The organism is Marivita sp. (assembly GCF_020055635.1).
In the GTDB taxonomy this organism is placed as follows: Bacteria; Pseudomonadota; Alphaproteobacteria; order Rhodobacterales; family Rhodobacteraceae; genus Marivita.
In genome coordinates this window covers 1-43,803 of record NZ_JAIPUT010000037.1, presented here as the reverse complement: position 1 = coordinate 43,803, position 43,803 = coordinate 1, and the positions used below count along the sequence as shown (strand labels likewise).

General features: G+C 62.4%; 53 protein-coding genes and 1 pseudogene. 31 read left to right on the top strand and 23 right to left on the bottom strand.

Translation table 11 applies throughout. The annotated features are described in order from the left end of the window. From LCF60_RS16265 to LCF60_RS16255, 3 genes are all read left to right on the top strand, one after another. Positions 1–303, top strand: a 303-nt coding sequence (locus LCF60_RS16265; protein ID WP_292293177.1) for an endonuclease/exonuclease/phosphatase family protein, incomplete at its 5' end; no start/stop codon positions are given. A gap of 7 nt (positions 304–310) precedes the next feature. Beyond that, positions 311–1,567 carry an MFS transporter gene (locus LCF60_RS16260; RefSeq protein ID WP_292293176.1) on the top strand — a complete coding sequence of 419 codons (1,257 nt, stop codon included), beginning with the start codon at positions 311–313 and terminating at the stop codon, positions 1,565–1,567. Next, the gene (locus LCF60_RS16255) at positions 1,554–2,267 is read left to right on the top strand and encodes a DUF1868 domain-containing protein (protein WP_292293174.1); all 714 of its coding nucleotides are present in this window, start codon (positions 1,554–1,556) and stop codon (positions 2,265–2,267) included. The genes LCF60_RS16260 and LCF60_RS16255 overlap by 14 nt, the downstream gene beginning before the upstream one ends. A gap of 54 nt (positions 2,268–2,321) precedes the next feature. On the opposite strand, the gene LCF60_RS16250 is transcribed toward LCF60_RS16255, so the two are convergent. Then, a complete protein-coding gene (locus LCF60_RS16250) occupies positions 2,322–3,197 on the bottom strand; it encodes a bile acid:sodium symporter (RefSeq protein WP_292293172.1) in 876 nt (291 codons plus the stop codon). Positions 3,198–3,408: 211 nt separating this feature from the next. Between LCF60_RS16250 and LCF60_RS16245 the strand changes: the two genes are divergently transcribed. The 10 genes from LCF60_RS16245 to LCF60_RS16200 all read left to right on the top strand — a co-directional run bounded on the left by LCF60_RS16245 (position 3,409) and on the right by LCF60_RS16200 (position 10,615). Then, positions 3,409–3,879, top strand: coding sequence for a carboxymuconolactone decarboxylase family protein (locus tag LCF60_RS16245; RefSeq protein WP_292293171.1), 471 nt, complete (start codon positions 3,409–3,411; stop codon positions 3,877–3,879). An 86-nt stretch (positions 3,880–3,965) separates the two neighbouring features. Next, on the top strand, positions 3,966–4,430 hold the full coding sequence (locus LCF60_RS16240) for a nuclear transport factor 2 family protein (RefSeq protein WP_292293170.1): 465 nt from the start codon (positions 3,966–3,968) through the stop codon (positions 4,428–4,430). Positions 4,431–4,440: 10 nt separating this feature from the next. Beyond that, entirely contained in the window at positions 4,441–5,061 is a 621-nt protein-coding gene (locus LCF60_RS16235) for a pyridoxamine 5'-phosphate oxidase family protein (protein WP_292293169.1), read from the top strand. A gap of 69 nt (positions 5,062–5,130) precedes the next feature. Further along, complete coding sequence (locus LCF60_RS16230) at positions 5,131–6,141, top strand: AraC family transcriptional regulator (RefSeq protein WP_292293168.1); 1,011 nt, start codon at positions 5,131–5,133, stop codon at positions 6,139–6,141. Between the two features lie 99 nt (positions 6,142–6,240). Next, on the top strand, positions 6,241–7,092 hold the full coding sequence (locus tag LCF60_RS16225; RefSeq protein WP_292293167.1) for a PhzF family phenazine biosynthesis protein: 852 nt from the start codon (positions 6,241–6,243) through the stop codon (positions 7,090–7,092). A 431-nt stretch (positions 7,093–7,523) separates the two neighbouring features. Continuing rightward, positions 7,524–7,688: a hypothetical protein gene (locus LCF60_RS16220; RefSeq protein ID WP_292293165.1), complete on the top strand. Its 165-nt coding sequence runs from the start codon at positions 7,524–7,526 to the stop codon at positions 7,686–7,688. A 201-nt stretch (positions 7,689–7,889) separates the two neighbouring features. After that, entirely contained in the window at positions 7,890–8,753 is an 864-nt protein-coding gene (locus tag LCF60_RS16215; protein WP_292293164.1) for a cysteine hydrolase, read from the top strand. Positions 8,754–8,799: 46 nt separating this feature from the next. Continuing rightward, positions 8,800–9,285 (top strand): YHS domain-containing (seleno)protein, encoded by a 486-nt coding sequence (locus tag LCF60_RS16210; RefSeq protein WP_292293163.1) that lies wholly within the window; start codon positions 8,800–8,802, stop codon positions 9,283–9,285. 216 nt (positions 9,286–9,501) lie between these two features. After that, a complete protein-coding gene (locus LCF60_RS16205) occupies positions 9,502–10,317 on the top strand; it encodes a sugar phosphate isomerase/epimerase family protein (protein WP_292293162.1) in 816 nt (271 codons plus the stop codon). An 85-nt stretch (positions 10,318–10,402) separates the two neighbouring features. Further along, complete coding sequence (locus tag LCF60_RS16200; protein ID WP_292293161.1) at positions 10,403–10,615, top strand: hypothetical protein; 213 nt, start codon at positions 10,403–10,405, stop codon at positions 10,613–10,615. A 17-nt stretch (positions 10,616–10,632) separates the two neighbouring features. Here LCF60_RS16200 and LCF60_RS16195 read toward each other — a convergent pair whose 3' ends face one another. From LCF60_RS16195 to LCF60_RS16185, 3 genes are read right to left on the bottom strand one after another with little or no spacing between them, the layout of a single operon-like run. Continuing rightward, positions 10,633–11,139 carry a GNAT family N-acetyltransferase gene (locus LCF60_RS16195; RefSeq protein ID WP_292293159.1) on the bottom strand — a complete coding sequence of 169 codons (507 nt, stop codon included), beginning with the start codon at positions 11,137–11,139 and terminating at the stop codon, positions 10,633–10,635. 28 nt (positions 11,140–11,167) lie between these two features. Continuing rightward, on the bottom strand, positions 11,168–11,446 hold the full coding sequence (locus LCF60_RS16190; RefSeq protein ID WP_292293158.1) for a hypothetical protein: 279 nt from the start codon (positions 11,444–11,446) through the stop codon (positions 11,168–11,170). 7 nt (positions 11,447–11,453) lie between these two features. After that, positions 11,454–12,083: a DapH/DapD/GlmU-related protein gene (locus LCF60_RS16185; protein ID WP_292293157.1), complete on the bottom strand. Its 630-nt coding sequence runs from the start codon at positions 12,081–12,083 to the stop codon at positions 11,454–11,456. Between the two features lie 50 nt (positions 12,084–12,133). Between LCF60_RS16185 and LCF60_RS16180 the strand changes: the two genes are divergently transcribed. Further along, positions 12,134–13,030: an aminoglycoside phosphotransferase family protein gene (locus tag LCF60_RS16180; RefSeq protein ID WP_292293156.1), complete on the top strand. Its 897-nt coding sequence runs from the start codon at positions 12,134–12,136 to the stop codon at positions 13,028–13,030. Between the two features lie 188 nt (positions 13,031–13,218). On the opposite strand, the gene LCF60_RS16175 is transcribed toward LCF60_RS16180, so the two are convergent. The 14 genes from LCF60_RS16175 to LCF60_RS16110 form a co-directional block, all read right to left on the bottom strand. Further along, the gene (locus tag LCF60_RS16175) at positions 13,219–14,004 is read right to left on the bottom strand and encodes a transglutaminase-like domain-containing protein (RefSeq protein WP_292293155.1); all 786 of its coding nucleotides are present in this window, start codon (positions 14,002–14,004) and stop codon (positions 13,219–13,221) included. A 65-nt stretch (positions 14,005–14,069) separates the two neighbouring features. Next, positions 14,070–14,927 carry a phosphonate ABC transporter, permease protein PhnE gene (gene phnE, locus LCF60_RS16170; protein ID WP_292293153.1) on the bottom strand — a complete coding sequence of 286 codons (858 nt, stop codon included), beginning with the start codon at positions 14,925–14,927 and terminating at the stop codon, positions 14,070–14,072. Next, positions 14,924–15,871 (bottom strand): phosphonate ABC transporter, permease protein PhnE, encoded by a 948-nt coding sequence (gene phnE, locus LCF60_RS16165; protein ID WP_292293151.1) that lies wholly within the window; start codon positions 15,869–15,871, stop codon positions 14,924–14,926. The genes phnE (LCF60_RS16170) and phnE (LCF60_RS16165) overlap by 4 nt, the downstream gene beginning before the upstream one ends. A gap of 120 nt (positions 15,872–15,991) precedes the next feature. Then, entirely contained in the window at positions 15,992–16,912 is a 921-nt protein-coding gene (gene phnD / locus LCF60_RS16160; protein WP_292293150.1) for a phosphonate ABC transporter substrate-binding protein, read from the bottom strand. Positions 16,913–16,954: 42 nt separating this feature from the next. After that, entirely contained in the window at positions 16,955–17,755 is an 801-nt protein-coding gene (gene phnC, locus LCF60_RS16155; RefSeq protein ID WP_292293149.1) for a phosphonate ABC transporter ATP-binding protein, read from the bottom strand. 101 nt (positions 17,756–17,856) lie between these two features. Next, entirely contained in the window at positions 17,857–19,032 is a 1,176-nt protein-coding gene (locus LCF60_RS16150; RefSeq protein ID WP_292293147.1) for an alpha-D-ribose 1-methylphosphonate 5-triphosphate diphosphatase, read from the bottom strand. Next, the gene (locus LCF60_RS16145) at positions 19,019–19,738 is read right to left on the bottom strand and encodes an ATP-binding cassette domain-containing protein (RefSeq protein ID WP_292293145.1); all 720 of its coding nucleotides are present in this window, start codon (positions 19,736–19,738) and stop codon (positions 19,019–19,021) included. The genes LCF60_RS16150 and LCF60_RS16145 overlap by 14 nt, the downstream gene beginning before the upstream one ends. Further along, entirely contained in the window at positions 19,735–20,532 is a 798-nt protein-coding gene (locus LCF60_RS16140; protein ID WP_292293144.1) for an ATP-binding cassette domain-containing protein, read from the bottom strand. Before LCF60_RS16140 ends, LCF60_RS16145 begins: the two co-directional genes overlap by 4 nt. Beyond that, entirely contained in the window at positions 20,529–21,443 is a 915-nt protein-coding gene (locus LCF60_RS16135) for an alpha-D-ribose 1-methylphosphonate 5-phosphate C-P-lyase PhnJ (protein WP_292293143.1), read from the bottom strand. The genes LCF60_RS16140 and LCF60_RS16135 overlap by 4 nt, the downstream gene beginning before the upstream one ends. Beyond that, positions 21,440–22,504: a carbon-phosphorus lyase complex subunit PhnI gene (locus LCF60_RS16130; RefSeq protein WP_292293141.1), complete on the bottom strand. Its 1,065-nt coding sequence runs from the start codon at positions 22,502–22,504 to the stop codon at positions 21,440–21,442. Before LCF60_RS16130 ends, LCF60_RS16135 begins: the two co-directional genes overlap by 4 nt. Then, entirely contained in the window at positions 22,504–23,037 is a 534-nt protein-coding gene (gene phnH / locus LCF60_RS16125; protein ID WP_292293140.1) for a phosphonate C-P lyase system protein PhnH, read from the bottom strand. Before phnH (LCF60_RS16125) ends, LCF60_RS16130 begins: the two co-directional genes overlap by 1 nt. Further along, positions 23,037–23,480, bottom strand: a complete 444-nt coding sequence (locus LCF60_RS16120) for a phosphonate C-P lyase system protein PhnG (RefSeq protein ID WP_292293138.1) — start codon at positions 23,478–23,480, stop codon at positions 23,037–23,039. The genes phnH (LCF60_RS16125) and LCF60_RS16120 overlap by 1 nt, the downstream gene beginning before the upstream one ends. Then, a complete protein-coding gene (gene phnF, locus LCF60_RS16115) occupies positions 23,477–24,202 on the bottom strand; it encodes a phosphonate metabolism transcriptional regulator PhnF (RefSeq protein WP_292293136.1) in 726 nt (241 codons plus the stop codon). Before phnF (LCF60_RS16115) ends, LCF60_RS16120 begins: the two co-directional genes overlap by 4 nt. A 201-nt stretch (positions 24,203–24,403) precedes the next feature. Continuing rightward, positions 24,404–24,745: a hypothetical protein gene (locus tag LCF60_RS16110; RefSeq protein WP_292293135.1), complete on the bottom strand. Its 342-nt coding sequence runs from the start codon at positions 24,743–24,745 to the stop codon at positions 24,404–24,406. Positions 24,746–24,909: 164 nt separating this feature from the next. Between LCF60_RS16110 and phnC (LCF60_RS16105) the strand changes: the two genes are divergently transcribed. From phnC (LCF60_RS16105) to LCF60_RS16085, 5 genes are read left to right on the top strand one after another with little or no spacing between them, the layout of a single operon-like run. Continuing rightward, a complete protein-coding gene (gene phnC, locus LCF60_RS16105) occupies positions 24,910–25,719 on the top strand; it encodes a phosphonate ABC transporter ATP-binding protein (RefSeq protein WP_292293133.1) in 810 nt (269 codons plus the stop codon). 59 nt (positions 25,720–25,778) lie between these two features. Beyond that, entirely contained in the window at positions 25,779–26,687 is a 909-nt protein-coding gene (gene phnD, locus LCF60_RS16100) for a phosphonate ABC transporter substrate-binding protein (RefSeq protein ID WP_292293131.1), read from the top strand. 60 nt (positions 26,688–26,747) lie between these two features. Further along, positions 26,748–27,620 (top strand): phosphonate ABC transporter, permease protein PhnE, encoded by an 873-nt coding sequence (phnE, locus tag LCF60_RS16095; protein WP_292293130.1) that lies wholly within the window; start codon positions 26,748–26,750, stop codon positions 27,618–27,620. Between the two features lie 2 nt (positions 27,621–27,622). Further along, positions 27,623–28,948: a phosphonate ABC transporter, permease protein PhnE gene (gene phnE / locus LCF60_RS16090; protein ID WP_292293129.1), complete on the top strand. Its 1,326-nt coding sequence runs from the start codon at positions 27,623–27,625 to the stop codon at positions 28,946–28,948. A 1-nt stretch (position 28,949) separates the two neighbouring features. After that, positions 28,950–29,567, top strand: coding sequence for a chloramphenicol acetyltransferase (locus tag LCF60_RS16085; protein WP_292293128.1), 618 nt, complete (start codon positions 28,950–28,952; stop codon positions 29,565–29,567). Between the two features lie 20 nt (positions 29,568–29,587). Here LCF60_RS16085 and LCF60_RS16080 read toward each other — a convergent pair whose 3' ends face one another. Further along, positions 29,588–30,157 (bottom strand): hypothetical protein, encoded by a 570-nt coding sequence (locus LCF60_RS16080; protein WP_292293127.1) that lies wholly within the window; start codon positions 30,155–30,157, stop codon positions 29,588–29,590. Between the two features lie 78 nt (positions 30,158–30,235). On the opposite strand from LCF60_RS16080, the gene LCF60_RS16075 reads away from it, so the two are divergent. Continuing rightward, positions 30,236–30,811 carry a Crp/Fnr family transcriptional regulator gene (locus LCF60_RS16075; RefSeq protein WP_292293125.1) on the top strand — a complete coding sequence of 192 codons (576 nt, stop codon included), beginning with the start codon at positions 30,236–30,238 and terminating at the stop codon, positions 30,809–30,811. Positions 30,812–30,875: 64 nt separating this feature from the next. Here the strand turns inward: LCF60_RS16075 and phnF (LCF60_RS16070) are convergent, their stop codons facing one another. Next, complete coding sequence (phnF, locus tag LCF60_RS16070; RefSeq protein ID WP_292293124.1) at positions 30,876–31,598, bottom strand: phosphonate metabolism transcriptional regulator PhnF; 723 nt, start codon at positions 31,596–31,598, stop codon at positions 30,876–30,878. Positions 31,599–31,688: 90 nt separating this feature from the next. Between phnF (LCF60_RS16070) and phnG the strand changes: the two genes are divergently transcribed. Genes phnG through LCF60_RS16055 form a run of 3 tightly spaced genes read left to right on the top strand, consistent with a single transcriptional unit; the run spans position 31,689 to position 33,803 of the window. After that, positions 31,689–32,144 (top strand): phosphonate C-P lyase system protein PhnG, encoded by a 456-nt coding sequence (gene phnG / locus LCF60_RS16065; RefSeq protein ID WP_292293123.1) that lies wholly within the window; start codon positions 31,689–31,691, stop codon positions 32,142–32,144. Beyond that, complete coding sequence (phnH, locus tag LCF60_RS16060; RefSeq protein WP_292293122.1) at positions 32,144–32,707, top strand: phosphonate C-P lyase system protein PhnH; 564 nt, start codon at positions 32,144–32,146, stop codon at positions 32,705–32,707. Before phnG ends, phnH (LCF60_RS16060) begins: the two co-directional genes overlap by 1 nt. Before the next feature lies 1 nt (position 32,708). Further along, entirely contained in the window at positions 32,709–33,803 is a 1,095-nt protein-coding gene (locus tag LCF60_RS16055) for a carbon-phosphorus lyase complex subunit PhnI (protein WP_292293121.1), read from the top strand. 2 nt (positions 33,804–33,805) lie between these two features. Here LCF60_RS16055 and LCF60_RS16050 read toward each other — a convergent pair whose 3' ends face one another. Beyond that, a complete protein-coding gene (locus LCF60_RS16050; RefSeq protein ID WP_292293120.1) occupies positions 33,806–33,979 on the bottom strand; it encodes a hypothetical protein in 174 nt (57 codons plus the stop codon). A 98-nt stretch (positions 33,980–34,077) separates the two neighbouring features. Here LCF60_RS16050 and LCF60_RS16045 point away from each other — a divergent pair, with 98 nt between their 5' ends. Next, positions 34,078–34,680 carry an HAD family phosphatase gene (locus LCF60_RS16045; RefSeq protein WP_292293119.1) on the top strand — a complete coding sequence of 201 codons (603 nt, stop codon included), beginning with the start codon at positions 34,078–34,080 and terminating at the stop codon, positions 34,678–34,680. Positions 34,681–34,697: 17 nt separating this feature from the next. Here the strand turns inward: LCF60_RS16045 and LCF60_RS16040 are convergent, their stop codons facing one another. Next, positions 34,698–34,889 (bottom strand): hypothetical protein, encoded by a 192-nt coding sequence (locus LCF60_RS16040; protein ID WP_292293118.1) that lies wholly within the window; start codon positions 34,887–34,889, stop codon positions 34,698–34,700. A 131-nt stretch (positions 34,890–35,020) separates the two neighbouring features. Between LCF60_RS16040 and LCF60_RS16035 the strand changes: the two genes are divergently transcribed. From LCF60_RS16035 to LCF60_RS16010, 6 genes are all read left to right on the top strand, one after another. Next, entirely contained in the window at positions 35,021–35,827 is an 807-nt protein-coding gene (locus LCF60_RS16035) for an alpha-D-ribose 1-methylphosphonate 5-phosphate C-P-lyase PhnJ (protein WP_292293179.1), read from the top strand. Beyond that, positions 35,824–36,594, top strand: coding sequence for a phosphonate C-P lyase system protein PhnK (phnK, locus tag LCF60_RS16030; protein WP_292293117.1), 771 nt, complete (start codon positions 35,824–35,826; stop codon positions 36,592–36,594). The genes LCF60_RS16035 and phnK overlap by 4 nt, the downstream gene beginning before the upstream one ends. Positions 36,595–36,598: 4 nt before the next feature. Next, positions 36,599–37,282, top strand: coding sequence for a phosphonate C-P lyase system protein PhnL (phnL, locus tag LCF60_RS16025; RefSeq protein ID WP_292293116.1), 684 nt, complete (start codon positions 36,599–36,601; stop codon positions 37,280–37,282). Continuing rightward, positions 37,279–37,824, top strand: a complete 546-nt coding sequence (gene phnN, locus LCF60_RS16020; RefSeq protein ID WP_292293115.1) for a phosphonate metabolism protein/1,5-bisphosphokinase (PRPP-forming) PhnN — start codon at positions 37,279–37,281, stop codon at positions 37,822–37,824. Before phnL ends, phnN begins: the two co-directional genes overlap by 4 nt. Positions 37,825–38,044: 220 nt before the next feature. Continuing rightward, a complete protein-coding gene (locus LCF60_RS16015; protein WP_292293113.1) occupies positions 38,045–39,238 on the top strand; it encodes an alpha-D-ribose 1-methylphosphonate 5-triphosphate diphosphatase in 1,194 nt (397 codons plus the stop codon). 537 nt (positions 39,239–39,775) lie between these two features. Next, positions 39,776–42,016: an Ig-like domain-containing protein gene (locus tag LCF60_RS16010; RefSeq protein ID WP_292293112.1), complete on the top strand. Its 2,241-nt coding sequence runs from the start codon at positions 39,776–39,778 to the stop codon at positions 42,014–42,016. A 307-nt stretch (positions 42,017–42,323) separates the two neighbouring features. Here LCF60_RS16010 and LCF60_RS16005 read toward each other — a convergent pair. Further along, positions 42,324–43,496: pseudogene (locus tag LCF60_RS16005) on the bottom strand (IS3 family transposase). 69 nt (positions 43,497–43,565) lie between these two features. Between LCF60_RS16005 and LCF60_RS16000 the strand changes: the two are divergent. Then, positions 43,566–43,803: chemotaxis protein CheB (locus LCF60_RS16000; protein WP_292293111.1), on the top strand; the 238-nt coding region annotated here is incomplete at its 3' end.

Sequence of the window (43,803 nt, the reverse complement as noted above, 5' to 3'; positions counted from 1 at the left end):
ACCGCGATTGTCATGGGCGACATGAATTTCGAACCCGGCAGCCCGGAATACACCCGCGTCGTCGGCGACCTGTCGCAGATGCACGGCCGCACGATCCGCGCGCATGGACTTGCCGACGCCTGGACACTGGCCGGTCACGCCGAAGCCGAAGGTGACACGATCCCGCGCGACGGGCGCGGCCCGCGCCGCATAGACCATTGTTTCGTCACGACGGATTTGGCACACAGGGTTCAGTCGATGGAGATCGGCGACACCGCGCAGGGGTCGGATCACCAGCCGATATTCGTGACATTCGCCCAATGAGGATCTGATGCGCGCCCATCCGCTCGAAGCCGTCCGTGCGCGCATCGCCGATTTCAACGCCGTTTTCGCGATCCCCGCCTTCGCCACCTACCAGGCGGGCAACCTGATCATGACCACCGGCTTCTGGATGCAGCGCATCGCGGTGGGCTGGGTCACGTGGGAACTGACCGGGTCGGAGGCGTGGCTGGGCACGGTGGCCTTTGCCGAGCTGTTCCCGTCGCTCTTGACCGCATTGTGGGGCGGTTCGCTGGCCGACCGGCATGCAGCACCCAAGATCATGTATTGGGGCCAGATCGCGAGCGCCGCGGTGTCTGTCGCCTTGGCGCTGCTGTACTTCACAGGCAGCCTGACGCCTTGGACGATGGCGGGCATGATGGCGGTGCTGGGCGCAGTTTCGGGCGTGCTCCTGCCCGCACGCCTGTCGATGGCCCGGCATCTGGCACCGCCGAAACTGCTGGCCTCGGCGCTGGCCGTGAATTCGACCGGGTTCAACCTGTCGCGCTTTCTTGGCCCGGCCTTGGCGGCGGGGCTGCTGGTCCTGGGATCGGCCGGGCTGGTCTTCACCGTGTCGGCGGTGGGGTTCCTGGCGTTGTCGATCGCCCTCTACCGCATCCGCAACGTACCGGCTCAGACCGATCGGATTGTCTCGACCCAGCCGGTAAACATGGCGGGCGTCATCCGCGATCTCCTGCATACGCCGCTGATCCTCGGCGTACTGATGCTGCAACTGGCGCAGGGATTGCTGATCCGCCCGGCCAGCGAATTGTTCCCCGCCTATGCCGAGGTTGCCTTCGGACGTGGCGAGGTTGGCCTTGGTCTTCTGAACGCCGCCCTTGGGATCGGCGCGATCCTCGGGGCGCTTCTGATGTCCAAAGCACAGGACGGGCGTGGCGCCTTGGTGCAGATCCTGACCACATCGGGTGTCTTCGCGCTGTCGCTGCTGGTCTTTGCTGTCACGCAGAACTTCTGGCTGGCCCTGACGGTGCTGCTCCTTCACGGCGCGACCATGTCCTCGTCCAACATCGCGGCATTGGCCTATGTGCAGCTCGAAGCACCGCAGGACAGGCTGGGCCGAATCCTGAGCCTGTACACCATCATCTTCCGGGTCGGTCCGGCCCTTGGCGCGTTCCTTTTCGGGATCACTGCCGAGACAAACGGCCTGATGGCCACCGGGGTCAGCTTTGCCCTTGCAGGATTGTTCGCGACCGGAGGGCTTGCACTATTCATTCTGAAACCGAGGACCCAGTTCCATGACCAACCCTGAGCGCGCATTTGACTACCTGACCGGCACGATGACAGGCGGCGTCGCGCCCAGCGCGGTGGGTCTCAAGTTCACACCGGACGGGCGGCCGCTGACCTGCCGTGGCAACACGACGATCTGTCATGTCGATCCACGATCCAAACCCTTTGCCGCGCTGAAGGACGCACAGGATCAGCTCAAGGCCGGGCCGTTGGCAGACGGGTTCACCTACTTGCCCCCCGAGAGCTTCCACATGACGATCTTCGAGGGCGTCATAGACTATGCCCGCACCATTGATCGCTGGCCCGGACATCTGCCAAATGCGGCCTCAGTTGAAACAGTGACCGAGGACTTCGCCCAACGGCTCCGAGACATCGGCCTGACACGAACCGTGATGGCCCGGCCGACGGGCATTTTTGGCGGGTTCAGCGTCCGGATGTCGGGTACCGACAAAGGTGAGGAGGCCCTGCTCCGATTGACACGCGACCAATTGCAGGCCGCCACCAACCTCGTGCGTCCCGATCACGATGCTTACGAATTCCACATCACGCTGGCCTACAACCTGCGCTGGTTCTCGCCGGACGAAGCCCGGTCCATCATCGCGCTTTCGGACAAGGTAGGTGCGGAATTGGTCGCGCGGGTGCCGAGGATCGTGCTTGGCCCCGTGGAATTCTGTACCTTCGAGACGATGCATCATTTCCAACGACGCCACTGGATCGACTAGCCCAGGATCAAGACAGCGGTTTGCTGCCGTCTCGACCAGGCCGATGCTTCCCCCTCAGACGCGCTGCCATCCTCGCGAAAGCAGGATGACCACCGGAAAGGTCACTGCATAAGTCAGCGCGCCGTAGACGACCGACGGCGTCGCAAAGAGCGGAAAACCCGCCGCATCGCCCCACAGCATCGCCCCCACGGCAAGCCCCAGCCCGCTGTTCTGCACACCCGTCTCGACAGCAACGGTTGTTCGTTGCGGCGCGGACAGGCCGCAGACCTGCCCCACGTAAAGACCGAGTGCGAGAAGGAGAGACGTCAGAAGCACAAGTCGCCAGCCAATCAGGACAAGGCCGGATCGCAACGTGTCGGCGACTTCCATGAAGGACCAGCCGATGATCGCGATGAAAACGGCGAAACAGACGCGGAAAATTGCAGGCTCCTGCCGCTCGACGACGCGCGGAGCAAGGCGGCGGACCGCCATGCCCAGAAGGACGGGAACCGTAGCGACCGCCACGACGCGCAGCGTGAGATCGCCGAATTCGATCCGCAGCGCCTCGGCGCCAAGGAAATGACCCGCCGCCAGCAGGGAAAGCGCCGGCAGGGTCGCCGCCGAAAGAAGGTTGCTCACCGCGGTCAGCGACACCGACAGGGCCACGTCGCCACCGGCAATTCGGGTGAGCAGGTTGCTCATCGCGGCCCCGGGGCAGAGCGCGAGGAGAACGATGCCGAGGGAAAGGCCCGGATCCTGCTGCTGAGCCGAGACGAACAGGAAGCCCACGACCGGCACCAGAACGATCTGGCTCGCGACCCCGACAAACAGAGCCTTCGGACGTTTCAAGGCTGACCGGAAGTCGGCGACCGTCAGACCAAGGCCAAGCGCGAACATCATCACGAAGACCGCGACGGGAACAGCTACATGGATGATCGTGTCGGTGGTCACGGTTTCAGCCCTCGGAACCTCCATATCACGACCGACATGGCAGATCGAGCCAAACGCTTGGCAGGCGGTGCCAATACGACAGCGCGGTCCGTCCCTACATTCGGGAAATCAAACCAAATGGAGAGACCCCATCATGTCCCGCATCCCGCTTCCTGCCTCAATCGACGCAGCCCCCGCCGCCTCCCGGCCCCTGCTTGAGGGTGTCAACAAAATGCTTGGCAGCGTTCCGAACCTGTTCCGCATCACAGCAAACAGTCCCGCAGCACTCGAGGGCTATCTCGGGCTGAACGGTGCGCTTGCCAAGGGCAGCCTGACGCCCCAGACCCGCGAGAGGATCGCGCTGGCGGTGGCGCAGATCAACGGCTGCGACTACTGCCTGTCCGCCCATGCCTATCTCGGCAAGACCCTCGCCAAGCTCGACGAGGCCGAGATCGCCGCGAACCGCAACGGCGGGTCCACCGATCCCAAGGCCGATGCGGCAGTACGCTTTGCCGTAAAGCTCGTCCTGGATCGCGGGCAGGTTTCGGATGCCGACGTTTCGGCGGTGAAACTGGCAGGCTACAGCGAGGCGGAGATCGTCGAGATCGTGGCGCATGTCGCGCTCAATACGCTCACGAACTATCTCAACGAGGCGTTCGACACGCCCATCGACTTCCCGGTCGTCAGCACCAAGGTTGCCTGACCTCCCGGATGCCCCGGTCGCAGCTCCCGCCCCCCTGCCCCGATGCGACCGGGGCACAAACCCCCGTACTTGAAAAGGGTCATGCCATGACACGCCCTCCGGTCCCGCCTTTCGACGATGAAACCGCACGCACCAAGGTGCGGCTGGCGGAAGATGGCTGGAACAGCCGCGACCCAGACCGCGTGTCGCTTGCCTACACGCCCGACAGCCAGTGGCGGAACCGCGCCGAGGTCTTTTCGGGGCGTGACCGGATCGTCGATTTCCTGACCCACAAATGGGCGCGCGAACTGGAATACCGGCTCGTCAAGGAGCTTTGGGCGTTTCAGGACGCCCGTATCGCCGTGCGCTTTGCCTACGAGTATCGCAATGACAGCGGAGCATGGTTCCGCGCCTACGGCAACGAAAACTGGGAATTCGACACCGACGGCCTGATGCGTCGGCGCATCGCGTCGATCAACGATCTGCCGATTTCAAGGCAGCAACGCCTGTTCCACTGGCCGGTCGGCCGTCGGCCCGACGATCATCCCGGCCTGTCCGAGCTTGGCCTTTAGGAGCCGTATCATGCCCCATGCCTATGCTGACATCGCCTTCACACCCCGCGTTCGCGACGAGCAGCAACGCTTCGGATCGGCGGATGCCTATGCACGTGTCCTGTCGCCAGAGCGTGACGACGGTGCCGAACTCGGGCCCCGGGAGGCCGCGTTCCTGACCGCGCGCGACGGCATCTACCAGGCGACGGTCTCGGAAACGGGCTGGCCTTACGTGCAGTTCCGGGGTGGTGCGCCGGGCTTTCTCAGGGTGATCGACAGGCGGACAATCGGCTATGCCGATTACCGCGGCAACCGGCAGTATATCAGCGTGGGAAACCTGCGCCACGACGACCGGGTGTCGATCATCGCCATCGACTACGCGCGGCAGGAACGTCTGAAACTCTGGGGCCATGCCCGGATCATCGAAGACCCGGATATCGTCGCGTTTCTCAACGCGGCGGAGGAACCGAGAGCCGAGCGCGGCATTGTCATCGACGTCGCGGCGTTCGACTGGAACTGTCCGAAACACATCCCGATCCGTCTCACCGATACCGAGCGTGACGAAGGCATTGCCGGTCTGCGCACCCGCCTCGAAAGCCTGGAACGGGATTTCGACCAACGCATGGCAATCCTGTCCGGAAAGACCCTCTGAGTGCGGTCGTACGGACTTGATAAGCGCGCTGGGTCTGGCCACAAGGGTGCGTTCGGCGTAGCATTCGACATGCCGAGCGTGACGGACGCATTCGCGCGCGCCATGGCCAGGGCGGCCGGGATGACGCTGAGGGACGACGGAGCGCTTGTCTCCGACGGAAAGGTCGTGCGCCGTCTGCCACAGCCGGTCAACGGGCGGCTTGCGGATACCGATTATTTCGATCTTCTGGATTGGATACGTCGCCGACATGACGACGAAGTCGCGCTGGTTGCCGCCTATGCCGAGTTGATCCGCGTCGACGATATCGGCGTGCTCGGTCTTGCGATGAAGACGGCTCCGACGCTCCGCGCCTCGCTTGAGCGTGTGGAGCGGTACTGGCGGGTGGTCACCGACACGGCGGTCTATCGCCTGGAGGACACGGGAAATCTGGCCGCGCTTGTCTTCGAGGCCCGCACCGGACGCCACCCGGTGCTCGAGTTTCGCACCGAAGGCGCGCTTGCCGGTTTGGCCCGCAACATGCGCCTCTTCGTGGAAGCCGAACTGGACCTGGACCACGTCTCGTTTCGACATGAATGTCGCAGCGATCCCGACCGCTATGCGCTGCATTTCGGCTGTCCGGTCCGTTTCGGCGCAGACCGCGATGCAATCGCACTGGCGTCCCCGATGCTCGATCAGCCGAACCGGCTGGGCGATGCTGCGGTGTCTGACTTCCTGACCACCCATCTCGAGACCGAAATCGGCTCGCTCGGGGATGACACCTCCCTTCGTGCCACGATCCTGCGCCGCCTGACCCCCGCGCTCTGCAATGGCGTTCCGCAAGCTGTCGATATTGCACGTGATCTGGGGATGAGCGAGCGCACGCTCTATCGCCGTCTGGCGCAAGAGGGGCTGACCTTTCGCGATGTCCTGTCCGAAGCGCAATCGTCGCTTGCCCAGGAGCTTTTGCGGGACAGCAGCAACTCGATCGCCGAAATCGCGTTCCTCACGGGATTCTCCGAACAAAGCACCTTCAGCCGGGCCTTCAAGCGTTGGGTCGGGCAGGCCCCTGCGCAATACCGGCAGCAATCGCCTGCCCGCTGATACGCAATGCTGCACGTAGCGGACGGCTGGCCCGGCTTCTCGTACCCGGTATGAAGCGGTGTCTTGCGTCGACACCTCACGACTGAAAGGATGATGAAGATGAAGGATCAGACAGATATCGATATTCTGCGCCTCGCGGCGTTTTCGGACGGCGAGGTCGGCGGCAACCCGGCGGGCGTTGTCGTCGCAGACGCACTCCCCGCCAGATCCGAGATGCAGCGCATCGCGGCCATGGTCGGTTATTCGGAAACGGTCTTTGCCGCGCCCGAAGGCGACGGGTGGAAAGTCCGCTATTTCTCTCCCGAGGACGAGGTCGCCTTCTGCGGTCATGCCACCATTGCGCTTGGCAGCGTTCTGGCCGAGCGCGCCGGGGACGGCATTTTCCTGCTCGACCTTGCGTCAAGCCGCATCACCGTCGAGGTCCGACGCGAGGCGGGAAAGACGCGCGCGACCCTGACATCGCCGCCGACACGCAGCGCTGCCGCTGACCCGGCGCTCGTCCGGTCCGCGCTCGACCTGTTCGGGCTTGCCCCCGATAGCCTTGACCCGGCCTTGCCGGCCGCCCTGGCGCATGCCGGAAACGATCACCTGATCCTTGCCCTGAAGGACAAGGCGACCCTGGCCGGAATGAGCTACGAACTGGCCGAAGGCGCCGTTCTGATGCGCCAGCACGGTCTGACCACGATCGACCTCCTCTGGATCGAGACGCCTCGGACGTTCCATAGCCGCAACGCCTTTGCCATTGGCGGTGTGCTGGAAGATCCCGCCACCGGGGCCGCCGCCGCAGCGCTTGGTGGCTATCTTCGCGATATCGGATGGCCGCATGAAGGCGCGATCGACATCGTGCAGGGCGTCGACATGGGCGCACCTTCGATGCTGCGGGCCGAAATCGACGAGACGCGCGGCGCGGGCATCCGCGTTTCCGGAACGACCCGCGTGATCTCGGCATGACAAGCAACTTCGCGTGAGGTCTGCCGCAGCGCGCGGCCCAGACCGGTATCCCGAATGGCCCGTGCTTGACACAAGCACGGGCCATTTTCATGCCTGACAGGGCGTCGTTCGGCTCTTGTCCAAGTTGCCAAACGGAACGTCTGGCGCCCACGGGTGCGCCGCTGTCGGGCGGTGGCAGATGCAGCCAAGACTGTGGCAGGTCGGGCCGATACCGGCGCGGTTTCCCAAGGGTAAGGTCTACTCATCGAATTACGGAGAGGGTCGCACGCGACACGCATGGCGCCCAACGGCCAAACAGGCGGTGCTCTCCTTCAACCAAAGGACAACTCGACATGACCCCGACCCGAAGCACGCCCCGAGCCAGAAACCCACGGCATAGAGATCGAAGGTTCTGGCCCTTCTCGACGCGGTGGACCTTGGAACTCAGCGACATGACCTACCTGGTCGTGATCGCTGTCACCGCCGCTTTCCTGACCGGCTTCCTGTCCTTGCACCTGATGATGCCAGGGGCCGCGTTTGCAAGCCCGGACGCGACATTCGGCACGAGACTTGCCGAAGTGCGCGCCCTCCACGACGCGGCATTCCCCGCCACCTGAGACATACCAGCAGAGGTTCCGCCGGCAGGTCCGAAAAGCGGGCGAGAGCCGCCAGGGACATTCCCCAGGCACGCGGACAGATGCCGTCCGAATGCAGCCAGTGCATGGCTGCAACCGGCGATCTCATGCCTGCGGCACCCAGACCACCCCGGCAGCACGCAATGGTGCGCGCTGTCACACCCCAAGCGAAGGAGACCAGAAATGGATCACGATCACATTCACGACACAGGCTGCAGCTGCGATGTCAACGCGGAACGCGTCGACATGGCACGTCGGCGCCTGATGGCAGGAGCCGCCGGCGCCGCGGCCGCCGGCACCGCCGCCATGGTGGCGGGCGCGGCAAGTGCCGCCACCGACGAGGCGCGTGCCCTCTACGCCGATCCCGCCGAACCCGGACTGCCTCAGGTCGATATGGAAATCGTGCCGGGCCGCACCGCGCTTGTCGTCACCGACCCGCAGATCGACTTCCTCTCGGAAGACGGCGTCACCTGGGGGGTCGTCGGCGAAAGCGTCACCGAACAGGGCACGGTGGACAACATCGAGCGTCTTTTCATCGCCGCCAAGGCGGCAGGCATGCCGGTGTTCATTTCGCCGCACTATTACTACCCGCATGACCACAAATGGCAGTTCGAGGGCACGCTGGAAAAGACCATGCACGGAATCGGCATGTTCGACCGGCCCGGACCGCTGTCGCTTGACGGTTTCGAGGGCTCCGGCGCCGATTGGATGCCGCAGTACAAGCCGTATATCGAGGATGGCGAGACCGTCATCTGTTCGCCGCACAAGGTCTACGGCCCGGCGCAGAACGATCTGAACCTGCAATTGCGCAAGCGGGGCATAGACAAGGTCATCCTTGCCGGGATGTCGGCCAATCTCTGTACCCAGGCGCATCTCTACGAATTGCTCGAACTGGGCTACGAGGCCGCCGTGGTGCGCGATGCGACGGCCGGCGCGAAGGTGCCCGAAGGCGATGGTTACCTCGCGGCCCTCATCAACTTCCGCATGGTCGCCAACGGCGTCTGGTGGACCGATGACGCCGTCGAGCGCATCGCCCGCTCGGCATGATCCACATCACTGCACCCAACCTCCCCAACCCCGAAAGGAAAGACCCATGAAATCCGTCCTCACTCTCTCTGCCGTTGTCCTCGCGGCCATGCTTGCCAGCGCTCCGGCAGCCTTTGCCGCAGACGAGGTCAACGTCTCGAATGGCCTCACGCTCACCGGCAACCCGCTGGGCCTGCACGGCGTCGACCCGGTGTCGATGTTCGACGGCGAAGTCCCCCGCATCGGCGATGCCACCTACACGTCGGAACATGACGGCGTGGACTACTATTTCTCCACCGAAACGGCGCAGCAGCTTTTCGACGCCGATCCCGGTGCCTTTCTGCCGCAGTTCGGCGGGTTCTGTGCCTTCGGCGTCTATGTCGGCAAGAAGCTGGACGGAGATGTCCGCTTTGCCGACATCGTGGATGGAAAGCTCTACCTCTTTGTGAACGAAGCAATCTTCGAGAAATATCTCGAAAACCGCGAAGAGGTTCTTGCGGTGGCATACGACACCTGGCCGGGCATCCTTTCCACACCTGTGGACGATCTCTGAACCCGCGTCCGCGACATGCCCCGAGCCTCGCCTGACGCGGCTCGGGGTCGGTTTCCCCGTCTGAAGGATGTACAGCCATCACTGGGCACGTTCGGTGACGCCGAACGATCGCAAAGGCTGTGCGGGGGCGATTTCGATGTTTCCTGTCATGGCGCTGTGCCTTTGCCGTGCCAGAACATCCTTGAATAAAGTGCCCTGCCCCAAGGAGATATCCGCATGACTGCTCTCAAGATCGGAGCCTGCCTGAAAGCCTCGGAAATCGCGGATCATCGCGATTGGCTGTTCTACTCCGACCGCGATATCGAAATTCAGGATTTCATGTCACATGCAGCCCTGACCACCGAGTTCGAGGACCGCATCGCGGCGGTAAAGTCTGCTCTGGACGGGCATAGTGGTCGGATCGGCATTCACGGCCCCTTCGAGGGGTTGGACATCGACAACAAGGATCCCGAGTTGCAGCCGTTGATTACAGCCCGTCTGATCAGGGCTCTTGAAGCGGCCGACCGGATTGGTGCACGCCAGATGGTTCTGCATTCGCCCTACACGCTCTGGTACCAGAACAACGTCTTCAGCTGGACGGGCTATGCCGAAACAAAGCTGGCCCGCATTCACGACATACTCGACCCGGTCGTGAAAGCCGCCGAGGAAGCCGGACAAACTCTGGTCATCGAAAACATCCAGGACGTGCGACCCGAAACCCGGCGCGCCATGGTCGACAGCTTTGCATCTGACGCGATTGCGCTGTCGATAGACACCGGGCATGCGCAACTTGCGCGCCGCATGTCCGGTGCACCGCCGGTCGAGGATTTCGTACGCGACGCCGGCGACCAACTGGCCCATGTTCACCTTCAGGATGTGGATGGTCACGCTGACCGCCATTGGGCCCCAGGTGAGGGCGAGATCGAGTGGACCGCCGTCTTCCGGGCGCTGGCAGACTGCCATAGCACACCGCATCTTGTCCTCGAACTGCGCAACAAGGCCGACATTCCCAAAGGCTATCACGCGTTGCGCGATCTGGGTTTGGTCGTGTAGCGCACAGGGGCAAACGCCAATCTTGCAGAATCGAAGCCTGCTGACATACGTTACCGAGGCGTTACACAACATGCACGGCTGTCCCATGACCCAATATATCGCAGAACTTGACGAAACGCAGCAGGTGGTTGCGGTCTGGATCAAAGAGGACACAGCCCGTGCGCCTCGGGTGTTCGACCCCAAGAAGCATATTTTCGACACGACCAATGCGGCAGAGTTCTGCGGTGCGCCGAAGGAAAAGATCGAAACCTGGATTTCCTGCTTGCAGGCAGACGACAGCGACCGTTTGTCGAGATAGGCCTCGACGGCCCTGACCTACAAATGGATGCGAAACGTCACTGCCTCTGGCATCCAGCGGGGCGACGTGGCGGCGCTGTCCGGTTGGGCACCCAGACGCGCTGCCAATCGCCGAGATCGCAGGTTTTCCCGGTCGATGCGGACCAGCATTTCGCGGGCACCCGTCGCGGCAGCTGCCGTTTCGAGATAGGCGTGTGCGGCCTCAAACGCATAGCCCTGCCCCTCGACGTCATCGCTCCAAAGTGTCCACGTCATTTCAGGAGGCTCGGCTTCGTCGATTTGCAAAGCACCGACATGGCCGATTGCCCGACCGGTGGTCCGCAGCGTCATGACATGACGACCGAACCCCCGCAGGTTCCAGTGCCCGGCCATGGCGCACAGCTTTTCGAACGCCTTCGCAGCATCGAAGGGTCCACCGACAAATCGCGCCCGATGGCTGGAGCAATAGGCGACATACGCCGCGAGGTGATGCGCTTGCGGGTGAACAAGGATCAGGCGCTCAGTTTCGATGGGTGTCCGTGTCATGAAAGACGGCCTTACGTTTCAGGACTATTCAGCAAAAAGCATGGCCACCCAAGGCCGCCGGCGTCGTGACTGTTCTCACGAACTGGGCACCGGCCTTTTCGATCACGCCGATCGACGCGCAGATTGTCCGCGGACCATCCGGACCCGAGCGCCAGGCGCAGCGCCCGGTCGCGCAACCACGATCCGGGGCGATCTGGAGCGGGCGCACCCATCTTCTGAGCACCACGACCCAGACACAGGCGGCCAATGCAGACAGCGCCAAAATGAAGAAGCCAACTTCAAGAACAATGCGCGCCGGCTGTTCCATCCGGGGCTCAGGCGTTGTATTTTTCAATGAAGGCATCAATGTCCAACGCCCGAATATCCGGCAATGCCGCGCGGTACCTGTCGCGTGACCAGTCCCAGACAGCGATGTTCTGAAGCGCCTCTGCCTGCGCTTCGGTAAAGCGGCGCTTGATCTCCCGCGCGGGCACGCCCCCCACCACGGAATAGGGCGCGACATCCTTTGTCACAACCGCGCCTGCGCCGATCACCGCACCTGTTCCCACTGTCACTCCCGCGGTGATCGTCACACCATGGCCGATCCAGACGTCATGGCCGATGGTCACCCAATCCGCCTTGCGCCACTCGAAGAAGTCATGGTCGTCCTCGCCCAGCCCATATGCCTCGGCCCGGTAGACGCTGTGATGCTGTACCGCGCGCCAAGTCGGGTGGTTGCCGGGATTGATCCGGGTGGCATTGGCGATCGAACACATCTTGCCGATACTGGCCCAGACGACATGGCAGTGCTGAGTGACATAAGACCAATCCCCCATCGAAGAGGCCCGCATCGACGTGCCTTTGCCCACCTCGGTCCAAACCCCGAGCTCGCAGTCGACGACGCTGGCCTCGGGGTGGATATTGGGGGCCTCGGACAGCTGTTTTTTCGATCCCGCTCCGCTCATTTGGCGCTCCTTCTACAAATCTGTTGCACCCCGGTGGCATGGTACGCCCCATGCAGGATGCTGAAATCCGATCCAACGTCGCCCTGGCCCACGCGTTGCTCGATCGGCACGCGCCGGACTTGGCTGGCTTGCCGGTTTGCCCTGTGGTTTCGGATGGCACGGACAATGCGATGTACCGGGTCGGTGACAGCCTGGCGATGCGTCTGCCCCGGCGTCTTGCGGCTGCTCGGCTTTTGGAAAAGGAGGCCCGAATCCTGCCGCGCCTCGAGCGCGTGCCACTGACCTTGCCAAATCCAGTGCGACAGTTTCCTGCAAGCGCGGACTTTCCGTATCCGTGGTCTTTGGTGGCGTGGATCAAGGGCCGCACGGCCCAGATGGATGCACTGGAAAACCCGGCCGACGCGGGTCGCGCTCTGGCAGGTTTTCTTGCGGCCCTGCGTGCCACCGATGCAGATGGCGCACCTCTGGCCGGGGCGGCAAACCACAGGCGCGGCGTGCCACTGAGCGAACTTGCCGACCAGACCCTCAATTGCATCGCGGCCCTCGCGGACGAGATTGACGCCGTCGAGGCCCGGGCGCTCTGGCGCGAAGCATTGGCAGTGACCTTTGAGGGCCCACCGGTCTGGCTGCACGGCGATCTGAAAGCCGATAACCTGCTGGCGCGCGATGGCCGGTTGGTGGCGGTGATCGACTGGGGCCTGGCAGCTGCCGGTGATCCGGCGGTGGATCTTGCCCCGGCGTGGACATGGCTCGACCGGGCAGGAGCGGATGCGTTCAGGACGGCGACGGACATGCCCGAGCCCTATTGGCAGCGCGCGAGAGGCTGGGCGCTCTACTGCGCGGTGATCGCACTGGAATACTATCGTGAAACACCGAACCGGCCGTGCCGAAACCCCGCGCTGTGCGCAACGTCTTGGGCAACTCTGGGACGGCTGGGCTTGCGTTAAGAACGCAGTCGAGACAATGAACCACCGCTCGACCTGCCTCAGTTGATCGTCCTTGGACCGTTCGACCCAGCCCGGCAACCAGAACACCTCGCGGTCCATGTGAAAGACCGGAAGCTTCAGCGCCGTTGCGATCTTGCGCGCCAAGGTGTTTTTGACCGATCCAGCGCTGCCGATGATCATGATGCGTGTCACACGTCGGCAAGGTTCGCCTGCTGGACAGCCGGGTGGTCCAGGCGAATTTCGCGGGCATCGAACCCTTTGCTCCCGCAGGCTTCGACCAGGCGCGGCTCGATCAGGGCCTTGAGGTCGGTCACCCCCGCGCCGGGAAAGTCGAGACCCATGGAGTGAAACCCGGCCACGCGGATTCCCGGCTTGGGGTTCAGGCCCGGCCGGATGTCGCGCGTGCCCATCTTGAGATGGTGGGCGATGTCCCATTCCTCGACGACCCCACCCGCACGCGTCACGACCCAGCAATGACCATCTTCGCAATGGTCACCCTTCTCGGCCGGGAAATAGAAACCGGTGATGTAGCCCACCTCGATCCCGGCGGCGCGAAGAGAGGCTATGAAATACGTGTTGATGTCCACGCAGGACCCTTCGGTCAGCCCGCACCCCAGCGCCGGAACCTCGTCCAGACCGTCATTGAACCGTGCCTCGGGATGACCATAGGTGAAGCGTTCTGCCGTGGCGCATGCGATCGCGCGGACCCGCTCGGGCCCTGTCATGCCGGGGGCGATCGCGTCCACCTCATCGACCAGCGCATCTGCAAAGCGGGTAAAGCGCGACGCGCGCGGTTGGTACAGGATGTCGGGATACGGCACACCGACAGCGTTATCGTAGCGCCAATGCACTGCCAGGACGCCGTTTTCCGGCTCCACAAGATACGCCGTCTGACCGGTATGCGCCTCGGTCACCGCGCGCATGACGGCGTGTTCGACCTCTACTCCGATGCAACGGCCATGGGGCGTATCCATCCCACCGGGCACGAGACAAACGGACCCTTTCGGGACCGCTGTCCGGTAACTTACGCAACTCATGCTCATTTTGCCAACTCCGTCTTGCCGATCAGGCGTTGGCGCACGATGCCCGACAGCCAGTCGATCACGTAGACCATAGCGATGATCAGGAAGATGATCGACCACGCCTCGCCCCATTTGTACGCCGCGATCCGGTCGGAGAGAAGAAACCCGATCCCCCCTGCACCGACGATCCCGAGGATGGTGCCGGACCGGACATTGGATTCAAAATTGTAGAGCAAAATCGACATGATCACCGGATTGACCTGCGGCGCTATCCCAAAGCGGATTTGCTGAAGCCGCGATCCGCCCGAAGCCTTGACCCCCTCGACGGGCTTGTTCGACGTGTTCTCGATCGCTTCGGAAAACAGCTTGGCGAATGTGCCGATCTCGCTGACGGCGATGGCAAGGATACCGGCCAGCGGTCCAAGGCCGAAGGCCCGGATGAAGATCAGCGCAAGGATCAGTGTCTCGAAGGCCCGGATCACGTCATAACCGCGCCGTACACCCAGCCGGAAAAAATTCAGGCGGTTGATGTTCTTCGCGCCCAGGAAAGACAGCGGAAAGGCAATGACCGCCCCGAGCACCGTGCCGAGAAAGGCAATCGCCAGCGTTTCCCCAAGACCGTTGAGGATTTCCGAGAATTCGGCCCACGAGGTCCAGACATACGGCGGGAACATGAAGCTCGCGACGGTGCCGAAACGCGCCAACCCTTCCCAGATGCGGACGGGCGAGAAGTTGAAATCGTAGAGGCACCAGCAGAAAAGCGCGACGAAGAAGGTCCAGAGCGCATAGCGGCGGAGGCGAACCGGCAAAGGCGCCTGGAATGCCAGAGGAACACGGGCGCGCGCTTCGGCGATCTGGTCGGATGTCACGCTCATGGCCGGTTCTCCTCAAGGTGTATGATCCGGTGACGCAGCTTTTCGGACCCGTAATCGATGATCATCACCGTAACGAAGATGATGACGAACAGCGCCGACAGGTCGGTGTATTCCTGAAAACTCATGGCGGTTCGGAATTCCTGCCCCAAACCGCCCGCGCCCACATAGCCGATGATCGACGAGGCGCGCACATTGATCTCGAACCGCAGCAGCGTGTAGCTGATGATGTTGGGCAACACCTGCGGGACAGCACCGTACCGGATCTGGTCGAACCATGTACCGCCCGCGGCCTTGACGCCTTCGAGCGGACGCATGTCGATGTTCTCGTTTACCTCGGAATAGAGCTTGCCAAGGGCACCCGTGGCATGCAGCCCGATGGCCAGAACCCCGGCCAGTGGCCCGACCGAGAAGCAGAACACGAAGATCAGTGCCCAGACCAGTTCCGGAACCGTGCGGGCAATCTCAAGATAGCGGCGTGTGAGCCAGAGCACCCATTTGTTCGGCGCAAGGTTACGCGATGCCGGAAAGGACAAGAGAAATCCGCCGATCACCCCGAACACCGTCGCCATGAAGGCGATCAGGATGGTCTCGAACAACAGCTCCATCCAGATTTTCCAGCGCCAGAACCAATTGGCGAAGTCCGCGCCAAGCGTGTCCCATCGCAGGGTCGGGATGGTCTTTTCGAGGTATTCCCCAAGGCGCGGGATGCCGGCCGGGATGATCCAGCGCCATTCGCGCGATCCGTCGGGCATGGTCACCTGCGTGACCTTGAAGAAGTCTCCGATCCACGAGGTGAAGGCAAAGGCCAACACGAACAAAAACGTCCCGATGATCCAGCCAAACCTGGCCCGGCGGCGCTGCGCGGCGAAGTCCAGTTCGAATTGCGACAGCCTTGTCGCACGGGCGCGCGGGGGATCGTTGCTGAAGTGGGCTGTGATGGTCATCTTGATCCTCGAAAGCGCGGCTGGTCGAACCGTCCGACGCGCTGGACGGTGAAACCCGTGGCATCAATGAACAGGGACGGGCACAGGGCGGAGCGGACCCCGCCCTGTCGTGTCAAAGACTTACGAGCCCGAGCGGCGCTGTTCCTTGATCCAGGCGCGCATATCGACGATCCAGTCGTAGCGCTCGGCGTCGACCCTCACAAAGCCTGTATCGGGATTCGGGTCTTCGGCTGTCCAAGAGGAATACAGCTTGTAACCCTCGGGGTCGGCGGACGGGAATGCTTCGATGGCTGCGGTCACGTCTTCGATCAAGGCTTCGGGCAGGTTCTTGCGGAAGGTCCACGGACCAGAGGTGATCTCGGGGCTTTCCCAGATGGTGCAGACCTGGCCGGGTTCGATCATGCCCTTGTCTTCCATACGCTGAAAGATGCCATCCGCCGCGTTGTTCTGATAGGTGGCCGCCGTGTCGAACGTGCCGTTCACGACGCCGGTCACACCAGCTTCGTGGCTGCCCGAAAAGGTCACCGTGCCGAAATAGTCCTCGGGCTTGAAGCCTTCGCGCGTGACCATGTTGAAGTAGGGAACGGCATAGCCGGACGTGCTGTCGGGGTCGGCAAAGGCATGGACCTTGCCCTTGGCATCCTCGAGGGTCTTGATGCCACTGTCGCAGCGGGTCACGACGATCGAATAGTAACCTGTCGTGCCATCCAACTTCTGCGTTGTCAGCGTGGGCACAACGCCACCTTCGGTTGCGGTAAAGGCGGCGGCGTAGGCCGAAGACCCAAGACGCGCGATTTCGATCTGGTTCGCGGACAGCGCCTGGATCACGCCATCATAGTTGCCAGCGGTGAAGATCTCGACTTCGACGCCAAGCGAGTCCTCAAGGTAGGTGCGCAGCGGTTCGTTGCGCATCAGGCGGTCTTTTTCATTCTCGCTCGACAGGATGCCGAACTTCAGAACCTGGTAGTCGTCTTTCCAGCCTTCGGCTGTTGCGGCGGTGGCCATGATGGCGACCAGGGCGGTGGTTGTGAGCAGTTTCATGGGTCATCTCCCCTGTTTAGGATTGGCAGTTGGTCAAGTGGGTCAGGCAGGCACAGCGATGTTCTGTGTCGATGTCACCGCCTCGTTGAATTCGCGCAGGCCTTCGGTGCCATAGATGTCGCGGACGACGTCATCGGTCAGCTGCGCAGCGGTTCCGTCGAAAAACACGCGCCCCGCCCGCATGGCGATGATGCGGTCGCAATAGGCGCGCGCCGTATCCAGCGTGTGCAGGTTGACCAAGACGGTCAGGCCATCTTCGGTGTTGATCTGCTTGAGACCGTCCATGACCAGCGTGGCATTGGCCGGGTCCAGCGACGCGATGGGTTCATCGGCCAGCATGATCTTAGGCTGCTGAACCAGCGCCTTGGCAATGGCGACACGCTGCTGCTGCCCCCCTGACAAGGTGCCCGCGCGCTGCAGGGCCTGCGGAACAAGGTCGAGCCGGTCAAGCGCCTGAAGCGCCATTGTGCGTTCGGCATCGGTAAAGCGCATGGCCATGGAACTGAGAAACCCATGCTCGGCCAGACGGCCGATCAGCACGTTGGTCAACACATCCAGGCGGTCGACAAGGTTGAATTGCTGAAAGATCATCGCGCAGTCGCGGCGCCATGCCCGCAAGGCCTTGCCCCTGAGCGCGGTGATCTCCGCCCCGTCGAACGAGATCGATCCTTCGGTCGGATCGATCAGCCGATTGACCAGCCGCAGCATCGTCGACTTTCCCGCACCGGAGCGGCCAATCACTCCGACGAACTGACCGGGGTCGATATCCAGTGAAACCCGGTCAACGGCGCGTGTTTCGCCAAAGACCCGGGAAACATTCGAGAGGGACAAGGTGGCAGCCATGGCGATTCATCCGAATGAATTCAATTGCCATGACCCTAGGGGCCGAACGTAACAGTTACCGCACTGCCCAATGACATTTCATTGAACTTTCCCCTCGCAGCTCAGGCAAACGCCAGGGTTCGGGACGCGGTCAGTTCGACGGTCCCATTGCTGTGCACGACGTCGCCCGCGCAGAGTGTCAGCGCGACGCGACCCTGGGCGTCGGCGATGAACAGGTCCGCCCGTTTTCCGACAACCAGTTCCCCGCGGTCCGACATGCCCAAAGCGCGCGCCGGGTTGGCCGACGCCAGTCGCACCGCTCCGGCAAGCCCGTCAGGGTCGTTCGGTGCCAAGGCGCGCACGGCGGCGAGAATGGCCCCGGGGTGATAATCGGAGGCCAGAATGTGCAACAGACCGGCGGCATGCAGATCGCGTGCGGACAGATTGCCGGAATAGCTTTGGCCACGCATGGCATTCGGAGCCCCCATCGCGGTCATCAACCCCTTGCCGGCAGCGGCCTCGGCAGCTTCGATCGTCACGGGGAACTCTGCGATCCTGGCCCCCATATCGGCCATCAGGTGGGCTTTCGCCACGGTGTCGTCATCGTGGCTGGCAAGGCTGACACCGTGCTCTGCACACATTCGGGACACCGAGCGGATATTGCCCATCAGGATTTCTTGCGGCCGCGACCTTACAGCGATGGCATTGGCGACCATCTGGCGGGCTTCGGTTTCCGAAATGCCGTGATGCGCTGCCTTGTTTTTGACGTGTACCTCAAGATTTCGGTACTGCCCCTGCCCCGGCGTGTGATCCATGAGCGACACAAGATCGACCTGACCATCGTCGAGCAGTTGCTCAAGAACACCAACCGCGTTGTCAAACGTGATGTCGAACCGTGCATGGATGCGATGATCGACCCGGCAGGTGTTGCGCATGGCATGGATCTGGCGAATGACCTGACTTGTATGCCCGTAGGATCGACGTTCCCCGTCACGCGCACCGCGAGAAAAGGACACCGCCGCATAGGCTGTCGTCACCCCTGCGGCGGCCAAGCGTGCATCCAATGACGCCAGCGCCACATCCATCGGAAAATCGACCCGGGCCCGGGGTTCGAGTTCAAGCTCGATCATGTCGCCATGCATGTCGATGAACCCGGGATAGACCGTCAGATCCGTGCCGGTAATCCCGCCCGAAACCGGGCGTTCAGCGATCTCGGCGATCATGCCGTCCGCGATCCGCAACGAGGCATGCGCCATGACACGGTCTGGAAGGACCAGCGTTACGTCAGATATCCACATCCATCCGCTCCTCGGTTTGGGTGATTTCCGGTGTCAGGTCGACAACCCGGTCGATCAGTTTTTCCACATCGCCGGGATGATGGAACACCCCGATCAGCGCCGTCCCTGCGGCCTTCAATTCGGCCAGTCGCGAAACCAGCGCAGCGCGCGCGGTGGCATCGAGCGACGCCGTCGGTTCATCCAGAAGCAAGAGCTTCTGCGGCAGGATCAAGGCCCGCGCAAGGTTCACCTTTTGCTGCTCTCCCCCCGAAAACGTGGTCGGATAGGCCTTCCACAGGTCTTGCTTGACCCCAAACGTGGCAAGGGCGGCGCGCGCCCGGGTCAACGCCGCCTCGGCAGGCACGCCATGCAATCGAAGCGGTTCGGCCACGATGGCTTCGGCGCTGACACGCGGGCGGGCCTGAAGGAACTGCGTCACGAACCCGATTTCCGTCCGACGCAGATGCGTGATGTCGATGTCGGCGGCCCGCGCCAGGTCAATCGGTCCATGGTCCGAGTGAAAGCGGATGATGCCAGCCTGCGGCAGATAGGACCGGTACAGCGTGCGCAGCAAGGTGGATTTGCCCGCACCGTTCGACCCCTTGAGCAGCACAAACTCGCCTGCTGCGACCTTGAACGAGATGTCGTTGAAAGCGGCGATCCGATTGCCGAGGTGATGCAGGGTGAAGCCTTTGCTCAGGCCTTCGATGTCCAGAACGGGGGTCATAGTTTTGCGTGCACCAATTGTTGCGTGTAGGCGTGCTGCGGGTCTTGGAAAATCTGGTCGGTCAATCCGGCCTCGACCACGGCCCCGCCGCGCATGACCATGACACGATCCGCCAGCGTTCTGATCACGCCCAGATCGTGGCTGACGATCACCATCGTGATCCGCCGCTCCTGTTGCAGACGTTTCAGCGTGTCCAGAACAAGCGCCTGAACGCTGACATCAAGGCCCGTCGTCGGCTCGTCCAGCAACAACAGCGCTGGCTCCAGCGCGATGGCCTTGGCCAGTTGCACCCGCTGCTGCATGCCGCCCGACAGTTCGATCGGTGGCGCATCCAGCCGGTCGAGCGGAAATTCGGATGCCTCAAGCGCCGCCGTGGCCTTGGCCCGCAGGGTGGCAAAGCTGCGTTCGCCCGCCACCAACAGACGCTCGGCCACGTTTCCGGACGAGGAATGCTTCATCAACAGGCCCAGATGCGGGTTCTGGTACACGATGCCGATGCAGGTTGCGCACAACATCCGGCGCGCAAAACGGTCAAGGTCAAACAGATTGCCGGACACATCGGGCAGATCCAGCGTATAGCTCCCGGTGTCCGGCGTTTCCTCGAGGTTCATCATCCGCAGGAGCGTCGACTTGCCCGACCCGCTTTCTCCCACGATCCCCAGCACCTCACCCGGATAGGCCAGGGCCGAGACATCCCGCAGCGCCTGTACCGGGCCGTAGGATTTCGAGACATTGCGCACCTGCACAAGCGGATGCGTGGTGACGATGCGTGGCGCGTCGAGTGTCAGTGTCATGACGGCATCCTTCCGTTCTTGTACCAGGTTTCGCCCAGCGCCACCTCTTCCCCGTCGCGGCGGCGGATCGCCTTGACGCCCCATTCACTGTCCGAAACCTCGAAGGCCGACGACCCGTCCTCCTGCGGTATTTCATTCATGAAGAACCCCCGTGTCCCCGACCGGTGGCAGGTCAGGCCCGCATGGTCTTCCACCTTGTAGGGCACATCGGAAAAGACCAGCGGTTCGACCCGTGTGTATGGCGGCACTGCAAAGATGCGCTTTTCACGTCCTGCCGACAGGATCGTGAGGTGCTGCGCCATGTTGAGCTTGGGCACGTCCCACCGCGGGATCGGCGACGGCGTCATGACATGGCGTCCATGCACGAGACTTGGGTAGCTGGCTCCTTGCATCACCCGTCCAGACCGCACGATCTGTTCGTAAAGTTGCAGCCACATGCGCCCGTAATCCGCATCGGCATGCATCTGACGGGCAATCGACATGTTCGGCTGCACCGGACGCAGCGGTTCCGGGTTTGGCACCTGCAGGACCAGAACTTGATCGTCGCGCAGGATTTCCTCGGGAATGCGGTGCCGCGACTGGATCAGGTCCGCGTCAAGCGTGTCCATTGTGGTGGGCGCCCCGGCAACCCGCGCGATGAAGCGCCGGATCGACGCCGCATTGACGCTGTCGTCAGCCCCTTGGTCGATCACCTTGACCCGCATGGTCGGGTTCACCAGTGTCAGCGACACCTGAAGCCCTCCGGTGCCCCACCCGCGCGCCATCGGCACCTCGCGGCTGGCATAGGGCATCTGGCACCCCGGCACGGCAATCGCCTTGATCATCTTGCGCCGGATTTCACGTTTGGCAGAGCCGTCGAGGAAGCCATACGCCATCGCTTCCCACGGCTTGGTCAATGTCTTGAGGCTCATTCCGCAGGCTCCGGGCTTTTCTCGGGTGCGGCTTTGCGGGCTTTCGCGTCGCGCATCGCATCGAGGCTGGATTGAAAGGTGACGTAATGCGGCAGTTTGAAATGGATGCAGAACCCCGAACTTTCGACACCTTCCGTGTGATAGAGAAAGAACTCCTCCTCGGTGGCAGAGCCTTTGGGTGCGCCCTTGGAATTCAAGTCCAGCGTTGCCGCAGCGATGACTTTGACCTCGTTCCAGCCCATCGTTGCCGAAAAACCCAGTTCAAGCTGCGAGCCCTTCTTCGACACGACTTCGGCCTGGCTGACCTTGACCCGACCGGCGCTGAAGCGGGTGCCTCGCGGATGGGTCACGACAATCTCCGCCTCGGCTAGACGCAATTCGTTGACCGTCGGATGCGCCTGACCGTAACCGCGCTGTGCCGCATATCCCAGGGCAAGCACGCCACCGGTTTCCGCCCGCGCCAGGCTTTGCAGCGTGTGTGCGCGTTTTGCCGGAAACAACAGCGGCTCGCGGGTGACATCGGGAATGTCATTCCCGGTCAGGTGGTCCGACGTGGCCGGACTCAAAAGACCGTTCTCGGCTTGCCATGCAGAGACCGAGGGTTGCCTTGGCGGTGATGCCATTTTGGCGGGGGTCACCGGGTCCGGGGTGCTGACCTGACCATCCAAGACGGTCGTCGCCAGGATACGATGCGCATAATCAAGCGTCGGCCCAAGCACCTGACCGCCGGGAATGTCCTTGAACGCTGCCGAAATGCGTCGGTGCGTAAAGAGCGCGTCTTGGGTCACCGGTTCGGCCACGGAAATCCGCGGTTGGGTCGTCCGCCACGCCCGGAGCAAGAGAACCGCTTCGTAAAGCTCCCCACCCGTCTGCGCGAGCGCCAAGGCGGCGAGGTCTTCGTCATACAACGACGCCTCCCCCATGATCCGGTCGATGAGATACGGCATGGCGGCCCGTATCTCGGCGATGCGGTCTGGCGTGATGTCTCCCATCTCGGCACAAAAAAGGCGCTGCGACTGTTCGATCGCACGCTCGCCTCCTCGGGTCGCCACATATGCCATCAGAGCACCTCTACAATCGTGGAGCGCGGAATACCCAACACGCGCGCGCCATCCACAAGCAATATCTCGAACCCCATCGGGTACCGCAGAGCGCGCCTGCGATGCTGCCAGAAATCATGCGCCAAACCGCCGACGGAAACGACGACATGCCCGTCGATACCCGGGCCTGTCAGGCGCAGTTGCGGTCCGTTGGAAAAGTCGGCCTTCGCAATCAATGTTGCGCCATCGTCGGGGTGCAAATCCGTGCCGCAGTTCAGCTGTGTCAGCAACCGGTCTGGAATATCGTCGACAAAGACGTGATCCGCACGGTCGGGCGCGACGGCCAGCGCACCGGTCTTTTCTGCCAGTTCGGCCAGCCCCGGTTCCGCGCAATACACCGCACATTCCCGGTCGATCAACGCCTCGACGAGTTGCGCCATACCCGTGGTGGGAAGGTCACGTACCAGACCGGGACGGGCCATAGCCCACATGACAGCCTCGAAGGCCGCGTTGCAGCGCGCCTCGAAATCCGAAGGGACGGGATGGACGCTCATCAGAATGTCTCCATGTCAACGCGGGTGGCCTCGACCCGGCACAGTGTTTCGTGATCCGCGTCGGCCTGCGCTCTGGCTTCAGCCTCGAGAAAGGCCAGGCAGTCGTCGCCGGCTCGCCCCAAGGACACCGCAAGATCGACCACGGCCATCGCCATCGCCGCTTCAAGGTCACGACCGCGACGCATGCCGTATCCCTCGTGGTCGTTTGCGGTGATGCGCGCTTCGCTCATCAACACTTCGCCAAGGTGAAAATGCGTGCCCTGCGCCGTGTCGCGCATCGGCAACATGACAAGGCCGGTTCGGTTCTCGACCACCGTTATCTCCGGCAAGGTTTCGATCAGCGGATCGGCAAACGCCTTGAGGTTGGCGGGATCCGAGCGGGCAAGAACGGCAAGCTGCGCCTCGTGCGTCCAACCTGTCAGGCTGCGTGGGGATGGTGTCATGCCTCGGTCTCCGGACTTGTATCAATGCTGAAGCGCACCCGCGCTGCCGACCAGATCACCTCACTGAAGGACAAGGGCGTTCCGTCCAGTTCTGCATCCACGGCGGACACCACGATCACGGGCATCTCTGAATGCTGGCGCAACTGGCGCGCCTCTTCGGCGCTGGCGGGCCGGGCATACATCTGGGTGCTGGCGCGGACGTAATCCAAGATTCCGTAGGACGCATAGACCTGCGACACCGACCCCAGGGCCTCACGCCGCTCCGCATAATATGCGAACCGTCTTGCATCATGATAGATCGTGCCAAACGAGATCGGGACGCCATCGGCAAGGCTCAGTCGCCTGGAGGCGATCACTTCGGCGCCCTCTTCGATCTTGAGATGCGACGCGACTTCGGCCGACGCCTTTAGCCGGTCCACGCCAAGCGCTTGACCGGATACATCCACACCCTGCGAGGCCATGTTCCGGCGCAGACGTGTGCGCGTCCCGATCATGTATTCAAGCTTGGGACGCGGTTGCACAAACGTGCCACGCCCCTGTTCGATGCTCAGATGCCCCGTCTTCGCCAACTCCGCGATGGCACGTCGAACGCTATGCCGCCCGGCTTTGTGGATCAGCGCCAATTCCGGTTCAGTCGGGAGTTGCGCCCCGGGCGCGAGGATGCCGTCCATGATGTCTTTTTCCAGAGCTGCGCGAATGTCGCGCCAACGATCTCGTTTCATTTTGATATTCATCCGAATGAATCACTTGGTACCGCTACCGTGTGACAACGATATGTCAGCTTCAACAAAGAACGGTGACGGCAGACAGATCGCCCGCCGGAACGACGGATCACTCGGTCCGGATTCGAAGGTCCACCAAGGCGATGTCGCTGACCAGGCCAGCCGCGACACAGTATTTCACGTGCTGGACACAGCCGCGGCCTAAGCCGGATCGGCAGCGGGAGGAATGGCTTCCCAGTGTTCACCCATTGCGACGATGCAAGAGGTGCCGTTGGCATAGCTCTGAACCATAGTCCAATCCCCGCTAGAGGGGGCAATCCAGACTTCGAGCAACGCATCCGGGCCCCGCATCCCGCGACCCAGTTTTTGGGCTCCGTGGATCGTCAGCAATTGCTTTTCGAGCCGCGCACTGTCGTCGCAGAAGACGTCGGAAATCGTCGCGGTTCCGAGGTGAGGCGCAAATCCAGCTGCGCATAAAGTGAGAGCAAACAAAAATCGCATGTAAAGAAGGTAGCATGGGAAGGCGAAATGTAACAGTTTCATGAAGGCCTGTGGATAAAACGTCCTTGCCTGTGGTCAAATCGACCCGCACGGGCGCGGCCTCGGGATGTTACAAAATCGTTTCCCTATCTTCGCAAACTCGATTCAAAACTGTCGTGATGGCGTCGCAGACAGCCCGTATCCGCCCCTCAGAACAGGGGGATACCATGCTCGAACTCAAGTCACTGACCAAACGGTTTGGCGACAAGGTCGCTGTCGATGCCGCAACCTTTTCCGTCGAAAAGCCCATGATGATCGGCATCATCGGTCGGTCCGGCGCTGGCAAATCGACATTGCTGCGCATGCTCAACCGGCTGAGCGATGCGAGTGACGGGGACATCCTCTATGACGGCACGGAGATCACCGCGCTGAAAGGTGCGGCGCGCCGTGAATGGCAATCGCGCTGCGCGATGATCTTCCAGCAGTTCAACCTTGTCCCCCGTATGGACGTCGTCTCGAACGTCCTGCACGGCACGTTGAACCGGCGTTCGACCTTTGCAACGATGTTCAACCTCTACCCGCAGGAGGACATCCACAAGGCCATCGAAATCCTCGACCGCCTTGGCATTGCCGAACAGGCCCCGAAACGCGCCGAGGCGTTGTCGGGCGGGCAGCAGCAGCGCGTCGCCATCGCCCGCGCGTTGATGCAGGATCCCAGCATCATTCTGGCCGATGAACCGATTGCCAGCCTTGACCCGATGAACGCCCAGATCGTGATGGATGCGCTGCGCCGCATCCACGAAGAGGACGGGCGCATGGTCATTGCCAACCTTCACACACTCGACACCGCACGGCGCTATTGCGACCGGGTGATCGGGATGCGCGACGGGCGCATCGTCTTTGACGGACGCCCCGACCAACTGACGACCGGTGTCGCTCGCGACATCTACGGGGCGGGGGCGGATTTTTCGGAAGCCGCCACATCCACCGCCATCGAAACGCTGGACCGGACCGACAAGAAACTCGTGTCGGCCTGAACCAGCTCAAAGCCGCTCCGGCGGACTTTTGCATTTCATCACACCCAATGGAGAGACAGATGAAAAAGACCATCGCACTTGCGCTTGCAACTACAACCGCACTGAGCAGCGCTGCCTTCGCGCAGGACATCACGGAATTCCGCATCGGCATCCTTGGCGGCGAAAACGCCCAGGACCGTCTGAACTCGAACGAATGTGTCCGGGCCTATGTCGAAGACCTGCTTGGCGTCGAAACCAAGATCTTCACCCCCGCCGATTACGACGGCGTGATCCAGGGCCTGCTGGGCGGCACCATCGACATGGCGTGGCTGGGCGCATCGGCCTATGCCAAGACCTACATGACCGACCCCGAAGCGGTTGACGTGGTTCTGGTCAAGACCAACCTCGACGGCTCGTACGGCTATCACTCCATCGGTTTTGCCCGCGCCGACAGCGGCATCACGTCGCTCGACGACATGGAAGGCAAGGTGTTCGGCTTTGGTGATCCGAACTCCACCTCCGGCTTCCTGATCCCGTCGGTCGAAATTCCCGAAGCCACCGGCGCGACCATGGAGTCGGGTGACTACTTTGGCGAAGTGCGCTTCACCGGCGGTCACGAGCAGACCATCGTTGCCGTGAACAACGGTGACGTGGACGCAGGCGTGACCTGGGCCGACGGTCAGGGCGACTGGCTCGATGGCTACAACTCCGGCGCGCTGCGCAAGGCGTCCGACTCGGGCCTCGTCGACATGAACGACCTCGTTGAGATCTGGAAATCCGAAGTGATCCCGGAAGGCCCGATCGTTCTGCGCCGCGCCCTGCCCGAGCAGGTCAAGGCAGACGTGACCCAGTTCCTCAACGAACTGCACGGCAAGGACGAACAGTGCGCCTACAACATGGCCGCTGGCGAAACCTCTGGTTTCATGCCGATCACCCATGACGCCTACAAGGGCATCATCGCCGTTCGCCAGGCCGTTCAGGGCAACTGATCGACACGAACACGGACCGGGGCAGCGCACATCGCTGCCCCGTCTTTTTTGGAGTGACCCATGACCGATGCCACGCTTTCAGGACCGACCCGCCGCGAGGTCGACCGCATTCAGGACAGCTACATGGCGCAGGTGCGCCGCCGCCGGATGTATGGCGGGCTGACGCTGGCGATCTTCGTTCTGCTGATGGTGTCGGGCTTCGTGGTGGCCGATGATCGCAACGCCGGCGGCTTCTGGGACGGTTGGCGGCAGATGCTGGATTTCCCGGCGGATGTCGTGTCCGAAGCATGGGAAAAGCGGGCCAATCTGCCCGGTCTGCTGGTCAGGTATTTTCCAGCGCTGATGGAAACGATCAACATTGCCGCCGTCTCGACCCTGATCGGAGCGATGGTCGGCCTGATCCTGTCGCTGCTGTCGACACGCGGGCTGGCGCGCTGGCCGCGCCTGATCACGGTGTTCCGCCGCTTCATGGACATCCTGCGTGCCGTGCCGGAAATCGTGATCGCGCTGGTGCTGATCTTCATTCTGGGCGGCGGGCCGGTGCCCGCGATGATCGCCATCGCGCTGCACACGGCGGGCGCGCTTGGCAAGCTGTATTCCGAGGTGGCGGAAAACGCCGATCTCAAGCCGGTCGAGGGTCTGGCCTCGACGGGCGCCAACTGGACACAGCGCATGTGGCTGGGCGTGCTGCCGCAGGTCGCTCCGAACTTCCTGAGCTACACGCTGCTGCGCTTTGAAATCAATATCCGTGCCTCGGCCATTCTCGGCTTCGTCGGCGCGGGTGGCCTTGGGTTCGAGCTGCGCAACGCGATGGCGTGGGGGCCGGGGCGCTTTGACGAGGCGGCAGCGATCTTTGTCCTGCTGTTCGGCGCCATCGTGTTCTTCGACCAGATCTCGAGCCGCTACCGCAACAAACTGACCGAGGGACAGTGACCATGACCGACGCAACCGCATCCCTTGGGTCCGCCAAGACCTCGGCCGACGCGCTGTTCCAGCGCAAGCGCCTGACCGCTTTTGCCGTTCCTGCGGTCATCATCGCCTATCTCGCCTATATCGCGATTGCGTTCGACGTGGTCGGCCTGGCGCAACGCGCAAGCGGCGAAAACGCGGTGATCCTTGCCTCGGACAGCTGGTCCTACAAGACCCACGTGACCCGCGACAACCGCCGCGGTGGCACCACATATGCCATCGAAGGCGAACGCAAGGGCGCCTACGAAGACGGCACGCGCCCCGCCTGGGTTTCTGGTGATGAAGACAGCGAACTGGTGATCGACCTCGAAGACGGTCACGTGGTGCGCTTTCTGCCGGACAACGCCGTGGCCTATGACGTGCCCGGCTTCGGCACCATCGAGGCGCAGCTTGTTGATGGCAGCCTGAACACCAACCTGTCCGACCCGGTCCCCGACTGGATCAACCTGTCTGACCAGCGCATGACCGTCACCACCGACGCGGGCCGCCTGACGATGACCCGCACCCGCACCGAGGTGTTCCGCTATTTCCCCGGATGGGAGCTGTTCTGGTTCACCCTCGACAGCCCCTACCACAACCGCAGCTTTACCGAGATCGCCCTCGGCGACCGCATCGACCCGGACCGCCCCAACATCTCGGGCGCCATGTCGGATTTCTGGAACAACGGCATGTGGCGGCACAAGGACGTGGCCTGGGCCATCGGCGAGACCATCCTGATGGCCTTCCTTGGCACCTTCGGGGCGGCGATGATCGCGCTTCCGCTGGCCTTTGTCGCGGCCAAACGGTTCTCGCCCTTCGGCGCGCTGCGCTTCGGCATGCGGCGCATCTTCGACTTCGTGCGCGGCGTGGATGCCCTGATCTGGACGGTTGTCCTCGCCCGTGCCTTTGGCCCCGGCCCGATGACCGGCGCGCTGGCGATCCTCATCACCGACAGCGGCACATTCGGCAAGATCTTCTCGGAAGCGCTGGAAAACGTCGATGAAAAGCAGATCGAGGGCGTCGCCTCGACCGGGGCCAAGCCGCTGCAACGCTACCGCTTCGGCGTGATCCCCCAGATCGTGCCGATCCTGCTCAGCCAGATCCTCTATTTCCTGGAATCCAACACCCGGTCCGCCACCATCATCGGCGCGATCACCGGCGGTGGCATCGGCCTGATGCTGACCCAGGCGATCCAGACGCAAAAAGACTGGGAAGAGGTCGCCTATTACATCGTCCTGATCGTGGTGATGGTGATGGCGATGGACAGCTTCTCCGGCTGGCTGCGCGGCAAGCTGATCGGCCGCAAGGACTGACATGGCCCGCCTGAAACATGACGCACCCTTCGTTCACGAGGGGTGCACCCTGACCAACAGCACGTTCGGCGCCTATACCGAGATCGGCATGGGCAGTCGCGTCGCCAACAGCCATATCGGCGATTACAGCTATTGCGACCGCTACGGCGACATCGCAAATGCAGATGTCGGCAAGTTCGTCAATATCGCCAGCTTCGTGCGCATCGGTGCAACCGACCACCCGCTCGATACGGCGGCCTGTCACCATTTCCTCTACCGGTCGCAGGATTACTGGGACGACGCCCGCCCGGACGAGGATTTCCTCAACCACCGCAAGACCCGCCGGGCGGTGATCGGTCATGACACATGGATCGGCCACGGTGCGATGATCAAGCCCGAGGTCACCTTGGGCCACGGGGCGGTTGTGGCCAGCGGCTCCGTCGTCACCAAGGATGTCGCCCCCTACACCATCGTCGCCGGAACCCCAGCCCGCCCGATACGGGACCGTCAGCCACCTGAAATCGTCGAAAGGCTGATCGAGCTTGCGTGGTGGGACTGGCCTCACGATGCGCTGCGCATGGCGCTGGACGACTTTCGGTCGCTGACGGCCGAGGAATTTCTGGAACGGTTCGGGGGGTGAGGTTCGCCCAGAAGGCCGACCTATGTGGCCTTCCCCCGCACTCCACAGAAGACCTGCTTCAAATATCCGAACGCCCACTTGGACGCTGTGACGAGAACGAGCGTCACCGCGACGGTTGTGAGAATTGATTTGGCAATGGTGGCTATGCTCGCCGCATTAACCAAAAAGTCGGCAGGCTCTGGCCACGTCAAAATCATGGCCGCAACACCAAGGTTTTCAGTATAATCGAACGCCGCAGCCCCCATAGAGACAGCAGTACCCAAGCGCACAAGTGTGCTGTCATTCATGCGTTGTCCAAACCAACGGATCATTGCGACTAAAGTAAGCGCAAGCATCGCTGGGTAGATCGTGTCCAAGGGGATTTGGTGCGTAAGATAGTATGCGCGCCCATCTGCAGTTAGCCCATCAAGCAATGCTGCTGCCTCGGCAGGGCTATACCCAAGCGGGCGCATGTCAAACGGCACTTGGCCTGAAATCGCTTGGATCTGGGCGAGTGTCACATTGATCATAAGCCAATAAACCGATGCACCGATCATCCCAGAGCAAATCGCGATTTTTCCGACATGCCGTAACCAAAAATTATTCATCATTTTGCAAACTCCTTGAACCATGTCACACATGCGAGACGGCGGAACGCCCGGCATTATCATTTGATAAGGCACACACACATGGATTTACGGACGTTTCTGGCGCAGTCAGCTGACCTGTCCGACCCCGCCTGTGCTGACGATTTCGCGTCTTGCTGGACGTCCAAACGCTTGAGGAAGGGCGCACATCTTGCCCGGCAAGAGAACTCCGAGACGTCTGAGTACATTCTGTTGGAAGGGTGTCTGACAAGCAGTATTTGCGATCACGATGGCAAGGAAATCTGCGTTGGGTTTTACGTCGGTCCCTGTGTCGTCACGCCGAACATCGCTCGCACACGGAACAATGCATCGCTTGTGTCGATTGCGGCAGTAACGGACGCCCTACTCTTCAGGACCGACACGGATCTTCTATCACACCGCATGATCGAATCCGAACCTGTGCGCAATTGGGCCAACGGCATTCTGCGCGACACGTTGAGCCGAAAGGTCGATCGCGAATGGTGTCTTGCCGCACTCGGAGGCGCGGATCGGCTGCGATGGTTCCGCGAAACCTACCCCGGCTACGAAGATATTTTCACTCACTCGTTGATTGCGTCCTACTTGGGGATCACGCCCGTCACGTTAAGCAGGCTTCGGTCAACCGAAGCGCACCGCTGAAAGGCGTGCTCTCAGGCGCTGCCCAACGCGTACCAGAGCGGGCAAAGCCAACCCTTGAATGACCTCAAATCTCCAACGTCAACGTAACCCGGTCCCCGGCGAACCAGGTTCGCCCGTATTCCACCGGCTGGCCTGCCGCATCGACATTGACGCTGGTCGACCGCAACAGCGGATCGCCTTCGCGCAGGTGCAGGTGCAGGGCCTGCGTGACGTCCGCCAGAACCGCCGTCAGCCGGGTGCTCGCGCGGGTATAGTCGGCCACTCCGGCGCGGGCCAAGGCCTCGGTCACGCTGCTGGTCTCGGTCAGGTGTCGGTCGATCCCCGCCACACGGTCCAGCGGAAAGACGCTTTCGAACAGCGCAATCGGCGCGTCATCGGCCAGCGACAGCCCGTGATAGGCGCAGACCGGCGCAGCATGATCCACCTGCAGCGCCCGCGCCTCGCCCGCGGTGGCCGCCCGGCACTCGACATCGAGGATGCGCTTGTCGGGCCTGCGCCCGGCGGCAAGCAGGTTTTCGTGGAACCGCACCCGCGCCCCGATGGGATAATCGGTCGGCGTGGCTGCCACAAAGGCCCCCGCCCCCCGCCGGGTCCGCACCAGCCCGCCCTCCACCAGATGCGACAGCGCATGGCGCACCGTGTGACGGTTGACCCCGAACCGCGCCGAAAGCTGCGCCTCGGTCGGCAACTGGTCTCCGGGTTGGTACCGCCCTTCGGAAATATCCGCCCGAAGGGCCGTGGCGATGGCCTGCCAGACCGGAGTGCGCTTGCGTTTAATCGGGGCCATGTCACTCAAATTTCACAAATCTCCCCTGTCTCGTTCCGGCGAACCTGCTATGATATGTCTAGTTGTATAGAAAATCGCAAAGTTGTCGAGATGAAAGACACCACCGACCAGACCCCGGATCGCAAGGCCTGGATGAGCCTGATGGCCAAGGCCCCCGAGGGGCGCATCGCCACCCTTCTGGATGCCGCCCTGACGCGCCCCGATTTCACGTGGCTGCGCGCGCCCGAGATCGGCAGCGTCATGGTGCGCGGTCGTGCGGGCTGCACCGGCGCGCCGTTCAACCTTGGTGAAATGACCGTCACGCGCTGCGCGCTCACGCTGACCAACGGCGAGGTCGGACATGCCTATATCCAGGGCCGCAGCAAACCTGACGCCGAAGCGGCGGCATTGGTCGATGCGCTGATGTTCACCGATGCCGCCGCCACCTTGCGCACCAAGGTGCTGGAGCCTCTGGAGCAGGAACAGACCGCACGCCGCACCACGCGCGCACAAAAGGCCGCCGCCACCAAGGTGGATTTCTTTACAATGGTCCGGGGGGAAGACTGATGCAGGCGCAAACGCTTGAGGGCGGATTCACAAGCCCCGCCATCGATGCCGCACACGCGTTTCGCGGCGTGATGGAGGCGATGGCTCGCCCCGGCACGATCCACACGCTGTCAGGCGCAACACCTCCTGCGCCGCTGTCGGTTGCCGCAGGCGTTGCACTTTTGACACTGTGTGACACGGAAACCCCGCTGTATCTTGCGGGCAACACCGATTGCGACGCCGTGCGCGCGTGGGTCGCGTTCCATACCGGCGCACCGCTGACCGGCCCTGCGACCTGCATGTTCGCGCTTGGCACATGGGACGCGCTTGGACCCCTGACCATCTACCCCATCGGCACGTCCGAATATCCGGATCGCTCTGCCACGTTGATCGTCGAATCTGCGGACCTCACGACAGAGGGAGCCACCCTGACCGGCCCCGGCATCCGCGACACCGCCGCGCTCAACCTGCCCGAGACACAGGCCTTTCAGGACAACGCCCTGCTGTTCCCGCTGGGGCTGGATTTCTTCTTCACCAGCGGCGACCGCATCGCGGCGCTGCCCCGCAGTACGAAGGTTCTTTGATATGTATGTTGCGGTCAAAGGCGGTGAACGCGCCATCCAGAACGCCCATGCGTGGCTCGCCGAGGAACGCCGTGGCGACACTGCGGTGGCGGAACTGTCCATTGCGCAGATCCGCGAACAGCTTGCCCTTGCCGTCAATCGCGTGATGGCCGAAGGCTCGCTCTACGATCCCGATCTGGCAGCACTGGCGATCAAGCAGGCGCGGGGCGACCTGATCGAGGCGATCTTCCTGATCCGCGCCTATCGCACCACCCTGCCCCGCTTTGGCGCCTCTGACCCCGTGGATACGGGCGACATGGCCTGCGACCGGCGCATCTCGGCCACGTTCAAGGATCTGCCCGGCGGGCAGGTGCTTGGCCCCACTTTTGATTACACGCACCGCCTTCTGGATTTCAAACTCGCCGCTGATGGCGAGGTGCCTCAAGCGCCCATGCGCGAGGCCGATCTCGCCCCGGTGCCGCATGTGACCGGGTTCCTGAACCGCGAAGGCCTGATCGAAGAGGCACAGCCCGACGACACGCCGCCGCCAGATCTCACACGCGAACCGCTGGAAATGCCCGCCGACCGCGCGCTGCGACTACAAGCCCTGACCCGCGCCGACGAAGGCTTTACCCTGTCGATGGCCTATTCCACCCAGCGCGGCTACGGGCGCAATCACGCCTTTGTCGGCGAATTGCGCATCGGCACCGTGCCGGTCGAGATGGAGATCCCCGAGCTGGGCTTTGCCATCGAGATTGGCGAGATCACCCTGACGGAATGCGAGACCGTCAACCAGTTCAAAGGCTCCAAGACCGAACCACCGCAATTCACACGCGGTTATGGCCTGGTCTTTGGCCAGACCGAACGCAAGGCGATCTCGATGGCGCTGGTCGACCGCGCGCTGCGGTGGGAGGAACTGGGCGAGGACAACGTGGGCGCGCCCGCGCAGGACGCGGAATTCGTCCTGTACCACGCCGACAACATTCAGGCGACCGGGTTCCTCGAACATATCAAGCTGCCGCATTACGTGGACTTCCAGTCCGAACTCGAGCTTGTGCGCAAACTGCGCCGCGACGTCGAGGCGTCCCAGGGACAGCATCAGGAGGCGGCGGAATGACCTCAGTCGCCGCCGCCATCCCCGCCGCAGCCATCGTCACCTTCGCCGCCGCCAAGATCATCGGCGCTGTCGAAGACCGAATTCAGCCAGCTGCCTTCAAAGCAGATGCCGACAAATGCCCGCCCGCCAAGAAAAGCGACGAAACCCAGCACGATCAGGATAAGCGTCCAGTCCATCGCACCTCGCACAAACACCTTGATGAGACCCTGCCCGGGAAATGCGGTCTTGTTATGGCGATGCCCGGAGCGGTCACCCCGATGGAAAGGACCACAGCATGACCACGAAACACGTCGTCTTCGACATTGGGGGGGTTCTGGTGGACTGGCAGCCACATTTGGCGTGGCAGGAACAGCTTGGCTCGGCCGAGGCCGCACATGCCTTTCTGGACCGCACCGATTTCCTCGCGCTCAACACCCGCGCGGATGGCGGGGAACGCTTTGCCGACCTGGCGCTGCACATCGACGATCCGCAGGATCGCGCGCATTTCGCGGAATATGTGGCGCTGTATTCGCTCACCGTCGTCGATCCGATCCCCGGCACATGGGCCATCCTCGACCGGCTCAAGGCGCAGGGCACGCCGGTGCATGCGATCACCAACTGGTCGGCGGAAACATGGCCCGAAGGGCTCAAGGCGCATCCGCGGCTGGACGAGGTGTTCGACACGCTGGTCGTGTCGGGCCGCGAGGGCATGATCAAACCCGATCCGCGTATCTTCCACGTTCTGTGCGACCGCGCCGGGGTTGCGCCGGACTCCTGCATCTTCATCGATGACGCGATGCGCAACGTGGACGGCGCGCGCGCGGTCGGGATGGATGGCATCCATTTCACGTCATCCGGCGCGCTGGAAGCCGCCTTGACCGAACGGGGGGTGCTATGACCTTGGCCGCACCGATCTCAACCGCGACGACGTTTCAGGGGCAGGTCGAAAATGCCGCTCTGGTTCGACGTGTCGGCAAGCCAGCCATCCGGACCGATCAGGTCTCTGGGGACCAGCCGCTCGAGCCGAGGCAGCAGGCGGAACAGCACAGGTTCAAGGATCAACCACCCCAAAAGCGTGAGCCCGAGCCCCATAACCACTTCAATCATCAACGCGACCATAGGACCCCCTGGTTTGCGGACAGCCACTCTTTGGGTCGCATTAACCACAGCAGTGAGACAGTCTTGTGACACCCTCCACCGATTACAATTTCGCCTATCTGGACGAGCAAACAAAGCGCATGATCCGCCGCGCGATCCTCAAGGGGCTGGCGATCCCCGGCTACCAGGTGCCGTTTGCCAGCCGCGAAATGCCGATGCCGTACGGTTGGGGCACCGGCGGCGTACAGGTCTCGGCCGCCGTGCTGACACCGGATGACCGGTTCAAGGTGATCGACCAGGGCGCCGACGACACGACCAACGCCGTGTCGATCCGCACCTTCTTTGAACGCACCGCAGGCGTCGCCACGACCACCGCCACGACCGAAGCGACGGTGATCCAGACCCGCCACCGCATCCCCGAGGTGCCGCTGGCTGAGGGCCAAATCCTTGTCTACCAGGTGCCGATCCCGGAGCCGCTGCGCTTTCTCGAACCGCGCGAAAGCGAGACCCGCAAGATGCACAGCCTTGAAGAATACGGGCTGATGCATGTGAAGCTTTACGAAGACATCAGCCGCCACGGCCATATCGCCACCTCCTATGCCTACCCGGTCAAGGTCGAGGCGCGCTACGTGATGGACCCGTCCCCGATCCCGAAATTCGACAATCCCAAGCTGGGCGATTGCCCCGCGATCCAGCTCTTCGGCGCGGGCCGCGAACAGCGCATCTATGCCCTGCCACCCTACACGCGGGTGGTCAGCCTCGATTTCGAGGATCACCCGTTCGAGGCCACCAAGGCCGATCATCCCTGCGGCCTGTGCGGGGCCGCGGACAGCTACCTCGATGAGGTGATCGTCGATGATGCGGGCGGGCGCATGTTCGTCTGTTCCGACACCGATTATTGCGAGGGCCGGCAGGCAGCCGGTTATCGCGGAAAGGACGCGGCATGACCCCGCTTTTGTCTGTTCAGGGCGTAACCAAACACTACGGGTCGCATATCGGCTGCGCGGATGTGGGCTTTGACCTTTATCCCGGCGAAGTCATGGGCATCGTCGGCGAATCCGGATCCGGGAAATCCACGCTGCTCAATTGCATGGCGGGGCACTCGGTGCCCGACGCGGGGTCGGTTGTGTTCGATACACGGGGCCACGGCCCCCGCGACACGGTCACGATGAGCGAGCCCGAACGCCGCATGCTGGGCCGGACCGACTGGGCCTTTGTGCATCAACACGCCCGTGACGGATTGCGCATGGGGGTGAGCGCGGGCGGCAACGTGGGCGAACGGCTGATGGCAGTGGGCGCGCGCCATTACGGCGACATCCGCGGCAAGGCGGTGGATTGGCTCGACCGGGTCGAGATCGACGCGGGCCGGGTCGATGACCGTCCGACCACCTTTTCCGGCGGGATGCAGCAACGCTTGCAGATTGCCCGCAACCTCGTCACCGCACCACGCCTTGTGTTCATGGACGAACCCACCGGCGGTCTGGACGTCAGCGTGCAGGCGCGCTTGCTCGACCTGTTGCGCGGGCTGGTACGCGACATGGGACTGTCTGCGGTCATCGTCACGCATGATCTTGCCGTGGTGCGTCTTCTGGCCGACCGGCTGATGGTGATGAAGGACGGGCACGTGGTCGAAGCCGGGCTGACCGATCAGGTGCTGGACGACCCGCAGCACGCCTATACGCAACTTCTTGTCAGCTCTGTTTTGCAGGTGTGAGACCATGATCGACCTTTCCAACGTATCCAAGACCTTCACCCTGCACAACCAGGGCAGCGCGGTGATCGAGGTGCTGAGCAACGTCGGCCTGAGCGTCGGCCCCGGCGAATGCGTGGCGCTGACCGGCGCGTCCGGTGCCGGCAAATCCACCCTGATGCGGATGATCTACGGCAATTACCGCGCGCAGTCCGGGGCGATCCGGGTGGGCGGCACCGACCTGGTGCAGGCCGAACCGCGCGAGATCATCCGGATCCGCCGCGAGGTACTGGGCTATGTCAGCCAGTTCCTGCGCGTGGTGCCGCGTGTGCCGACGCTCGACGTGGTGGCCGAACCGCTCCGCGCCGTGGGTATGGGCAGCGGTGAGGCCCGCTCAAGGGCCGAAGAGCTACTTACCCAACTCAACATCCCCGAGCGGCTGTGGTCGCTGTCGCCCACGACCTTTTCCGGCGGCGAGCAGCAACGCGTGAACATCGCACGCGGCTTTGCCCACCCGTACCCGGCGATGCTGCTGGATGAACCCACAGCCAGCCTCGATGCGGCCAACCGTGACGTGGTCCTGTCGCTGATCGAGGACGCCAAGGCGCGCGGAGCCGCGATTGTCGGCATCTTCCACGACGAGGCCGCGCGCACCCGCGTCTGCGACCGCGAGATCGATGTCAGCCGCTTTACCCCGGCACGTGCGGCATGAAACCCGGTCGCCTCATCGCCGTGGTCGGCCCGTCCGGTGTCGGCAAGGACAGCATCATGACCGGCATGATCGCGGCCCGTCCGGACATGCGCCTCGTTCGCCGCACCATCACCCGCGCGCCGGGGTTGGGGGGCGAAGATTACGACGCCGTGGCTCTGGACGGCTTTACCAAAGCCGCCCAAAGCGGCGCATTCTGTGTCCATTGGTCTGCGCATGGGCTATCCTACGGCATCCCGGCGGATGTTCTGACGGACGTGCAAGCCGGCGCGGATTGCCTGGCCAATTTCTCTCGCAGCGCCCTTAAACAGGCCAGCACGGTTTTCCCGAACCTGACCGTTTTGAACATCACCGCCTCCCCTGACACGCTGGCCCGAAGGCTCGCCGGGCGAGCGCGCGAAACGGCACCCGAGATCGCCGCGCGGCTCGCACAGGCCGACAAGGCGTTGCCCACGGGGCTGAACGTGGTGACCATCGCGAATGATGGTGCGCTCGAAGACACGGTTGCGCGCGCGCTCGACGCGCTTCAACCTGCGAGGGTCTAGCAATGGCCCGATTCACGATGCCCGCCCAAGCCTCCAGCGCCTCTGGGCGAGTGTTTCCGGCGCCCGAAACGCACCCTGTCATGATCCCGTCATCAAGACCGGGCACATCGTCCGGAACCGAGTCGTGGCAGGCCCCCGACCTCATCCGGTTCCCGACGCCCCTAACCCGCCCGGCGCGCCCTGGTGCGTCAAGAAACAGATCGCAACGCGAGTGAATGACATGAATTCTCCCTTCATTTCCAACCGTTTGGCAGCGGCACATGACGGCACCGCCGCCGAGGTGCTGCACCTGGCGAATGCCCAACTGGTGTTGCCCGAACAGGTCATGACCGGACAGATCGTCATCGCCGATGGAAAGATCGACAGGATCCAAGAGGGCGACGACGTGCCGGTCGGCGCGGTCGACTGCCAGGGCGATTACGTCATGCCCGGCTTGGTCGAGTTGCACACCGACAACCTGGAGCGTCACATCGAACCACGCCCCGAGGTCGATTGGCCGCATCTTCCGGCGCTGCTTGCCCATGACGCCGAACTGGCATCGACCGGGATCACGACCGTGTTCGACGCTTTGCGCGTGGGATCGATCCACAACGCAAATACAGGCTACGGCCCATATGCCCGCAAACTGGCGGATGAATTGCTGGAAACACGGGCGGCAGGGCATTTCAAGATCAGCCATTTCCTGCATCTGAGGGCCGAGATCTGCTCTGAAACCCTGCTAGAAGAAATGGCGACCTTCGGCCCCGAAGACCGTGTCGGCATTGTCAGTCTCATGGACCACACACCCGGTCAACGACAGTTCAGGGACCTGACCGCGCTCAGGACATACGTGATGAAAAAACGTGGCTTGAACGATATCGAATTTGCCGAACATGTCGCCAACCTCAAGACCCTGCAGGCCAGGTTCGGAGACAAGCACCAGGCAGGCGCCGTCGCCGAAGCCCGCCGCTATGGTGCAGTCCTGGCCAGCCACGATGACACCACGGCCGACCAGGTGAATGCGTCGGCCGCCAATGGCGTGGGCTTTGCCGAATTCCCGACCACCCGCGAAGCTGCGGCCGCCTGCCGGTCGCATGGCATCGCGGTGATGATGGGCGCGCCGAACCTCGTGCGCGGCGGATCGCATTCCGGCAATGTCGCAGCCCGTGAACTGGCCGACGCCGGGATGCTCAACATCATCTCCTCCGATTACGTCCCCGCGGCGCTGCTCCTGTCGGCATTCCAACTGGCCGACCTCTGGGGCAACCTGTCCGCAGCCATATCCTGCGTCAGCCGGAACCCCGCAAAAGCCGCCGGTCTGACCGATCGCGGCAGCCTCGCAATCGGCCAACGTGGAGACGTCATCCGGGTGTCCCGTGTCGGCAACACGCCGCTTCTGCGCGGCGTCTGGAGTCAAGGAAACCGCGTCGCCTGATCGGCACGGGAACAGAGCGGGACCAGCCCAAGCACGGATGCGTTGTGCCGCCTCTTCCACGTTTCGATGAGCCGACCGCCTGACCCCGCCGATGACGCGGATGGTGACCGTCGCGGTGGCGCGGGCAGCTTGAAAGACCGTTAAGATGTGCCCCGCGCCTGGAGTGCCCCGTGCTGTCGGGGCATCCTGCCCCCTCGTCATCGGCTTTCGCAACGGATTGACACAGATCAAGTCGATCGACGCCAGTCGGGTCTATGCTGGGACGTCTTTTTTTGACGGTCCTAGTCGGCATGGTGGGTGCCTGTCAGGATGATGTGTCTGGTCGATGGTGGTCAGTCTTTTTGAATTGAAAGCCTGCACGGCAATTGATCTCGATACGTTTTTCCGACTGCCCGCATTCCTGGGAATGCCGTTTGGACAAGACGCGAATTGGTGACTTTGGGGAGGAGTCAAACCATGGCCTTGTCGGATTTCTTTACATCATCGGTTTCACCGCTCGCCAGCGGATCCTTGCGAAAGGAGTCCGCTCTTCGGGAGTTGAACGACATCACGTACTCCGAGGCCCGCACCGCGGGACCGGGTTTCGCTGAAGACGATTCCATCACCGTCTCGTCCGACATGCTGGACGGATACGGCGCCAGCTGGTTCCGGATCGGTGAGGGGAACAATCACACGGACCTGCTGGAAAACGATCCCGGAGCCGACACGATCCTTTATGTCAACGGGAGTCCGATCCTGCCCGGCGCATGGTTCGACGGCGACGGCGGGGGGCAGTTTCGCGTCTTTCCCGGCGGCGTGGTCGATTTCCGGAATCGGGGCGAAAAGGTATCCGACGGAGACAGCACCGGCTTTACATACACGGCTTCCGACGGGTCCGCTCAGGACACCGCAATAGTGACGCTCACGATCGACCCGGATGCGGATTTCGCCCAGAACGACTGGTTTTCGGTAGAGCAGAGCACACTCGACGCTGCCGGCACGGCCTGGGTCCGGCTTGGCGATGTCAGCGATGACACCGATCTGCTTGAAAACGATCCCGGCGCAGAGACGATCCTGTACGTCAATGGCCGTGCGATCAAACCCGGCATCTGGTTCGAAGGTGACGGCGGCGGACTGTTCCGCGTCTTTCCGGGCGGCGTCGTGGATTTCCAGAACCGCGGTGAAAAGGTGTCCGCCGGCGACAGCACCGGTTTCACCTATACCGCATATGACGGGTCCGCTCTGGATACTGCGACAGTCTCGGTGGCGGTAGAGACGGATCAACTGCAAACGCTGATCGCCTATGACGACGGTCTGGGGCAATTCCAGATCGGTGAAGCGACGGTCTTCCAATATGGCTACAATCCGAATATCGCCGAATTGTCGAATGGCCAGGTTGTCGCGACCTATGGCAGGGTTCTGGCAAGCGTTCTGAACCCCGGTGGCGGCGAGGCAGTCGCGGAATTCCCGGTTGTGTCACCGTTTCCGCTGCTGGTGCCGGACGTGGCCCCCTTGTCGGAGAATCGATTCGTCATCGTGTCGGCATTCGAGGAACGTGTGATTATCCGGGATTATGGCATCACTGCGCAGATCTTTGCGGCGGATGGCGCGCCGGTCGAGCCGGACATCCGTGTCAAGGACGCCGATTCAGACTCTTTTCGTCCCGCCGTAGCCACGCTGCCCACGGGGCAGTTCGTCGTTGTGTGGGAGAACGGTCAGGGAAGCATGGGAGTGCGCATATTCGAGTCCGATGGCACACCCGTGTCGGACGCGTTTTTGATCAACGACATAGAGCCGCTATTGCCAGCGGTCACGGCGCTCGAAAATGGCCAGTTTGTCGTGACCTGGACCAGCTGGTACGGGGTTATCCTCGCGCAAGTGTTCAATGCGGACGGCCTCCCTGCGTCGGAGGAGATTTTCCTGGCGGAAGGTCTTGTCCCCTATGGCGGTCCAAACGCGTCCGGGGTTCCTGTCGCGCTGGACGGAGGGAATTTCGCGATCGTCTGGGGGTACGAAACCGGGATCGAACCGGACTACGCCAAGCAGATCAAGATGAAGCTTTTCACGGAAAACGGCGTGGCTGCAAGCCCGGACTTGGACGTCAGCCAGAACCTGACCGAGTCACATGGTGGCCCAAGCGCTGTTGCGTTCGGCGACGACAAGATCGCTATCGCCTGGACAACGACCACAGAGGGGCGCGGACCGGATGACCAGCGCGTCAGCGCCAGACTGTTCGATTTCGATGGCACCCCACTGGGGGACACGTTCCAGGTGAATAATCCCTATCTCTGGAACGCGGGGTCCGATGTGATCGCCCTGTCCAATGGCGGGTTCATGATCGCCTGGGCCCGGAGCGATGGGACCCATCTGGCCGCACCTTTCCTCTCGGAATACGAACGCTCCATTGCGGCGCGTATTTTCGATGCCGACGGGCAACCGACAGCACCCTTCTTTACCAATGAAAACGCGCCGCTGGCGATTGCGGCCACGCAATTGCTGGCAAACGATGTCAATCCCGGCAGCGCCCCTCTGTCGGTCCAAGCCGTCTCGGCGCAAAGCGAACTGGGAGCCGTGATCGAATGGACCGCCGACGGGGTCATCATCTATGACCCTCTGACGTCTCCGGCGCTGGATGCGCTCGAGGATGGACAAAGGGCCGTGGACAGATTCGACTACACCATGACCGACGAGTCGACTTCGGATACCGGCACGGTCTTTGTGACGGTGTACGGCCGATCCGACACCGAAGTCGACGTCGTGGGAACGCAAATTTCCGTTCTTGGCGATGCCGATTTTTGAGGCGTTTGGGTTTGGCGACGGGGCAGCGGTTCCGGTCGGGTGCAAGAACGCGCTGGTCGCAAAACGCCGGCGCCAAAAGCGTGCCCGACGTGATCATGGGGAACCCTCGACGACGAGGGCGAGGGGCCTCTCCTACAGCCGTCACCGCGTCATGTCCTCCCCACCAGCCTCTGACTCGTGATCAACCTGCACGTCAAACGGTCCGTTCTACGATTTGTACTACGGTCCACGGAAATGGGGCTTCCGTGATCGGACACTGGATATCTATATGGACCTGTCCCGTTTTTGTGCCGCCCGCGGTGCTCGTTTAGGCCACCTTTCGCTCGAAAGCGACTGGGCTTTTCCAGCCCAGTGCTGAATGGCGGCGGCGCGGATTGTAGAAGCCGTTGATGTATTCGAAGATTGCCATTTCGGCTTGCCGCCGTGTTTCCCATGACCGTCGCCAGATCAGCTCTGCCTTGATGGTTTTGAAAAACGTCTCGACGGCGGCATTGTCATAACAATTGCCCTTGCCGCTCATCGAGACCTGGAAGCCATGTTGGCGCAGGATCTTCTGATAATCGTGAGAACAGTATTGGCTGCCGCGATCCGTGTGGTGAATGCAGCCCTTGGGCGGTGTCCTGAATGCGATGGCCATGTTCAGCGCCCGGATCGCCAGATCACGTTTCATCCGGTTACTCACGGCCCAGCCGATGACACGACGCGAGTGCAGGTCCAGGATCACGGCCAGATACAACCAGCCTTCGCGGGTCCAGACATAGCTGATGTCCATTGCCCGGCAGGGTATTTCCGCAGGAAATGTCCCGAGAGGAGCCAGCCCACTTCTGATTTGGCGCATCAGCTTTGAAGTCACGATCCAACAGGTTTGGCGCGATGTTAAACTTGTGGTCGCTATCTGTCGTGACCTTGTGTTTGCGCGTTCGCACGACCGATATGCCGTTCTGACGCATCAAGCGGCCTACGCGGCGATGCCCAACGTCCAAGCCAATTTCCTTCAGCTCCTCCGTCATCCGTGGTCGACCGTAACTGCCCAGGCTGAGGCGGGACTGTTCTTTGATGTGCGCCAAGGTGACTAAATCAGACCGCTGTCTGTTGCTGGCAGTGCGATTGCGGAATGCCCGCAAACCGCGCGTGCTGACATTCATAACACGACACATCCGACCGATGGCAAATACGGATTGGTGCTCTTCGATGAACCTAAACCTCATGGCTTTTGGCTCGCGAAGAACACAGTCGCCTTTTTTAAGATTTCCCTTTCCTCCTTGAGAATGCGGTTCTCGCGGCGCAGCCGATCATTCTCTTGAATGAGGCTCAGATCCTCTTTCGACACCACGTCCGTCTCTCGGTTTGCCGTGATCCACTTGTTCAGTGTCGACATGCCGACACCCGGATCGTCAGCCACCTGCTTGCGCGTCAGCCCACTGGTCAACGCGATCCGCACAGCGTCCTTGCGGAATTCGTCCGTCCGTTTCAGTCCCATAGTCAGTCTCCTTTGTTGCAGTAAATGCTATCAAAGGAGCGGCATCAAACCGCGACAGGTCCAGGCACAGTGTCGTTCGATCCCGATCGGATGCACGGCAATCGAACCGTCGATCTGCTCTTCAACTCTTTGGCGGAATTCGGGGGCATGCGCATCATCGGCATTGTGCTGGCAGGATCGCTCGACGACGGGTCGCACGGCTTGGCCGCAATCAACAAGGCGGGAGGCAAAGCAATGGTGATAACTCTGAGCAAGTCGCTGTCCGGTATGCCTGGTATGCCCGAAAACGCGATCTCCTATGACGGGC

Coding starts and splice junctions, on each gene's coding strand:
- LCF60_RS16260 (WP_292293176.1), top strand. CDS start 311: ATGCGCGCCCATCCGCTCGAAGCCGTCCGTGCGCGCATCGCCGATTTC.
- LCF60_RS16255 (WP_292293174.1), top strand. CDS start 1,554: ATGACCAACCCTGAGCGCGCATTTGACTACCTGACCGGCACGATGACA.
- LCF60_RS16245 (WP_292293171.1), top strand. CDS start 3,409: ATGCTTGGCAGCGTTCCGAACCTGTTCCGCATCACAGCAAACAGTCCC.
- LCF60_RS16240 (WP_292293170.1), top strand. CDS start 3,966: ATGACACGCCCTCCGGTCCCGCCTTTCGACGATGAAACCGCACGCACC.
- LCF60_RS16235 (WP_292293169.1), top strand. CDS start 4,441: ATGCCCCATGCCTATGCTGACATCGCCTTCACACCCCGCGTTCGCGAC.
- LCF60_RS16230 (WP_292293168.1), top strand. CDS start 5,131: ATGCCGAGCGTGACGGACGCATTCGCGCGCGCCATGGCCAGGGCGGCC.
- LCF60_RS16225 (WP_292293167.1), top strand. CDS start 6,241: ATGAAGGATCAGACAGATATCGATATTCTGCGCCTCGCGGCGTTTTCG.
- LCF60_RS16220 (WP_292293165.1), top strand. CDS start 7,524: ATGACCTACCTGGTCGTGATCGCTGTCACCGCCGCTTTCCTGACCGGC.
- LCF60_RS16215 (WP_292293164.1), top strand. CDS start 7,890: ATGGATCACGATCACATTCACGACACAGGCTGCAGCTGCGATGTCAAC.
- LCF60_RS16210 (WP_292293163.1), top strand. CDS start 8,800: ATGAAATCCGTCCTCACTCTCTCTGCCGTTGTCCTCGCGGCCATGCTT.
- LCF60_RS16205 (WP_292293162.1), top strand. CDS start 9,502: ATGACTGCTCTCAAGATCGGAGCCTGCCTGAAAGCCTCGGAAATCGCG.
- LCF60_RS16200 (WP_292293161.1), top strand. CDS start 10,403: ATGACCCAATATATCGCAGAACTTGACGAAACGCAGCAGGTGGTTGCG.
- LCF60_RS16195 (WP_292293159.1), bottom strand. CDS start 11,139: ATGACACGGACACCCATCGAAACTGAGCGCCTGATCCTTGTTCACCCG.
- LCF60_RS16190 (WP_292293158.1), bottom strand. CDS start 11,446: ATGGAACAGCCGGCGCGCATTGTTCTTGAAGTTGGCTTCTTCATTTTG.
- LCF60_RS16185 (WP_292293157.1), bottom strand. CDS start 12,083: ATGAGCGGAGCGGGATCGAAAAAACAGCTGTCCGAGGCCCCCAATATC.
- LCF60_RS16180 (WP_292293156.1), top strand. CDS start 12,134: ATGCAGGATGCTGAAATCCGATCCAACGTCGCCCTGGCCCACGCGTTG.
- LCF60_RS16175 (WP_292293155.1), bottom strand. CDS start 14,004: ATGGATACGCCCCATGGCCGTTGCATCGGAGTAGAGGTCGAACACGCC.
- phnE (WP_292293153.1), bottom strand. CDS start 14,927: ATGAGCGTGACATCCGACCAGATCGCCGAAGCGCGCGCCCGTGTTCCT.
- phnE (WP_292293151.1), bottom strand. CDS start 15,871: ATGACCATCACAGCCCACTTCAGCAACGATCCCCCGCGCGCCCGTGCG.
- phnD (WP_292293150.1), bottom strand. CDS start 16,912: ATGAAACTGCTCACAACCACCGCCCTGGTCGCCATCATGGCCACCGCC.
- phnC (WP_292293149.1), bottom strand. CDS start 17,755: ATGGCTGCCACCTTGTCCCTCTCGAATGTTTCCCGGGTCTTTGGCGAA.
- LCF60_RS16150 (WP_292293147.1), bottom strand. CDS start 19,032: ATGTGGATATCTGACGTAACGCTGGTCCTTCCAGACCGTGTCATGGCG.
- LCF60_RS16145 (WP_292293145.1), bottom strand. CDS start 19,738: ATGACCCCCGTTCTGGACATCGAAGGCCTGAGCAAAGGCTTCACCCTG.
- LCF60_RS16140 (WP_292293144.1), bottom strand. CDS start 20,532: ATGACACTGACACTCGACGCGCCACGCATCGTCACCACGCATCCGCTT.
- LCF60_RS16135 (WP_292293143.1), bottom strand. CDS start 21,443: ATGAGCCTCAAGACATTGACCAAGCCGTGGGAAGCGATGGCGTATGGC.
- LCF60_RS16130 (WP_292293141.1), bottom strand. CDS start 22,504: ATGGCATATGTGGCGACCCGAGGAGGCGAGCGTGCGATCGAACAGTCG.
- phnH (WP_292293140.1), bottom strand. CDS start 23,037: ATGAGCGTCCATCCCGTCCCTTCGGATTTCGAGGCGCGCTGCAACGCG.
- LCF60_RS16120 (WP_292293138.1), bottom strand. CDS start 23,480: ATGACACCATCCCCACGCAGCCTGACAGGTTGGACGCACGAGGCGCAG.
- phnF (WP_292293136.1), bottom strand. CDS start 24,202: ATGAAACGAGATCGTTGGCGCGACATTCGCGCAGCTCTGGAAAAAGAC.
- LCF60_RS16110 (WP_292293135.1), bottom strand. CDS start 24,745: ATGAAACTGTTACATTTCGCCTTCCCATGCTACCTTCTTTACATGCGA.
- phnC (WP_292293133.1), top strand. CDS start 24,910: ATGCTCGAACTCAAGTCACTGACCAAACGGTTTGGCGACAAGGTCGCT.
- phnD (WP_292293131.1), top strand. CDS start 25,779: ATGAAAAAGACCATCGCACTTGCGCTTGCAACTACAACCGCACTGAGC.
- phnE (WP_292293130.1), top strand. CDS start 26,748: ATGACCGATGCCACGCTTTCAGGACCGACCCGCCGCGAGGTCGACCGC.
- phnE (WP_292293129.1), top strand. CDS start 27,623: ATGACCGACGCAACCGCATCCCTTGGGTCCGCCAAGACCTCGGCCGAC.
- LCF60_RS16085 (WP_292293128.1), top strand. CDS start 28,950: ATGGCCCGCCTGAAACATGACGCACCCTTCGTTCACGAGGGGTGCACC.
- LCF60_RS16080 (WP_292293127.1), bottom strand. CDS start 30,157: ATGATGAATAATTTTTGGTTACGGCATGTCGGAAAAATCGCGATTTGC.
- LCF60_RS16075 (WP_292293125.1), top strand. CDS start 30,236: ATGGATTTACGGACGTTTCTGGCGCAGTCAGCTGACCTGTCCGACCCC.
- phnF (WP_292293124.1), bottom strand. CDS start 31,598: ATGGCCCCGATTAAACGCAAGCGCACTCCGGTCTGGCAGGCCATCGCC.
- phnG (WP_292293123.1), top strand. CDS start 31,689: ATGAAAGACACCACCGACCAGACCCCGGATCGCAAGGCCTGGATGAGC.
- phnH (WP_292293122.1), top strand. CDS start 32,144: ATGCAGGCGCAAACGCTTGAGGGCGGATTCACAAGCCCCGCCATCGAT.
- LCF60_RS16055 (WP_292293121.1), top strand. CDS start 32,709: ATGTATGTTGCGGTCAAAGGCGGTGAACGCGCCATCCAGAACGCCCAT.
- LCF60_RS16050 (WP_292293120.1), bottom strand. CDS start 33,979: ATGGACTGGACGCTTATCCTGATCGTGCTGGGTTTCGTCGCTTTTCTT.
- LCF60_RS16045 (WP_292293119.1), top strand. CDS start 34,078: ATGACCACGAAACACGTCGTCTTCGACATTGGGGGGGTTCTGGTGGAC.
- LCF60_RS16040 (WP_292293118.1), bottom strand. CDS start 34,889: ATGATTGAAGTGGTTATGGGGCTCGGGCTCACGCTTTTGGGGTGGTTG.
- LCF60_RS16035 (WP_292293179.1), top strand. CDS start 35,021: ATGATCCGCCGCGCGATCCTCAAGGGGCTGGCGATCCCCGGCTACCAG.
- phnK (WP_292293117.1), top strand. CDS start 35,824: ATGACCCCGCTTTTGTCTGTTCAGGGCGTAACCAAACACTACGGGTCG.
- phnL (WP_292293116.1), top strand. CDS start 36,599: ATGATCGACCTTTCCAACGTATCCAAGACCTTCACCCTGCACAACCAG.
- phnN (WP_292293115.1), top strand. CDS start 37,279: ATGAAACCCGGTCGCCTCATCGCCGTGGTCGGCCCGTCCGGTGTCGGC.
- LCF60_RS16015 (WP_292293113.1), top strand. CDS start 38,045: ATGAATTCTCCCTTCATTTCCAACCGTTTGGCAGCGGCACATGACGGC.